This is a genomic window from Ruegeria sp. N8 (assembly GCF_056531325.1).
Genome location: NZ_JBQFLQ010000003.1, coordinates 386408 through 427005, shown reverse-complemented (window position 1 = coordinate 427005; position 40598 = coordinate 386408). Strand labels below are relative to the sequence as shown.

At 58.1% G+C, this 40598-nt stretch carries 35 protein-coding genes (1 of these 35 cut by a window edge); 21 read left to right on the top strand and 14 right to left on the bottom strand.

Translation table 11 applies throughout. The annotated features are described in order from the left end of the window. The coding region (locus ACR0C5_RS09795; protein WP_480876214.1) for a hypothetical protein at nucleotides 1-716 on the top strand (716 nt) is incomplete at its 5' end. Nucleotides 717-989: 273 nt separating this feature from the next. Further along, complete coding sequence (locus tag ACR0C5_RS09790; RefSeq protein ID WP_480876212.1) at nucleotides 990-2711, top strand: adenylate/guanylate cyclase domain-containing protein; 1722 nt, start codon at nucleotides 990-992, stop codon at nucleotides 2709-2711. Between the two features lie 297 nt (nucleotides 2712-3008). Here ACR0C5_RS09790 and ACR0C5_RS09785 read toward each other — a convergent pair whose 3' ends face one another. Continuing rightward, complete coding sequence (locus ACR0C5_RS09785; protein WP_480857936.1) at nucleotides 3009-4154, bottom strand: glycosyltransferase; 1146 nt, start codon at nucleotides 4152-4154, stop codon at nucleotides 3009-3011. A 555-nt stretch (nucleotides 4155-4709) separates the two neighbouring features. On the opposite strand from ACR0C5_RS09785, the gene ACR0C5_RS09780 reads away from it, so the two are divergent. Beyond that, a complete protein-coding gene (locus ACR0C5_RS09780) occupies nucleotides 4710-5648 on the top strand; it encodes an NAD-dependent epimerase/dehydratase family protein (RefSeq protein ID WP_480876209.1) in 939 nt (312 codons plus the stop codon). A 1-nt stretch (nucleotide 5649) separates the two neighbouring features. Further along, the gene (locus ACR0C5_RS09775) at nucleotides 5650-6972 is read left to right on the top strand and encodes a protoporphyrinogen/coproporphyrinogen oxidase (protein ID WP_170789462.1); all 1323 of its coding nucleotides are present in this window, start codon (nucleotides 5650-5652) and stop codon (nucleotides 6970-6972) included. A gap of 10 nt (nucleotides 6973-6982) precedes the next feature. Here ACR0C5_RS09775 and ACR0C5_RS09770 read toward each other — a convergent pair whose 3' ends face one another. Both ACR0C5_RS09770 and ACR0C5_RS09765 read right to left on the bottom strand, forming a co-directional pair. Next, nucleotides 6983-7897, bottom strand: coding sequence for a sugar phosphate nucleotidyltransferase (locus ACR0C5_RS09770; protein ID WP_170789463.1), 915 nt, complete (start codon nucleotides 7895-7897; stop codon nucleotides 6983-6985). Between the two features lie 146 nt (nucleotides 7898-8043). Continuing rightward, a complete protein-coding gene (locus tag ACR0C5_RS09765) occupies nucleotides 8044-9369 on the bottom strand; it encodes an O-antigen ligase family protein (protein WP_170773037.1) in 1326 nt (441 codons plus the stop codon). A gap of 292 nt (nucleotides 9370-9661) precedes the next feature. Here ACR0C5_RS09765 and ACR0C5_RS09760 point away from each other — a divergent pair, with 292 nt between their 5' ends. From ACR0C5_RS09760 to ACR0C5_RS09750, 3 genes are all read left to right on the top strand, one after another. Continuing rightward, complete coding sequence (locus ACR0C5_RS09760; RefSeq protein ID WP_480876207.1) at nucleotides 9662-11089, top strand: oligosaccharide flippase family protein; 1428 nt, start codon at nucleotides 9662-9664, stop codon at nucleotides 11087-11089. A 1012-nt stretch (nucleotides 11090-12101) separates the two neighbouring features. Continuing rightward, a complete protein-coding gene (locus tag ACR0C5_RS09755; protein ID WP_237217416.1) occupies nucleotides 12102-12713 on the top strand; it encodes a sugar transferase in 612 nt (203 codons plus the stop codon). A gap of 32 nt (nucleotides 12714-12745) precedes the next feature. After that, nucleotides 12746-14029, top strand: coding sequence for a polysaccharide biosynthesis/export family protein (locus ACR0C5_RS09750; protein ID WP_480503513.1), 1284 nt, complete (start codon nucleotides 12746-12748; stop codon nucleotides 14027-14029). A gap of 101 nt (nucleotides 14030-14130) precedes the next feature. Here the strand turns inward: ACR0C5_RS09750 and ACR0C5_RS09745 are convergent, their stop codons facing one another. After that, on the bottom strand, nucleotides 14131-16359 hold the full coding sequence (locus ACR0C5_RS09745) for a GumC family protein (RefSeq protein WP_480876204.1): 2229 nt from the start codon (nucleotides 16357-16359) through the stop codon (nucleotides 14131-14133). A gap of 268 nt (nucleotides 16360-16627) precedes the next feature. Between ACR0C5_RS09745 and ACR0C5_RS09740 the strand changes: the two genes are divergently transcribed. The 12 genes from ACR0C5_RS09740 (at nucleotide 16628) to ACR0C5_RS09685 (ending at nucleotide 28277) form a co-directional block, all read left to right on the top strand. Then, on the top strand, nucleotides 16628-17428 hold the full coding sequence (locus ACR0C5_RS09740) for a WecB/TagA/CpsF family glycosyltransferase (RefSeq protein ID WP_170773028.1): 801 nt from the start codon (nucleotides 16628-16630) through the stop codon (nucleotides 17426-17428). 54 nt (nucleotides 17429-17482) lie between these two features. Next, complete coding sequence (locus ACR0C5_RS09735) at nucleotides 17483-18364, top strand: sulfotransferase family protein (RefSeq protein WP_170773026.1); 882 nt, start codon at nucleotides 17483-17485, stop codon at nucleotides 18362-18364. A gap of 3 nt (nucleotides 18365-18367) precedes the next feature. Then, nucleotides 18368-19339, top strand: coding sequence for a sulfotransferase family protein (locus ACR0C5_RS09730; protein ID WP_170789469.1), 972 nt, complete (start codon nucleotides 18368-18370; stop codon nucleotides 19337-19339). Continuing rightward, complete coding sequence (locus tag ACR0C5_RS09725) at nucleotides 19329-20294, top strand: glycosyltransferase family 2 protein (RefSeq protein WP_170773022.1); 966 nt, start codon at nucleotides 19329-19331, stop codon at nucleotides 20292-20294. Before ACR0C5_RS09730 ends, ACR0C5_RS09725 begins: the two co-directional genes overlap by 11 nt. Before the next feature lies 1 nt (nucleotide 20295). Beyond that, entirely contained in the window at nucleotides 20296-21222 is a 927-nt protein-coding gene (locus ACR0C5_RS09720; protein ID WP_170773020.1) for a glycosyltransferase family 2 protein, read from the top strand. A gap of 31 nt (nucleotides 21223-21253) precedes the next feature. Then, nucleotides 21254-23788, top strand: a complete 2535-nt coding sequence (locus ACR0C5_RS09715; RefSeq protein WP_480876202.1) for a glycoside hydrolase family 9 protein — start codon at nucleotides 21254-21256, stop codon at nucleotides 23786-23788. A gap of 148 nt (nucleotides 23789-23936) precedes the next feature. Continuing rightward, complete coding sequence (locus ACR0C5_RS09710; protein WP_480876200.1) at nucleotides 23937-24371, top strand: hypothetical protein; 435 nt, start codon at nucleotides 23937-23939, stop codon at nucleotides 24369-24371. Further along, nucleotides 24368-25027 carry a MotA/TolQ/ExbB proton channel family protein gene (locus ACR0C5_RS09705; RefSeq protein WP_170789474.1) on the top strand — a complete coding sequence of 220 codons (660 nt, stop codon included), beginning with the start codon at nucleotides 24368-24370 and terminating at the stop codon, nucleotides 25025-25027. The genes ACR0C5_RS09710 and ACR0C5_RS09705 overlap by 4 nt, the downstream gene beginning before the upstream one ends. Before the next feature lie 31 nt (nucleotides 25028-25058). Continuing rightward, nucleotides 25059-25385, top strand: a complete 327-nt coding sequence (locus ACR0C5_RS09700) for an ExbD/TolR family protein (RefSeq protein ID WP_480876198.1) — start codon at nucleotides 25059-25061, stop codon at nucleotides 25383-25385. Next, on the top strand, nucleotides 25382-25759 hold the full coding sequence (locus ACR0C5_RS09695) for an ExbD/TolR family protein (RefSeq protein WP_170773010.1): 378 nt from the start codon (nucleotides 25382-25384) through the stop codon (nucleotides 25757-25759). The genes ACR0C5_RS09700 and ACR0C5_RS09695 overlap by 4 nt, the downstream gene beginning before the upstream one ends. After that, a complete protein-coding gene (locus ACR0C5_RS09690) occupies nucleotides 25756-26922 on the top strand; it encodes an energy transducer TonB family protein (protein ID WP_480876196.1) in 1167 nt (388 codons plus the stop codon). Before ACR0C5_RS09695 ends, ACR0C5_RS09690 begins: the two co-directional genes overlap by 4 nt. Nucleotides 26923-27263: 341 nt before the next feature. Beyond that, nucleotides 27264-28277 (top strand): porin, encoded by a 1014-nt coding sequence (locus ACR0C5_RS09685; RefSeq protein ID WP_480876194.1) that lies wholly within the window; start codon nucleotides 27264-27266, stop codon nucleotides 28275-28277. Nucleotides 28278-28329: 52 nt separating this feature from the next. Here ACR0C5_RS09685 and ACR0C5_RS09680 read toward each other — a convergent pair whose 3' ends face one another. The 5 genes from ACR0C5_RS09680 to ACR0C5_RS09660 are packed head-to-tail and all read right to left on the bottom strand — an operon-like array spanning nucleotide 28330 to nucleotide 32536. Next, entirely contained in the window at nucleotides 28330-28872 is a 543-nt protein-coding gene (locus ACR0C5_RS09680; RefSeq protein WP_170773003.1) for a DUF3833 domain-containing protein, read from the bottom strand. Beyond that, entirely contained in the window at nucleotides 28869-29486 is a 618-nt protein-coding gene (locus ACR0C5_RS09675; RefSeq protein ID WP_480876192.1) for a DUF3833 domain-containing protein, read from the bottom strand. Before ACR0C5_RS09675 ends, ACR0C5_RS09680 begins: the two co-directional genes overlap by 4 nt. Then, nucleotides 29483-30706, bottom strand: a complete 1224-nt coding sequence (locus ACR0C5_RS09670) for an MFS transporter (RefSeq protein ID WP_480876190.1) — start codon at nucleotides 30704-30706, stop codon at nucleotides 29483-29485. The genes ACR0C5_RS09675 and ACR0C5_RS09670 overlap by 4 nt, the downstream gene beginning before the upstream one ends. Then, nucleotides 30706-31182 carry a hypothetical protein gene (locus ACR0C5_RS09665; protein WP_480876188.1) on the bottom strand — a complete coding sequence of 159 codons (477 nt, stop codon included), beginning with the start codon at nucleotides 31180-31182 and terminating at the stop codon, nucleotides 30706-30708. The genes ACR0C5_RS09670 and ACR0C5_RS09665 overlap by 1 nt, the downstream gene beginning before the upstream one ends. A 19-nt stretch (nucleotides 31183-31201) precedes the next feature. After that, nucleotides 31202-32536 carry an NAD(P)/FAD-dependent oxidoreductase gene (locus ACR0C5_RS09660; RefSeq protein WP_170772997.1) on the bottom strand — a complete coding sequence of 445 codons (1335 nt, stop codon included), beginning with the start codon at nucleotides 32534-32536 and terminating at the stop codon, nucleotides 31202-31204. Between the two features lie 189 nt (nucleotides 32537-32725). Between ACR0C5_RS09660 and ACR0C5_RS09655 the strand changes: the two genes are divergently transcribed. Further along, a complete protein-coding gene (locus ACR0C5_RS09655) occupies nucleotides 32726-33451 on the top strand; it encodes an SDR family NAD(P)-dependent oxidoreductase (RefSeq protein WP_170772995.1) in 726 nt (241 codons plus the stop codon). A gap of 15 nt (nucleotides 33452-33466) precedes the next feature. On the opposite strand, the gene ACR0C5_RS09650 is transcribed toward ACR0C5_RS09655, so the two are convergent. Both ACR0C5_RS09650 and ACR0C5_RS09645 read right to left on the bottom strand, forming a co-directional pair. Further along, nucleotides 33467-35119, bottom strand: coding sequence for a Y-family DNA polymerase (locus tag ACR0C5_RS09650; RefSeq protein ID WP_170785297.1), 1653 nt, complete (start codon nucleotides 35117-35119; stop codon nucleotides 33467-33469). Between the two features lie 61 nt (nucleotides 35120-35180). Continuing rightward, complete coding sequence (locus ACR0C5_RS09645) at nucleotides 35181-35468, bottom strand: I78 family peptidase inhibitor (protein ID WP_480876185.1); 288 nt, start codon at nucleotides 35466-35468, stop codon at nucleotides 35181-35183. Nucleotides 35469-35598: 130 nt separating this feature from the next. On the opposite strand from ACR0C5_RS09645, the gene ACR0C5_RS09640 reads away from it, so the two are divergent. Continuing rightward, the gene (locus ACR0C5_RS09640; protein WP_480876183.1) at nucleotides 35599-36711 is read left to right on the top strand and encodes an S-(hydroxymethyl)glutathione dehydrogenase/class III alcohol dehydrogenase; all 1113 of its coding nucleotides are present in this window, start codon (nucleotides 35599-35601) and stop codon (nucleotides 36709-36711) included. A 52-nt stretch (nucleotides 36712-36763) separates the two neighbouring features. On the opposite strand, the gene ACR0C5_RS09635 is transcribed toward ACR0C5_RS09640, so the two are convergent. From ACR0C5_RS09635 to ACR0C5_RS09625, 3 genes are all read right to left on the bottom strand, one after another. Continuing rightward, complete coding sequence (locus ACR0C5_RS09635; protein WP_170785291.1) at nucleotides 36764-37702, bottom strand: DMT family transporter; 939 nt, start codon at nucleotides 37700-37702, stop codon at nucleotides 36764-36766. A gap of 134 nt (nucleotides 37703-37836) precedes the next feature. After that, on the bottom strand, nucleotides 37837-38250 hold the full coding sequence (locus tag ACR0C5_RS09630; protein ID WP_170772985.1) for a group III truncated hemoglobin: 414 nt from the start codon (nucleotides 38248-38250) through the stop codon (nucleotides 37837-37839). Between the two features lie 48 nt (nucleotides 38251-38298). Further along, a protein-coding gene (locus ACR0C5_RS09625; protein ID WP_480876181.1) for an error-prone DNA polymerase crosses the window boundary here: on the bottom strand, nucleotides 38299-40598 show its 3' portion. The gene runs 619 nt beyond the window's last position; the window shows 2300 of its 2919 coding nt (coding positions 620-2919); its start codon lies off the right edge, out of view — the gene reads right to left on this strand; it ends in the stop codon at nucleotides 38299-38301.

The following is a 40598-nucleotide window of genomic DNA, read 5'->3' as shown; positions in this document are numbered from 1 at the left end:
TGTGGAAAACTGATGTAGGTGAAACGTATTATGAGTGGATCCTGAACGATCAGGGGGCCGTGGTGGGCGGGAACGCCGTCGACAACGTTGCAGGTATCGAAGCGTTCTACGATGTGGACCTCAACGATGACGACACTATCGGCCATGTGACGACTCCGATCGAATCTGATGGTGCGACCACGTTGGCGGTTTCGACCGCAAGCGGCTATCTGATCAATGGCAGTGTTGGCGTGACCGAAGGGGGCAGCGCTGTTGGACCAGACAGGATTGAAGGCTGGAGCGCGATCCATGTCGAAGAGACCAATGAGGGCGGATATCGTCTGCTGTGGAAAACTGATGTAGGTGAAACGTATTATGAGTGGATCCTGAACGATCAGGGGGCCGTGGTGGGCGGGAACGCCGTCGACAACGTTGCCGATGTCGAAGTCTTCTATGGTGACGATATCGACGGCAGCGGCACGACTGGTCCGGGCGAGCCCAGAATTGCCGCTCAGCCCCAGGAAAGCGTTGCTTTTGTCGACACCCGTGACTGGGATATGTTCGAGTTCACAGACGAAACCGATGCCGATGAGCTGACCCAAGAAGACGAAGCCGAGCTTTTGGTTTTGAACGGGGCTCAGACCGAAGCGCTGGATACAGCTGACCAGCTTTTGGATCTGACCGTCGCTGATCTGCTGGAGCATTTGCTACCGGACGACGATCAGTTCCTTCTGTAAGGCCGGTCTGACAAGTAAAATTAGGGGGCTGCCGATACCGGCGGCCCCTTTTTTGCGCCCTTCCTGAACGAAGCGTGACGTTGCCAATAGGACTGCCAAGGCCAAAAAAAACTGAGGTTTAAGCGGCATGGCGCGTAACCCGCTGTTCTTTCCACACGAAGACCACACCTGAACGTGAAGGCGAAAACGGATTTGTGGTGAATAATCCTCTACCCCTGCGTGTCAGCCATTTTAGGTGATTACGAAACAAGCGATTGATCAGGGGCGTTGAAGATGGCCGTCAGACATCGAGAGATCAAAGCCAACGGGCGAGGAACCGTGACTCAGCAGGCCCGGTTGTGGTCGGGGCTGGTGCTGTTGGCCTATGCAACGGGGCATTTTATCAACCACGGTCTGGGGCTGGTATCGCTGGAGTGGATGGACCGGATGTTGGCCGTTATGTCCGCGATCTGGAGCTTGGTCCCCGGAACGGTTCTGCTCTATGGCGCCCTGGCGGTGCATGTGCTGTTGGGCGCGGTCACGATCCTCAGCATCCGAAGCTTGAAAATGCCGTTCTGGCGCTGGTTTCAGATCATTCTGGGGCTGGCCATTCCCTATTGGCTTGTCAGCCATATAATCGTCACCCGCGGGTCCGAGTTGCTGACCGGCGTGCCCGTCAGCTATTTGCAGGAACTGTCGCTGCTATGGCCGGTTGCGGCGATCAAACAGAATGCGCTGATGTTGCTGGTCTGGGGGCACGGGCTGATTGGCGTGCATTTCTGGCTTCGACCGAAGCATTGGTACAAGGACGGCTTGTTGGTGCTTTTGCCGCTGGCGGTGGCCGTACCGATCGTGGCGATGGCCGGATGGATGACAGCGGCCAAGCGCGAGGTGTTGCGCCTCAGCCTTGATCCGGACGGGGCAGAGGCGACAGAACTGGCCTTGCGCTTGACCGAGGTGCGCGCTGCCGTTTCCGAATATCAGGCGATTGCGCAGGGCTGGGTGGTGATCATTCTGTGCGCGCTGCTGTCCCTGTTCGTTCTGTTTTTGCTGGGCCAGAACCTGCGCCGCAAGGTGCGCGTGACTTATGGCGAAGGGCTGACCGTGGATGCGGCCCCAGGAAAGACTATTCTGGATGTAAGCCGCGACAACGGGATTGATCACCTGTCGGTCTGTGGCGGGCGGGCGCGGTGTTCAACCTGCCGGGTAGTGGTTCTGTCCGAGCAGGATGGCCTCAGCCCGATCGGCCCGGCCGAACGCAAACTTCTCGACAAGATCAACGCGGAACCGAACATGCGCCTTGCCTGTCAGGCGCGCGTGAACGGAGATGTCAGCCTCCGCCCAATCATCCAGCCTCAGCGCGCCGCATCGACGCCGTTGAAATCCGATCCGTTCGGCTGGGGGGTCGAGCGTGAGGTCAGCGTGTTGAACCTCAAGATCAAGGATTTCCGCCCATTCGTGGACAAGTCACTGCCCTATGACGTCATTTTTGTCCTCAACCAGCTTTTGGACATGGTGGTCGAACAGATCGAAGAGCAGAATGGCCATATCGACAAGTTCACCAATGACGGGCTGACGGCTGTTTTCGGACTTGAGACGCACAAAACCCAGGCTGCGCGCTCTGCGCTTTATGCAGCGGCCAAGTGCCAGTTGCTGGTTCAAGAGACGCAAGGCAGCCTTAGTCAGCATCTTGTTGAGCCGCTGAAGATCGGGATTGGGGTGCACTCGGGCCGGGCCATTATCGGACGGGTGGGCAAGACCTCGGACCAAGCAGCACCCAGCCCAGTGACGGCGATTGGCAATGTGTCGATCATTGCCGAGGCTTTCGAGACTGTCACCAATAAAATCGAGGCCGGGATCGTCTATTCAACCTATATGCATGAAATGTGCGGCCTGGGTATTCCTGACATGCTGGGTAAGACCGGCGGCATCACGATCCAGGGCGTGTCCGAACCGGTGCAGGCCGTCATTGTCAAAAACAGTGGCCCGTTGAAGAAAAAACTGGAACTGACCTGAGGGGGCGATCACATCCATCGCTCCACATGCCCGTTAAAAAGTGGGCCGAGATGGTGCGGGAGCGGGTGTTTTTGCCCATGCGGGAACCAATTGATTCGGGAGTGAGTCATCGTTTCCAAAAAGCGAACAATAAGTTTCCCCAAGAATCGTGGACACAATTTTGCCACAATGTCATCCTGCTTGGGTGGGCGGCATGTTTATTTTAGCACATACTGGTTTTTCTGACTGGCTTTGAAGGGGTATTGAGTGCCACATGCCGCCCCACGAACTTTCCCCCATCTACCGACAAACAAGGGCCTAGGCCGTTTGGACTGTGTCTCCGCTCAATAAGATTTCAGACACTTCGGACAGCACTTGCCGTCTGTGTGCCATCCCATCTGATTCCGGCAGACCCAGCTTTTCAAGAATTTGCGCCCAGCGGTGCAGCCAATCGTGTTTGTTCAGGGCTTGGGCCATGTTAACCCGGCGCATCTGATCGAGCTTACCCGGCGTTTCCAACAACCCGACGATCTGGTCAATAGCCTCGTCGGGATCCTCGGACAGGCGGAACACGGATTCTGGCCAATCGAAATACTGCCGATAGTCATCCGAGTCCGGCGCATAGCCGACCTGAGCGGCCCCGCCAGCAATGCCCTCAACATGGCGGGGACCCCAGGCAATATTGCCTTTTTTCTGATCGGCATGGCCGATCTTGGCGATATCCACCATGAACAGTTTGGAATGCTGAACCAGATTTGCCAGCAAATCCCGATGCACCGCATGTTGCGCCGTGGTCGGAGGTTTTGTTGCGGAATCATATAGATAGAAGCCCGCGCGATCCTTGATTACCTTGAGCAAACGGTCATGCAGCTCGGGCCGTCTGCGTCCCATGCAATAGATATCTATGGGGCGCTCAGCGGAAAGAGAGGTTGGCGCAAACCGGATCATATCCGCAGCACCAGGCAGGTGAATCACCGGTTTGCCGGTGATGCTGTGCAGGGTGTCACAAGCCTCGGCAAAGGCACAGGCGATCAGGTCGAACTTAGCCAGAGATCGGATCAGAGGCAGGTGGACGTGCAGGTCCTTGCTCCAGACCTCTTCCAGCACACAGACGGCCAGACCGCAGTGTTCGCGCCAGTTCGGGATCGCATCCAGCGTCAGTAGCTCCTGCGGTTTCTGGACGTCGCAAACAAAGATGTCATAGTCCTTTTGCAGCGTCACTTTCTGCGCACCAGACGGCCAGTGCCGGAACAGATCTGTTCGTTTGGACAGCCAGCGTTTGGGATCATAAGGCAGCGACCGGTCCCGTTTTCGGGCTGGGGCCACGATGTCGACCGCTTCTATTTCGGTCAGAACGTCTTCGAATTCGAACCCCGAACAGCGCGAAACGTTGTCGTTCAATCTGCGTTGAGAGAAGATCAGCACATCGCGCGAGGCGGTGGTGGAAACTGAGGAACTGGTCAACCGCTTGATCCTTTAACACAAAATAAGGCCAAACTATCTCATATGGCGGCCAAGCTTCCAAAGGTTTTTTCCGAACCTGCGCTTGCACACTTGTTCAGCGTCACCGGCAAACACCCCAAGGAAAGTCTGAAAATTGTGGAAAATCAGGCTGTCTGTGTTTAAGTTTTTGGGGGCCGGCCTAGGTTGCAGAATCCCAGGCAAGGTAGATTTTGTTTGATTTCTGACCACGTGTCGTGCGGGTTGTTTTTGTTTGGGTGCCGTTGATGAAGGCGGGTGTTTAATGATTTTCACGGATTGTCCCTTGCGGCCTGCCGGCGTTGTTTCCCACAGGACGATTTGGCTTTGCGTGCGGGGTCCAATACTGACGTTTGCGCAGGCGTTTAGTTCCCCCACCACATTCAAAAGCACGGAGCTTGGCCGAGGGATTCGAATTGACGCCTCTGCACCGGGTGCACAATGTCCATTTTTTGCATTTACTGTTTCTGAAACAGATGCGACCCGGCCGCTCAATCCAGTCTGATTTCCTGAAAGCTCCGCAAGATAGTATCCCCAGCCATGATGAGTTCGAAACAGCAAAAACCAACGGTTCTGGTCACGGGTGCAGCGGGATTTATCGGACGCGCTTGCGTTCGTCAGCTCGCCACTGCCGGGTGCCGAGTCATCGCCACATATCGAAGTGGTCCACCCCCGCAAGTCTCCGGCGACGTGACCTGGATTAACGCAGATACGACTGACGCCGCGGAGATCCAAGCGGTGTTGGACCAGCACCGACCCAGCCATCTATTAGCGTTGGCCTGGTATATGGGGCCGGGAAACCAGCAAGCGTTGGAGAATTTCCGCTGGGTGCAGCACTCGATCGACCTGTTATTCGCCTTTGCACAGGCGGGCGGGCAGCGGGTTACATTTTGCGGGTCGTGCATGGAATATGACTGGTCCAAGCCGATCAAGCTGCATGAGCGCGAGACACCCCTGACACCGGCAACTGAATACGGCGCGGCCAAGGCGGGGTTGGCTACCGCTTTTGAAAAGATGTGTGGCGCGCTGGATCTGTCGGGGGCCTGGGCGCGACCCTTCTTTCTGTACGGGCCGGGTGAGAATCCACGGCGATTGGCGGCGGATGTGGTGATCTCGTTGTTGCAAGGGCGCGAAGCCCTCTGCACTCATGGGCGGCAGAAACGAGATTTCCTGCATGTCGATGATGTTGCCAGCGCGTTGGTGGCCCTGCTGAACAGCGACCTTGAAGGTCCGGTCAATATCGGCAGCGGCACGGCCATCCCTCTGTCTGACCTGATCCTTGAAATCGCCCGTCAGATTGGTGCCGAAGACCTGGTGCGTCTTGGCGCGCGCGAAGCCCGGCCGGGCGACCCGCCTCTGGTCGAGGCCAACAATACCCGATTGCGGACCGAGCTAGGCTGGTCCCCGAAATTCACTTTGGAAACCGGAGTTGCGGACACCATTGCCTGGTGGCGCCGCGAGATTGCGAAAGAAACCTGATATGAGTGACGAGAACATCATTATCCTTGGGTCCGGCATGGCTGGTCTGGGCGCGGCCCATCATCTGCATGGCGCGGGCGTTTCAAGCCGGATGTATGACAAAAACGCTTTTCCCGGCGGTCATACGGCAACCTTTGCCCATGACAGCGGCTTCATCTTCGACGACGGTCCGCATATTTCCTTCTCGAAAGACCCGCGTATTCAAGATTTGTTTGCCAGTAACGTGGACGGCAAATACGAAAAACTGCAGGCTTACGTGAACAACTATTACCACGGGGCCTGGGTCAAGCACCCGGCGCAGGCCAATCTGCACAACTTGCCTGATGAGCTGAAAACCCAGTGCATTCTGGATTTCATCGAGGCGTCTAAACAGGAAGTGGTCGAAAAGCCTGCGAATTATCTGGAATGGCTGATCTCGGTCTTTGGGGAAACCTTCGGTACGCATTTCCCGGCGGTTTACGGCAAGAAATATCACACCGTTGACGCCGATCAGATGAGCACCGTCTGGATGGGCCCGCGCCTGTATCGCCCCTCGATGGAAGAAGTGATCCGAGGCGCGGTTTTCGCCGAAACGCCGGATGTCCACTATATCACCGACTTCCGGTATCCGACCGAGGGGGGCTTTATCTCATACCTCAAGCCCTTCATGGAAAAAACCGATCTGCATCTGGATCACAAGGTGGTGGCGATTGATCCGGTGGCCAAAACGGTTCGGTTCGAAAATGGTGTGACCGAGAGTTATGACAAGCTGATCTCCTCCATCCCGTTGCCGGACCTGATCCCGATGGTCAAAGGCGCCCCGCAATCGGTTCTGGACGCGGCTGCCAAGCTGGCCTGCACCACTTGTGTGACGGTGAATATCGGCCTTGCGCGCGATGATTTTACCCCGGCGACCTGGACTTATATCTACGACGAGGACATCGTCTTTACCCGCCTCAGCTTCCCGCACAAAATGTCCACCAAGACCTGCCCGCCGGGATGTGGTTCCGTTCAGGCAGAATGCTATTATTCCAACAAATACAGACCGCTGGATGTCGCGCCCGAGGATCTGATTCAGCCGGTGATTGACGATCTGGTCAAGATCGGGTTGATCACCGAGGATGAAGAAATCCTGCACAAGGATGCGCGTCTGATTACGCACGCCAACATCATCTTCGATCTGGACCGGGAAGAGGCGCTGCCGATCGTCCACAAATGGCTGGACGAGGTCGGCATCACCTATGTCGGACGGTTCGGCGAGTGGGGTTATCAGTGGACAGATGAGGCGTTCAAATCCGGTGAACGCGGTGCCCGGACCGTTCTTGAGACGCTCCAGGCAGTTTAATTCGAAACGCTTACAGGGACTTGTAGCGGACCCAGTCCCCCGGATTTCCGCCTCGGCCAATGCCGGGGCGATGACCGTCGCCGGTCAGGCGGGTCGAGCCGTTCGTCGGCCCGTTGCCTTGTTCCCACGTGGCCCAGGGGCGATTGCCGTTCTTCCACATATCTTCCAAACGGCGTTTGTCGGCGAGGTGGTCCATGCAGTACCAGAAGCCGGGATGGCGATAGGCCATCAGCTCTCCCAGCTCCATCAGCTTAGGCAGGGGGCCTTCTTCCCACATGATTTCGTCGCCATTTACACTGGCGACGGCGTCGAACACTTCCGGCTCTAGAACAAAGAAGCCGCCATTGATCCAATCTGCGGCGGTTTCGGGCTTTTCCATGAACCCTTCGACCAGACCATCCTCGCGCACCTGAAGATGCCCGAACGTGGTCAGGGGACGCACCATAGTGATCGTAGCCAGCTTGCCGTGCGACCGGTGAAAGGCCAGCAGCGCGTCCAGATCTACGTTTGACACGCCGTCCCCATAGGTCAGCATGAAGGTCTCGTTCCCCAGATAGGGCTGTAGCCGAGCCAGACGCCCGCCTGTCATCGTGTCGACGCCAGTGTCGATCAAATCCACGGTCCAAGGCGGCATTTGAGCGTCCAGCGCGGGGTTCCGGTATTCAGGTTCGCCAAACAACTCGCGCTTGGCAAAGTCGATCCTCAGGTTCCCGTCATGTTGACACAGATCGGACATGTACTGCTTGATTAGATCGCCCATATACCCAAGGGCCAGCACGAATTCATGATGACCATAGGTCGAATAATGCTGCATGATGTGCCAGAGGATCGGCCGGTTGGCGATTTCCACCAATGGCTTGGGACGAATGCGGGTTTCTTCTATCAGGCGAGAGCCCTTACCGCCTGCGAATATTGCTGTCTTCAACTGGGCCTCCCCCAAATACCTTTGAATCGAAATTGATCTCGATACGCGAATGGCCAGAGTCCACACCACCCACCGTGCGCCTGTCAATCTTTCTGCAACTGCATAGGGTCCGAAATTTCCCTTTGCTTAGAAAAAAGTCGCAACATTCACGTGGGTTTTGACACGAATTGGGAAGCGCGGCGCGTTCTGTTCTGGAGCTCATAGTGGGCCCGTGCATCGGCCCGCAGCGCGCGGGCGACCAGATTCATTTTGGTCGTGTAGGCCAGGAAGAAAATCCAACTGGAACTCATCCGACTAAGAAGCGTGCTCTCGGTGATGTTCGAGAACAGGTACATCATACCCAGAACAAACACGAATACGAACGGATCGCGCTGCGGGATGTGGCGCATGCAGTAGAAAACCGAGAAAAAGAACCTCATTAGACCCAAAAATAGAAGGGCCACGCCGATAAAACCGGCATTCAAGAAGGTCTCAAGCAACCCGTTATGCGAATAATGCGGCAGGAACCCCAGCTCTCCCTTGCTGGCGTAGAACCGCAGGTGTGGTGCGTTTTCATTCCAATGGGCTAGATAACCCCAGCCCAACCAGAACCGCTCTTTAACATTGGGCCAGACCAGCTCCCAGATCGGGATGCGTTCGGACAGCGTGGGTTTGCGTCCGATCAGCGCAAACAAAGGCTCGGCAATCGGTGAGGCCAATAGGAAGGCAATCGTACCGACAAAGAGAACTGCAAACAAAATGAAGCCTATGGCCCAAATTGTTTCCAATCGCGGAACGATCTGACTGATCAAAAGCGCCGACATCGTGATCAGCCCGATGACCTGAGAGGTGCGCGATTCTGAGGCGATCAGCAAAAAGACACCCAGCAGGGCGCCGATCATAAAGACGGTTTTCAGCCGCCCTGTGAATTGTCGCGACGCATAGTAGCACGTCAGCATCGCCGTCATTGCTGCCAGTCCCAGCCCGTTTTTGTGGGCATAGATCCCGTTCCAGGTGTCCCCCCAGGGCGGGATACCACGTGCTTGCGGCAGGGTCATGATTGCGCCCATCGACAGGACCATCGAGCTCCCAAAATAGATGGCGAGAAAGATTAAAAGCCCACGCATGGACATCATGCTACCCAAAGCGATGGCAAACCCGGACGTCACGATCAAGGGAACGAGACGCTCGATTGAATAGGCGGGAAAATCGCTCCAGGTGATTGATAAGACAGTCAAACAGATCAACAGCGTGATCTCGGGTGAGGCCGTCATGCCCCGGATCAAGTGGCGATAATACAGCAACGTGATGCCCATGATCGGTATCAGCAGCACGATTTCAATCTTCTTGGCCAGCCCCATTTGCCACAGCACGATCGAGACCACATCGGTGCCAACCAACAGCATGATCACCAGACAGGCGGCCAGAATCCAATGATGGAAGGCTGCGCCGGATTGTTGCTGGTATTGTGTCTGTCGGGTCAGGGGCGTCATCGCTGCGTAAGGTCTATCCAAAGAATTTGCGGTAGGAATTGGCGCGCCTCATCGGGTCGACAGCTTGAATTTTTCCACCGGTTTTAATCACTCGGTAAAGTTTGCCACGGCCGCGGTGGACCCGGCAAATGAATTATGCGCGCGGCGCATGATCCAAAAACCATCTGTACATTCGACGGGCTGGTGTCACAGTAGCCAGACAGGCGAAAGGTCGGCGGACGTGCGGCGTGTCGACCGGGCGATTGGGATTGTTTATGAGTTTTCATCTGTCGTTTCTAAGGTCCGACCTGCGATGACGTGGTTTTTCGTGCCCAGAATGATGTCTGCGGTGATTGCGATTGCGATCCTTGTCGTGATGACCCGCGTTCTGGGGCCTGCGGATTTCGGACGTTATACGCTGACCCTGTTGCTTGGGAATCTGATGTTTTCGTTCACCTTCCATTGGTTGGCGATTGCGATCGGACGATTCCACCACACGCCGGAATTCGAAGGCAAAACCATCGCCATGTCCCTGTCGACGGCTGCGATCCTGGCTGTGGCGCTGTTCGTTCTGGCAGCTTTGGTGTCGGTCATCCTGCCTGGTGGATGGATCGACGGCCTTTTCTTTGCGGCGATCTATTGCATCAGCCACGCGATGCACGAACTGGGAACCGCCTGCCTGCGCCAGTACCACGAGGGGCCGAAATACGCAGCCGTTACCTTGCTGCGCCATGGGCTGGGCGTTTCGCTTGCGGTCGGATTTGTACTGACCGGTGGCGGTTACAAAAGCGCGCTGATTGGCATGTCCCTGGGCGCGGCACTGACCGGGGCCTATGCTCTGGCGGTAACGCTGCGCCGCTCGGGCGTGGCGCGGCCAAAAGGGGCGGTGCTGAAAACCTATCTTCTATTCGGGTTTCCCGTGGCTGTCGTCTCCTCCACCGCCACATTCTTTGCGATGTCAACGCAATCCTTGCTGGCCGTCTTTGCGGGGATGGACTACGCGGGCTATTTCGCGGCGGCGCAAACCTTGGCCTCCCGAACTGTGCGCCTTCCGATGGAGACCCTGTCCCGCGTATGGGGTCCTTCGATATTCGAGGCGCTAGAAAAACGCGGCGCGCAATCGTCAGACGCGGTGCTGGAGCGGTATTTTTCGTTTCTGATGCTGATTGCGGTGCCCATCGTGGCCGCGCTGATCTGTGCGGCAAGCGTTTTTGCCAATCTGCTGTTCGACCCTGAATTTGCTGACCGAACCACAGGGTATCTGCGGGTTCTGGCGATAGCCTCATTTACGTTCGGGTTGCAGGGGGCGTATTTTAGCTTTGCCTTCTCGCGCGCCAAAAAGACTGGGCTGCAATTGACCATTACCTTGTGTTCGCTGGCTGTGCATGTCGCGCTATCTTTCGTCTTCATCTACCTTCTGGGCCCACCGGGTGCCGCCGTTGCCTTTTTGATCAGCGGATTGCTGAGTTTTCTGGCCTACTACCATATTGGCCGCCGCATCGACCCCATTGCGGTGCCCGTGCCAGAGATTTTCAAAGCCGTTGCTGGAGCTGTTGCTTTCGCGCCTCTGGCGGTTCTCGCAGCTGAGTCGGGTGGAATCGTGTTACAATTTGCGCTGCTTTCGCTTTCAGCTGTCGTGATGTTCGTGGTTTTCGCATGCCTGCATCAGACGGCAGCTGCTGCAGCATGGCGGAAGATACGTGGCTGGGCGTCCGCAAGCGGATTTCCCTCTTCGAAGTAACTCAGCGTTAACAACTTCTTAACTGAAGACCGACAAATTCGAGTGGGCCGGGTGGCGCAAATTTGCCCACTGGCACAATGAATTTTGAATCCTGGCTAAAGGGATATCGTGGTCCTGAAAATATGATGATATGATGAACTTGAGATCAATTTGATGTGTTACCCCGCGACTGTTTGACTTTGGGAAACTATATTTTCCAACAGTTGCCCCAAAAAACACACATTCTGGTTTCAGGGTAGGCAGACGCAGAAACGACGCATAAACCAAGAGCAAAACCGATGGTCATATTGTATTTACTGTCAGGTCCGCTGGTTGCCGCAATGTGTTTTGTGGCATTTCTTCTAACGGGCACAGGCCTAATTCAGGCCGTGATCTTCAGCTTGCTGATCGGATGCAGTGCTCCGGCTCTGATCGCCGGACTTCATTTTCTATTCAACGGAAGGTTGCGCGTGAAGATCGCTGAGAAATCCGCCGTTAAAACTGGAAACTGACAAAATCCCTGCTCAGCGCAGGGACAATACGCGAAGGGTGGCAAGGCTTGTTTGGACTGGCCTCAGCGGTTTGTTTTGGGTGAAGTTCAGCCCATTTTTAAGGCAGCGTGTCAATTTACTTAGCATGTTCACGAAATTGTGGTCGTTTTGTTAACAGGTGGTTAACAAAATCGTTGTCACATCAGACCATTAGTGCGAGTATCTAGCGGGGTAAAAATCCTGACCGCACATCATGTGTGAGTCGGGAGAAAACAAAGGGTGGGTTGTCGCGTTCGTGTGCGGCGTTCCCCAAATCTATTGAGCGGATAGTAGTCAATCGTTGGGTCTTTGCCTTGTTTTTTGGGGCAGATTCCCAAGCGGGTGTGTTGCGCGGCTGGAAGACTTGTTGGCGTGATTTTAGTCCGTTGTGTTAGTTTTTGGGGGTTATTATGAACCAAATACGAGGTTCTTTCCAATTAGAAGAATCGGAAATTTATAAACCAAACCAAAGTTCTATTAAGGTCTGTGACGAGTTCTCCAATTTGCGGAGCTTCTACGCCGTCAAAGGCAAGCGTTTGCTGGATATTTTGTTGGTTCTAATCGGTCTGCCGTTTGTGCTGCCGGTCATGTTGGTGATTGCCGTCTTGGTGAAGTTGGATGGCGGACCTGCCATCTATCGCCAAAGCCGTGTTGGAATCGGCGGTCGCGAGTTCGACTTCCTCAAGTTCCGGTCGATGGTTTCTGACGCAGAGTTTCAACTTCAGAAACATTTGGCCGAAAGTCCAACCGCTGCGTCCGAATGGGAAACAAAGCAAAAGCTGGACAACGATCCGAGGGTCACAAAATTCGGTCGTTTCATCCGTATGACCTCGTTGGATGAGTTGCCTCAGCTTTGGAATGTTCTGATCGGCGACATGAGCCTTGTCGGCCCACGTCCGATGATGCCTCAGCAGCAGGAATTGTATCCGGGGCGCGAATACACGCTGATGAAGCCAGGGATCACCGGCTTGTGGCAGGTGTCCGAACGCAACGAGGTTGAGTTCTCGCATAGGGCGATCTTCGACAGCGACTATGCGCGAAATCTGGGCTTCTGGTACGATCTGAAAATCCTGTTCCGCACGATCGGTGCCGTTTGCAATGGAACCGGCTGCTGATCCCGAACTGACCGACGATAGGATGATGGCTTATGAAACGCAGATTTAGAAACCCAGCGTTGCGCCTGTCCACCGCGTACCGCGCGCTCGGATTGTGCACCCTGCTAGCGATGCCAATGTCGGCGGCGGCGGATTTCAACCTTGAGCCAGGTGACAAGGTCCGTGTGACTTTGACGGGTTTGCAAGATCTGTCCTTCGAAGCGGCGATTGATGCCCATGGCGAGGTCAACTTGCAATGGCTGGGCCAGTTCCAAGCGCAAGGTCTGTCGACGGATGCGCTGGAGCAGTTGGTACGTCAGGACGCAGCGGGCAAGATCGTCAAGCAATATGACCAGAATGGCGAGATCTATATCATCCAGTTGGACGGAGATGAGATCGAGATCGCCCGCAATGGATACCGCCCGATTATCATCGGCGGCGATGTTGCACGCACCGGTCAGATCGACTTTCGCCCCGCCATCACTGCGCGCGAGGCGGTTGCCTTGGCCGGGGGGGTTAGAAGCCGGCTACTGGCCGATGATGTCACCATTGACCCGATCCAACTGCTGCGCTGGCAGACCACCTATGGTCAGGCTGCGTTGCAACACGCACAGGGGCTGGTGACTGCATGGCGCGCCTCATCCGAGTTGGCGCAAGATATGGATCTGGCGCCGCCCAGTCAGGCCAGTGTTTCTATATCTCCCAGGGTCTTGAAGGAATTGGTGGCAGAACATGTCCGGATTCGCACCATCAATCAGGAAAACGAAGCAGGTGAGCGCGCCTATTTCGAAGATGCCCAATTTCAGGCGGCCGAGCGGATCCGGATTCTTGAAGAACAGAAAGTAGAGCTTGCCAAGGCTGTCGCGGCCGATGAAGAGGAAGAGGCGCGCGTCGTTGCGCTGGTCCAAAAAGGCCTCGCGCCGGGGTCCCGTATGGCCGATACGCGCCGTACGACCGTTTTGTCTGCAACCCGTTTGTTGGAGGTTGAAGAGGATCTGGCAGCTACAAGCCTGATCCTGACCCGCTTGAAACGCGATCAAGAGCAATATGATCAGGAACGGTCGCTGCGGTTGTTGCAAGAGCGTCGCGCCGCTAGCCTGTCCGTCCGTGATGCGCGGCATCAGATGGATACGATCTCGAAATATCTGGCGGGCGCGTCGGATGAGATCGGAACCGAAAACCTGATTACGGATATTGACTACTCGGTCACGATCTTTCGGGTGGTAGACGGACAACTGCAACAGTTGGGTGCAGACAAACTGACCCAGTTGTTGCCCGGTGACAGCGTAGAAGTCTCGGTGCAGGAGATCACGCAAGAGGTCCCTCTGACCGAATAGCACCAAAATGCAGCTGGCTTACAACGGGCGTGAGGTCTTTGACCCGCGCCCGCTTCGTTTTGCGAGGTCGGAGTGCCGCCCCTTTGCTTTGGACTGGTCTTTTATCCTAGGATCGGGTCGCCGTAGTGTCGGACCTGTTTCATATCGACCCGCGTCGCCACCAGGGCCGAGGGGCGAACGCCCGCATTTTCCAATTCGCGCATTGCCTGCAGGACCGTGTTCCTATGCGTGCTGTTCCAGCGCGCAAACAGGATCACCCGATGCGAGATTTGCGACAGGTAAGCCGACTCGACCGCGCGCAACAACGGCGGTGTATCCAGAAGGATCACTTCATACATGTCGGACAGCGAATAGAGCAGGTTCAGGAAGGCCGGAGAGCACAGGAACTCACCCACTTCTTTGGCCTGAGCCTCGTCTTCCAACGGTCCGATCAACGGCAGGATATCCAGTCCGTCTTGCGGGGTGCTGACAATGTTGTCCTGAAACGACGCTGGGTGCTTTGCCCCGTGTTTCAACCCTTCGACGGACAGTTGCGACAGGTCGCGATAGGTGGAAGTGACCGTGTCGCAGTCAATGATCAACGTCCGATACCCGGCTTGCGCGCAGACCGACCCGATCAGCAGTAGGCCGGACGTTTTCCCCTCATCTGGTACCGCTGACGCGCCAGAGAAGATCATGCACCCATTCTCGGCAAAGCGCTGGCCGTGTTTGCTATCGACATTCTTGGTAAAGAACTCGGCCGCTTGAGAGGTGGTCAGCTCACTCTCGTTGCGTAGGGTGCGCAGACCGATATCGCTGCTGGCCAGAAGCTTACGCCCGAAATGCAGCAACTCTGGGTCCAGCTTTCCGTCATTGGTAAAGAAGGTTTCAAAGGGTGGGTCCTTTCGAACTTCGGGAATGATTGCCGAAAGTTTGACGCCCGTGGTGTTTTCAAGCTCATAGGTGGTTCTGAGGCGCGTTTGGAACAGTTCGCGGATCACGGCAAAACCCAGGCCGCCAAAGATCATTGCAATCATGACCCCGATCGCCATTTGCGCCCGTTTCGGCTCTGATGGATCGACCGAAGCGCGTGCAGTTTCGATAATGTGGGCCCCTGCATCCAGGTAATCACCCTGTTCGGCCCGACGCCCCAGTTGCGAAACAAAGTCACGATAGATTGCTTCTGCCACAAGAATCTCATTCTCGATCCGCTTGGTGACCGAGTCATGCTGAACCTGGCGTACCTGCTGGTCCTTGAACGTGTTGATGCTGATATTCAGCGTGGCTAGCTGTCCGTTCAGAATTTCCGTTTTGCGCTGTGCTGCTTCCAACGCACTGTCCAGAACCGCTTGCGCGTCATCTGAATTATTGGCCGTGCTCTGCGGTACCAGCGCCGATTGAACGGCGAATTCTACCGCTTCGGCGACATTGCCATTGTCCCTGAGCAGTTGGATGGTGTTGGTCTGTTCATCCAGCACAGACAGTTCTTCATTCACCAGCCGGGCGCGTTTCTCGGCCTTGATGCGCTGTGCCTTGATGGTGGCGTATTCCTCCGGTGAATACGGCGTTTCGACCGAATGTGCCTCAAGATCCGAGATGAGCTTGTTCAGGTCTTCGCGTATCTGACCGATCCGCGTTGCCAACCATTCCTGCGACTGGCTTAGATCATCGCGTTTCATGCGCGTCAGGACAAATAGGTACTCATTGGCCAGGCTGTTGGCGATGACGGCTGCTTTTTGCGGCGTTTTCGCAGAGACACGAATTTCGTACACGGCTGAGGTTTCGCCGATCTGTTCGATGCGGCGTGCCTCCAGCAATTTCTCGATGGTCGCTTCGCGCTGCATCTCTTCCAGGGTTTGACCACTGTCGCCACCCTCGTCCGCGTCATCCCCCCCGCTGAGTGCACTGACCAGCCCGTTTTTCAAACGGCGCGCCAAGGCAATAGGAGAAAGGGTAAAGCCAGTTTCAGCACCCGAGAATTCCGGATCCGTATGCAGTTCCAGACGATCCACGACATTTTCGATCAGGTCGGTCGAGCGCAGAAGTTGCAACTCACTCTCAAGCGATGTCAGGGAAAGGGGCAGGCCCGATACCTGCGGCGTAAACTGAGTTTCGGTCTGAACGCGGGTCTCGATCATGACCTTCGCGCTTGAGGTGTATTTCGTGTCCGACAGGTAGGACATCAGATAGGCGGTCACCCCGCCCAGAAATCCGACCAGCAATATCCACAGGATCGAACGTCGGATCGCCCACGCGATATTCGACAACACCCTAAGTTCGGGATCGCCGGCCGGAGCCTGGCCGAAACCCGTCAATTCAACATCCAATCCTCGGCGATACTGATCAGTCATAACTAATTAACAATCTGAAACACGGACTACAGAAAACATAGGCCCACAAACCTGTATTCAACAGAGAAAACCGCATATGTCGTAAACAATGTGCTAAGTTTCGGAGGATTGATGACTAATTCGGTGCGGCTTGCCTGCAATTGGTGCGAAGTAGGGTCAATTTCCAAGATGAACGGAAGATAAACTCTAATTTAATAGTAAGAATCGCTGCGGCTGTTACTTTGAGTCCAGCGTCGAGTGTTACCTGGTGAATTTGGAACGAGTATTGATGAACAAGACGGTCGAAATGCGCTTGCCGCACATATTGGTCGGAGGGGTACCCGTCGCGCAAGCCGGGGATGAAGACCTGACCAAAGCAATGGCGGAAGATGTGCTCAAACGGCGATCTGGCGCGTTGACACGTGCGGTGACTGTGTTCAGCTCGAATGCGCATGCCATATCCACCTATGCCACGGACGAAGGATTTGCCCGTGTGATGGATTCGGCCGATATCATCCATGCGGATGGCCAGATCGTCGTCTGGGCGTCTCGTATGGCGCACGGAGAGGGCGGGGTGCCCGAACGTACCGCAACCACAGATTTCATCCACTCGGCGGCTAAGGTCGCTGCTAAAAACGGTCTCAGCTTTTACCTGCTGGGCGCGACCGAAGAGATCAACCGAGATTGCGCAGCGCGCCTGCAAGAGATGTATCCCGGTCTTGTCATTGCCGGGCGCCGCAACGGGTATTTTGATCCCGCCGATGAAGAGGCGGTGATTGCCGATATCAATGCGAGCGGTGCGGATATCTTGTGGGTGGGGCTCGGCAAGCCGAAAGAACAGTATTTTGCCGCCCGTATCGCGCCGAAGCTGACGCAATGCGCCTGGGTGGTGACCTGTGGAGGGTGCTATCACTACGTGGTTGGGGACTACGCCCGAGCACCGCGATGGATGCAGTCCATGGGATTGGAGTGGTTGCACCGTATCGCGACAGGTCCGGGCTACCTGCTCAAGCGATACTTGCATACACTACCGCATGCGTTGAGTATCGTTGTCAGGAAGGACGTGTTTACAAAGTTTTTACGCCGGTGACGGCATGGGTAAAGTTGTCAAGCCATAGGGCCTGTTTTTCGAAGGTATGAGTGAGTGACGAAGACAAATTTCATCGGGATTGGTGTCCAAAAAGCAGCCACCACGTGGTTGCATCACGTGCTTTCCGAGCACCCTTCGGTGCGGACCAGCGAAACGAAAGAGCTCAATTTTTTCAATGCCCGTTACGATTTGGGGTTTCAATGGTATGAATCCCGCTTCGACCCGGCTGAGCCGGGCGTTATCCGGGGCGAATGCTCGCCCAATTACTTCTACAGCCGTGATGCCGCACAACGGGCGTGGGATTATAACCCCGACTTCAAGTTGATCTGTATTCTGCGGGATCCGGTCGAGCGGGCGTTTTCAAATCATCTGCACGAGATCCGCAAAGGTCACATTCCGCCCGATACGTCGTTTGAAGATGCGCTGCCGCTGAACCCAGCCTACACGCTGCAAAGCCACTACAAAGCAAACCTGCAAAACTGGTTGGACCACTTCAACAAAGGCGCACTGCTTGTCCTGCTGTCCGAAGACGTGGCGAAAGATCCCCAGGGAACCTATCGGCGCATCTGCGCACATTTGGGTGTCGCGCCCGAGGAAAACCCTTCGGCGATCACCGAACGTCATCACGAAACTATCGTATACAAAAACCAGGCCGTTCAGAACACGCTGCGCAAAGGCGGTTCCGTTCTGCGTTCGCTTGGGTTGGCCAGGCTGGTCAAAGGGATGAAGAAGGTCCCAGGTCTGAAACAGGCTCTGGCTATGAACAAACAGCATCTGAAAACAAAAGTGCCGCCACCCACACCCGAAACTCGCGTGATGTTGGCCGAGCAATTCCGTGACGACATGGAGTTTGTCGCGCAGTTTCTCGGGCGCGACAATCTACCTTGGCCCACTTGGCAACTTTTGCCACCGATCAAGACGGGAACGCACGGGTAAGATATGGGCGTCCGGGATACAGCACGGATTTTTGGGGACCTGCGCATCAACCAGATCACGCGTATGACCCGCCGCATTTTGGGGGCCCGGTTTCTGGATGGCCGGGATTTCATGCCGCAAGTCTCTGCCGAACAGGGCGCACATCTTGCCGCCCTTGCGCGCAGGGCGCGCGGTGACATCCGTACTCCGATCCTGATTTTTGGCGTTTTGCCCCGTTCGGGGACGAATTTTGTGCATGATCTGGTGGGAATGCACCCTGACGTCACCGCCGATCCCGGCAGGCTCTATGAGTTTCCGCTGCTTCACGCGGCTGGCGACGCAGCGGCCTTTTCGCGTGATTTCCTGCGGTACTTCCCGCGCAATGAGGAAGTGCTGGGGCATTATGACATGCTGGCCATGCTGGCTGGGGCATGGTTCCGCGAGTTGCAGGCGCAGGCCGAGGGGCAGCATATACTATTAAAATGCCCGCATGTGCAGGACCTGTCGCTGGCACGCTATATCTTTCCCGATGCCAAGATAATCCTGTGTCTCAGGGACGGGCGGGACGTGCTGGACTCCTCGCTCAGAACGTTCTCGCGGTTTTCCCTGCGCAGCAAAAATTTCCGCCAATTGGCCGATGAATGGCGTTTGGGGGCCGAGGCGATTCTGAGTTTCAGCAGCGGCGGCCCTAATGAAAACGCTGATACGATGGTTGTCCGATACGAGGATATCGTCGGCAATACGCCCAGCCACGTGCAGCAGATGCTGGACCATATCGGGCTGGAGGCCCCGCGCTTTCCTTGGGCCGAGATCGACAAGATGCCGGTGCGGGGGTCCTCGCGTTCAACCGCTGCGAACGAACAGCGTTGGCAACCGCAGGCAAAGACCGCGGATTTCAACCCGGTAAAGCGCTGGGCCGAGTGGCCGGACAGCAAGAAAGCCCGGTTCGACAAGTTGGCCGGACAGGCGCTGGAGCAGGCGGGTTATGAGCGCTGATGCCCACCATAGCACGCGACCTCATGTTGCTATTTGTATCGCAACCTACCTGCGGCCTCATGGGCTGAAGGCGCTGATCGACAGTCTGAACGCGCAAAAGCTTGAGGGTCGGGATGTGCGCGTGACGCTCGTGATTGCCGACAACGCGCCCGAAGCCACGGCGCAAGCAGAGTTAGGGGATATTCACGCCCTTACGCGTTGGCCGGTTATCTATGTGATTGAACCCGCACGCGGCATTGTTTCGGCCCGGAACCGGACGCTGGCCGAGGCGCCGTCCGACGCGGACTATATCGCGTTTCTGGATGATGATGAGGCGGTCTCGGACCAATGGCTTCTGCAGATGCTGGACACGATGCAACTGCCGGACACGATTGCTGCACAGGGCCCGGTCGAGCCGAGGTTCAGAACCCCTCCGCCGGGCTGGGTCGAAGCGCTGAACCTGTTTCGAATGGGGCCGTATGAGCAGGGCGCTGCGCTGGTGTCAGCGGCGACGAATAACTCGATGGCCGATGCACGCGTCATTCGCGACCGCAACATGCGCTTTGATACCCGGTTCAATATCACCGGCGGCGAGGACGAAGAGTTTTTTTCGCGCATGCGCCAATCAGGCGGTGTGATCCGGGCGGCGGCGCAGGCAATGGTCTGGGACGACGTGCCTGAAAACCGCGCGACGCTGAAATGGCTGGGACGGCGCTGGTTTCGCAAGGGCAACACGCTGGGGCGCATCGCCCTGATCCGGCGCAAAGGCGTCGCAATGCGTGCGGTCAAAGGGGTGGGTGCCATCGGATGGGGCTGTGTGATATGTCTGTGCCTGGGGTTCGGCTCGAAACCCAGATGGTATCGGGGCTTGTTGGAGATCTATCGTGGCGCCGGGATGCTGGCTGCCCTGATGCGGGTGGAGTTTGCCGAATACAGCGCTTCGGCCGTGCAGGTCGACCGGGTCGGAGGCGGCTGAAATGACCGACCCCGTGCCCGAGTTTTCAATCATCATCCCCGCCCGCAACATGGAACGGTTCGTGACGCAGACGCTCGACAGCGTCAGCAGCCAAACCCTAACCGCGTTCGAGGTGATCTGTATCGACGACGGCTCAACCGACGGCACACGACGCATCTTCGATGCTTACGCACAGAAGGATGCCCGGTTTCGGCCAGTGTCAGGCCCGGCAAAAGGCGTCAGCGCCGCCCGCAATCTGGGGCTTGAACAAGCCAGTGGCGCGTTTGTTCTGTTTCTGGATGCGGATGATCTGCTGCATTCTGAGGCGTTGAAGCGGTTCCACGCATCGCTATCGAACAGCGACGCGGTTGGTGCCGTTGCGGGCGTTCAGCGGATCAACGTCGACGGCGAAGATTTGCGCGGCGCGGACAATCGCGCGCTGATCCCCGAACAGGATCAATTGGCGGCACTGTTGCGCAAGAATTATGTGGTCAATGGTGGCGCGCTGGCTCTCAGAACGCAAGCAGCGCGACAGGCCGGGGGCTATGACACCAGCCTGAAAAACGGCGAGGATTGGGAGTTCTGGAGTCGCGTCGCGCTGGAAGGTCGGTTTGAGGTGGTGCCGGGCCCTGCGCTGTTGCTGTATCGGCAGGTGGCCACCGGGGCGAATTTTCAGACCCGCGACACGGGGTTTACCCAGATGGCGCCTTGCATCGAAAAGATCGCCAAGAATCCCGCAATGCAGCAGAAATTCGGCGCGCAGCTGCGGCGTCTGCTGCGCGCGCGTGAGATTGACCGCTATTGGTCCAATGTCCGCAATCAGTTCCAATATGGCCGCAAACCTGTGGCCTTGTTGGAAGGGCTGCGCGGAGTGATTATGTATCCTGACAGCCTGTTTCGCCCAAAATTGATCTGGCGCTTTGTTCGCAGTCTTGATCGTAGGGTGTAAAACAGTCGCATCGAAGCAAGGAATACAGCCAATGGGACTCACACGGCGCGCAGTATTGCTGCAAGGAACGGCTCTGACCTTGTCTGCGCCCTTTGCCCACACGCTGGTTTCCAGTGTCGCAGCAGGCGAGCTACCAGACCCTGTTATGGGTTTTTTGGGCGATTGCGTGGTCCAACTGACGGTGATGGATACGATGTTCGACCTGCCGCGACCCATTGTCGTGACGGCGCAGGACCGGGCTAATTGGACCCTAGATACGGGCAATGCCTTTGGCGCGCGTGGTAAGCTGAACGGGGAAAAGGGCAATTTCTCGGGTCGTCAAAGCGAAACACAGCCGCAGTTTTTTACTCCATGGCCACAGATAACCAAGGGCAGCCGCAAAGGCGGTTTTCGCCAAGGCCCTCAAGAGGCGCCGACCGCCGCCTTGGCCGACCAGCCCGCGCAATGGCAGGTTCAGGTCGACGGTCAGCCCGCGACGATCCGGTCGCTTTTTCGAAAAACCACCCCTGTTGCGACGCGCGCCATTGGTGTCAGGCGATGGGAAAGCACCAAGCGGCACCAACTGACCTTTGTGCTGGACCGCGTTATTCCCGACGGTGCGACTGTCTCGTTGAACGGGCCGTCTGTGACCAAAACCGCGGCGCGGAAACAGGCCGAGACTTTCAGCGAATCCATCCATCTCTGCCAGCAAGGCTATCCAATACTAGGCCCTAAAAAGGCCTATGTCGGAAGCTGGTGGGGTCATGACATGAACAATCAGGGCGGCAATACCGATGCGCTGTTGTCCGAACAGACGGTTTGGCGCCTGATCTCGACTGAGGACGGGGCCGAACTGCGGTCGGGGCGATTGCGACTGGCCAAACCGGGGTCCGAGCCGCATGGGCAGGACCTTAACTATAATGGCTGCGATGTATATGAGGCCGATTTCTCGGACCTTGATCACATCGGATCGTACTACATTCAGGTCGACGGGGTCGGGCAGTCGTTTCCGTTCAATGTGACGCAAAGGGTTTATGACGGGGCGTTGCGGCTGGCGGCGCGGTGGTATTTCCACCAAAGATCAGGCTGCGCGATCACAGATCCATATGGCGAGGGCCGCACCCGCCCGCGCAACGGTCATCCCGAAGATGGGCTGACCGTCTGGCAGACCGGCGTCAAACTGGGTGACACGCGCGAAGGGTATGGCAAGGCCTCAGCCGCGAAATCCCTGGCGCAACAGGCCGAGGCCTTGGGGGTCGAAGACTACCCCGACGCGTCCCAGATGACTGCGAACCCGGAGGCGTGGGGCGGTTGGCACGATGCGGGTGACTGGGATCGCCGTATCCAGCATATGAACGTGGTCTATCACATGGCCGATCTGGTCGAGACCTACCCCCATATCCGCGCTTTGGCACTGAACCTGCCAGAAAGCGGAAAACCTTTCGCGCATGGTGATGTTGCAGCTCGAAAGAATGACCTGGACCGGGGGGATGGCGAAACCGTACTGCCAGATCTGATCCACGAGGCGCTGTGGGGGGCCTCGATCTGGCGGCGCACGCAGTTGCCGGATGGCGGGATCATCGGTGGCGTTGAATATTCCAGCAGCGGGATTTTGGGCTCGGTCTCGTGGAACCCGGTTCAGGTGACGTATGCCTATGCGCCGGAGGACTGGGCTGCGTATCGGTTTGCCCATGGGGCCGCCAAGCTGGGCCATGTGATCAAGACGGTTTGCGGGGACGCGGCCCTTGGAGATGCGCTGATCGACGAAGCGCTTCGAGCCTGGCTTTGGGCGGAACAACAGCCGGTGCCTGAAAATGAGGACGGGCAGGGCGATCCGCGCGCCGATGTCTCGCGGGCGCGCATCGCCTCGGCCTCGGTCTTATACCGTGCAACAGGCCATGCCGCCACGCGGCAGGTGTTCGAGGATTTCAACCCGTTCGAACCCCGTGCCGAGACCCCGCTGGAGGGCGTGCGACCAGAGTTTTTTGCCAATTCTTTTCTGGACTACGTCAAGGCGGGGCGCGAAGGGCGGGCCACGGATGCCAAGCTGGTTGCCGCGATCGAAAACTGGATCAAATACCGCGCCCTGAACGGCAAGCGGATGGGTCAGGATTTCGGGCTTCACAACACGGATTCTTATGTTTGGGGGCGGGGATGGCTGCGGTTTGGCCCCGGCTCGAACTGGCGGGCGGGGCAGATTGCGCTGCAATACGCGGCAACGGGCAAAATCCCTGCGGAATTATACGAAGCGGCTGTCGAGGGGATGTGGTTCGGGATGGGTTGCAACCCGGCCAATGTCAGTTTCGTGCAGGGGCTGGGTCAGCGCAGCTTTGCCGACCCATTGCTGACCGACCACTATGGTGATGAAACCATTCCCGGTCAGATCAGCTTTGGCGTGGCGGGTGGCAAGCTTAACGAATGGGAACTTAAAAAGGTCGAAGGTGCAATTTATCCATTCAATCAGGACGACTGGCCAATATATGGGCAGATATTCGAAAGCCGCAGCATCGCCATAACGGCTGAACACGGGATGAAATCCAATGCGCTGGAATGGCTGCTGGCTTGCGCCCTGGTCACATCGCAGTAACTCGAGCGGCGCGGTGGCGGAACTTTGCGTCAAATCACAAAGCTGTCGGGATGGCTTTCACCTACGGACTGTGTTGGATATGTGTAACTGAATGTCGGCGGAACGTCGCAGGCCTTCGGACCGCAAGAAACAAATCAGGAGCACGCGCATGTTGTTTCTCCGTCGGACAGTTGCCGCTGTTCTGATCGGCACTTTGCCTTTTGCAGCGTTGGCGCAATCTGATCAGTCCCACTTGGGCGGATTGCAGATCGAACTCAACACTATGCAGGATACTGGTGAGGCCTGTCGGCTGACCTTTGTGGTGCAAAACGACACCGGCACCGCGATTGAGACGGCCAGCTTTCAGACCGTGATCTTCGATGCGGAAGGTACGGTCGAGCGTCTGACGCTGTTTTCATTCCGCGATATGCCAAAGGATCGCGTGCGGGTGCGTCAGTTCGATCTGACCGGTATCACCTGCGCCGGGGTGGGGCAGGTGCTGTTCAATGGCACAAGCTCTTGTCTTGTAGATGGTGCCGACAGCCCGATCTGTGACGCGGCCCTGACGCTGAGCAGCCGGACCGATACAGAGGTGTTGGGATGATACAGGCAATAGAACAGATCCTTGAACTCGGCGGGCCGGTTGTTGCGATCCTGATTGCGATGTCCGTGGTGACGCTGGCGGTGACCCTTTACAAACTCTGGCAATTTGCAGCCTCGGGCGTGGGGCGGCACCGGGTGTTGTCGCAGGCGCTGGCGGCATGGGATGATGGCGACATACAAACCGCCCGCGCGCGTCTGGCCAAAAGCCGCAGCTATCTGGCCCCGCTGGTCGAGGTGGCCATGGACGCGCCAGAAACCCCCGGCCTGGATCAGCGTCTGGATGCCGAGGCCGGTCTGGCCCTGGCCGGGTTGGAACGTGGGTTTCGCTTGCTGGACACCGTGGCGCAGTTGGCTCCGCTTTTGGGTCTGTTTGGGACGGTTCTGGGCATGATCGAAGCGTTTCAGAGCCTGCAATCTGCGGGCTCGTCCGTTGACCCGTCGTTGCTTGCAGGCGGGATCTGGGTGGCGCTGATTACCACTGCTGTCGGCCTGGCGGTGGCGATGCCCACCTCGATGGTGCTGTCCTGGTTCGAAAGCCGCACCGCGCGGGAACGGGTGTTTGCCGACAAGGCGCTGCGGACCATTCTTGTGCCTGGTCAAGCAATTCCACTGCCTGACGCACCTCAGACCATGGCTGCCGCGCCCGGACATGCGTAACCGCGCGCCCTTTGTCCGGCGGCCCCTGTCGATGACCCCCCTCATCGACGTGATCTTTCTGTTGCTGCTGTTCTTCATGCTGACCTCGACCTTTTCGAAATTTGCCGAGGTCGAGCTGAGCAATGCGACCGGCGGCGGCCAGCCCTCGGACACACAGACCGAGCGGTTGTTCGTTCAGCTTGGCCCCGACCGTCTGACGCTGAACGGGGCCGAGGTCACGTTGGACCAACTGACCGAACAGATTGAGACCGGGCAGGTGCTGGTCAGCCTTGATCCCGATACCACTTCGCAACGTTTGGTCGATTTGCTGGTGCGTCTGCGCGGGCGCGAAGACCTCAGCGTGTTGGTGCTGGAATGATCCGCTCAGGTACTCCGCGTCGCAAGCGCGACTCCACGATTCCTTTGATCAATGTCGTGTTCCTGATGTTGATCTTCTTTCTGATCACGGGAACGATCGCTACGCCTCTGGACCCCGACCTAGAACTTGTGAACACCTCGGAACTGGAAGGGCGAGAGCCGCCGGATGCACTGGTGCTGCATAAGGACGGAACGCTCAGCTTTCGCGGCAACGCCATTCTGCCCGAGCTTTATATGGAAGGGCGCGAACCCGGTGCCGTCCGCATCGTACCGGACCGCGAGGCCCCCGGCGCGCGGCTTATTGAAATCACCGGCCAGCTTCGCCGCCTTGGGGCAAGTTCTGTCTTTGTCGTGACGGAAAAGGCGCTGCAATGATCCGGGGTTCGGTGGTCATCGCCGTCGTAGCCATTCTGGTGTCGTTGATCCTGCACCTGATGGGGTTGCTCTATACTGCGCCGCGACTGGCCGAAGACGGCAGCGAAGCGGCTGCGCAGAACTCAGTTGAGCTGGGCAGTAGTTTCGAAGACCTCGCCGAGGAGGCTGAAGAAGCCGTTGAGCCGGAACAGGCTGAAGCGCCGGAGCCCCCCACCGAGGAAGAGCCGGTCGAAGAAGAGATTCCCGAAACCCCCGAGGTTCCCATCAGCGAGGCGCTGGTCGCGTCGGACAACCCCGAAGAAAGTTTTGCCCCTGATCTGGGAGAGGCCGAAGTCGTGCAGCCCGAGGCCACTGAACCAGTCGAGCCAAACGTGGCTGAAAGTGTAGACGGGACCGATGGCGATCAGTCCGCCAGCGAAGAGGCCGACGAAACTCCGCCTGTTGAGGTGGCCGAACGTGCCGAAACGCCCGAGGGAGATCCGGATGCTGCGGCAGAATCGACTGAACCTCTGGAAGAGGCGCAGCCTGTCGAGCCGGCGCAGGAACAACTGGCTGCTTTGCCCCCGACTGAAGCTGCGCCGGTTCCCGAGGCGACGGCGATTCCGGTTGTTCCGTTGGAAAGTGAGGCGATTGAACCGGACTTGCCCGAAACGGCGCTGGAGCCGGTTGAAAACGACGCGCCGACCGAATTGGCTGTCACAACCTCGATCCGCCCGCAGCGCCCGGAACGGCAGCCTGTTCCTCAACGACGGGGTATCGCCAACGGCGCACGTGATTTCAGCAACCTGCGCTTCCCTGCACAAGAGATCGAGTCGCCTTTGACGGCCTATCGTCGCCGGGGCGTCGACGCGTTCACATCCGGCAATAGCGGTACGCGATCAGGCGGTCGCGGGCCGGGCAATGCGAATGAAACCAACTACGAAGGGCAGGTGCTGGTGCATCTGAACCGAGCACCGCTTGTCTTTGTGTCGGCCCGAGGGTTCGCGCAGGTGTTTTTCCAGATCAACCCCGACGGCACGCTGGAATTTGTCGAAGTGGTCGACAGCTCGGGCTCGCGCGAAGTGGACCGCGCTGCCCGCGAACAGGTACGCGCCGCTGAACCTTTCCCCCGACCGCCAGGAGGCGTAAGCCGCAAGCTGTCTTTCTTCTACACCAGCAATTGATGCCTTGCCCAATCGTCGAATCGGATTTCCGTCGCAAGGCAGGTCAAACATCCAAGGTGCCAGGTTGATTTTTCCAACATGGGTGACGCGATTGATTTGCAAGAAGTCAGGAAGATTTTTGTGGATCACAGCTGCGTTATCAGCCTGGAGAATGCGCAAAACCATCATAAATAGGGGACACCCGCTGCATCGCCAGAAGCAGATGGATGCATAGATGCAACAGAGCACGATATGCTGGTATTTGGACAAAAATTACATATTGCGTATTTTTTGTAAATCCACGAAAGGAGCGTCGGGCGCAGCTTTGCGGCCATCCTCCTCTCGAAATTTATGGATTTACCATGAAAAAACTCCTCATCGCATCGACTGCACTGATTGCGGCCACAGGTGCCGCCTCGGCGGAAATAAAGTTCAGCGGCTTCGCCCGCTTTGGTATCGGCTACGAAGAAGATCGCTCTGGCGACGTTACCAATTTCAACACCGCTGGTGGCGTCGTTACCTCGACGGACACTGCAAATGTTGACACTGACGACACGATCCTGATCTCGCGGTTCCGTCTGAACATCGACGGGATTGTCGAAACGGACAGCGGCGTTGAATTTCAGGCACGCGTCCGGTTGCAAGCCGACGAAGACAACGGCAATGGCGAAGCCACTGAGGCGGGCCTGAACGGCGCGCGTTTCTCAGTTCTCTACGGTGGGCTGCGTGTCGATGCCGGAAACGTGGCAGGTTCGTTTGACAACCTGGATGACTACTTCGGCAATGAACCGGGCCTGGAAGAATTCCTGGGTCAGTATGTTGGCGTCAACTACGAGTTCCTCGAATACAGTTCGACGGGTTCGGGCGCGAACGCGGTGTTCGCTCAGTACCAGCTTGGCGACCTGAGCTTTGGCGGTTCATATGATCAGGAAACTGTTGCTCTGAACGGGTCTGATGAAAGCACCGACCGCTGGGATATTTTTGCGTCATACTCGTTTGACGCCTTTACCGCTTCGGTCGCCTATGGTGAAAAAGATCTGGCGAATGGCGACGACGAAAGCCTTACTGTTCTGACACTTGGTGCAGAATTGGGTGACTTCTACGGTACTTTGTTCCTGGCGGACGATGACGTCGCGGACGATGCCGAGAATGGCACCGCATATGGTTTCTCGGTCTCGTATAACGTTGGAGCCGCGACAACGCTGTTGGTCGCTTATGGTGACGGCAACGCGGATGATGACGAGCGCAACATCGGTGTTGGCGCAATCTACGATCTGGGCAACGGCGCATCGCTGCGCGGCGGTATCGGCGAGATCAAAGAAGGCGACGAAGATGGCTTTATCCGTGCCGATTTTGGTGCGCGCTTCAACTTCTAAGTCGACCTAGGCAATTCTGATTTTGGGGCGGGCCCTTGCGCCTGCCCTTTTTCTATTTCTTTTCGAAGAACAGTACGACTTCGCCCAGGCGCACACCATAGCGCGAGACATAGGCGCGGTTCAGCAACCGGTCATCGGTCAGCAACCACATCCAGTCATCGAAATTCACCCGCATGGTGCCGTCCTTGATCGGCAGATCGATCTTGTATTTCCAATTGAACGTATCGCCGCGTTCAATCCCGCTAGCCGTACCCAGCACACCCGGAGCCGTGCCCGTCCAAGTATCCTCGCCGGTTTTGGTCAGGGTCCAGATGCGCTGCTCGGTCGCGCCGTCATCATAGACGAAATCTTCGACCAGAGTCAGGGTTGTGCCGTCCCATGTTCCGTCGATATCCACCGTGAACCGGCGTGGGACATTGCCCAGAACATCCTGAAATTGGCCATAGGCGACGGTTTTACCCTCAAAGAACTCTTCCAGGTTCAGCTGTCGGTCTGACAGGAACGACTTGGGCACGCGCGGTTTGGCCGAGCATGACGCCAGCGCAGCGACGCCAGCGATGGCAAGTAAGGTGATCAGAAACCGGCGCAGGGTCATTGCAGGGGCCTTGCTTCGCTGTCTGAGTCATACCCGTTGGCCCCGTTCAGATGCGCGGCTTTGACCTCAGGCGCGGGGCGCATTGTGGCGACGAGTTCGGCGACTTTGATGCCAAATTTGCGCATTTCCGAGCGATTCATTATCACGCCGCTTTCGGTCAGGTACATCCAATCTGTAACGTCCAGTGTATGCCCGCCCGAGTCCTCGGGCAGGATAATCCGATAGGTCAGTTTGACGGTCGAACCCGAAATCGTGCCTTGCCCTTCGCCTACGATATCGTCGGCTGTGGCCGTGAATGTGTTGCCGGCACCCAGTGTTAGATACCATTTACGTGTCATCTGTTTGCCGTTGGAATAGGTAAAGTACTCGGTCAGCGTCCCGGTGTTGCCGTCCCATTCCCCAATCATGCGGGCGACGAAGCTGTTGGTCATCTTGCCGTTGGGGCCATAGATCAGACCTTCGGACAGGATCTCTCCGTTCAGGTTCTCTTTCATTTTGAATGCAGGGCCGGTTCCAGCGTAATCGGCGGGGGATTGCGATCGGAAGCTCAGAAATCGACCCTTTGTGACGAACAGAGCCAAGACGGCTAAAAGCAGAACAACAAGCAGTTTCATTTGGCAGAGACCTCTGTAGGCAGCGTCAGAACCAGTCCAAACGCGCCGAGTTTCAGGATGCAGGGAAGAACGGCATAGGCGAGGGTGAGCGTTTTCAGCGCCTCGGTCGTGTTCGCCTGACCAGGAGTGAACCCGCTGCGTTCCAGCAACGGCAAGGTGAAAAAAGCAGCCAGCGCAAGCCCCAGCTTGCCGGCAAACGACCAGATGCCGAAGGCGGTTGAAGCATTCAGCCCTGCGCGCGTCAGCACAACCGAGAACATGGCGGGCAGCACCACCATATCGGCACCCAACGCCGCGCCCGAAGCTATGCAGATCGCAGCGAAACCAGTTAGGTTTCCAGCCGACAGCATGGCCGCCCCAATAAAGCCCGCGATAGACAGGGGCATGGCTATGATCAGAGTCTGTTTCGGGCCAATTCGCTTGCTCAGCCGTGCCCAAAGCGGAACGCTGACGCCTGCGCTGAGGAAAAACAGGATCAGCAGTGGGCCCGCTTTGCCCGGCAGTTGCAGCTTGTCTTCAACAAAGAACAGAAACAGGGTCGAGGTGATGGCCACAGGAAGGCTGTTCACCAGCGCCAGAACCAAAAGACGCAACGCACCAGCTTGTCCAAGCCCCGCCAGAGATATCCCTTGTCCGGTGATCGGCGCGCGCCGCCAGATTGGAATGGTCATCGCAAGGGCGAGAAGGGCCAGCACCCCCAGAAACAGCCCAAAAGCGGGATAGCCTTGCGCCCCGGCGCCAAGCGCTACGAACACAGCCGGGGCGATGGCTGCCAGAATGACGCCCGTCAGTTGCCCGCCCTCGCGCCACGCAGCCAGGGTCATCAATTCCTGGGCGTCGGCTCGCTTGGCAAGCGTAGCGCTGCGCCCATAGAGGAGAATCGTGCCTAGGCTGTAGGCAGAGAATAGAAGGATTAACACAGACACTAATGCAGGGATACTTGCCTCTTCGGGTAGGCCGAAGAGCAAGGGAAACCCGATGGCCAATCCAAGCGCGGCAGCAGCGGCGAATGCAAGCTGCGCCCCCGGCCAGCGGTCGATGGCCCATCCGATCAGCGGATCCTGCACCAGATCAATCAGGCGGATCAGCAATAGAACCGTCCCGATCACCCCCAACCCTATACCCAGATTGACGGCAGCAAAGCGCGGCAGGTGGATGTAAAGCGGGATGCCCGCCGCTGCGAGCATCAGCGCATAGAGGCTGACCCTCGGATACAGCATTACTGACCTTTGAGCTTTTGCGTGAAAGCGGCCGAGCGGCTTTTCTCGCCCAGAAAGACGGACATGAAGCTGCGCTTGATGCCCGGATGGCGCATGGTGCAGGTTTTTGCGCCGTTCAGCCAGAAGGACACCTCATTTGGCCCATCCGAAACTGCCAGATACCGATCGCCCTTTTTTACGGCCTTGAAGCAGACCTCAAGCTGATCACGCACAGGGGCGGGACGCCCGATGCGGTCCATCTCGTCCAGGGTCGAGTTGATCAGCACCTTTTTCGACACGTTACGACGGTATTGCAGTTCCAGCGCGAAGTCCTTGTTCCAGTCGAACGCCCCGCCGCCCGGCGTAAAAAGTCGTCCGTTGTAAAGCGGCAGCCCAAGATAGCGATAGGTCGCAGTGCCGCGCAGTTGCGGATCGTCTAGATCATTCAGTCCGGTAGCGGCCTGCAGGCCGCCCGGCACCAGCAGGGCCAAGGACAAGAGTGTCGCCCGACAGAAGTCAGACGCTTGCCGAGGCCACGATGGCTGCGTTTTGTGCATCAGTCTCATTGTCAGCTCCGAATGTGTGTTGGGTGCCATTCAAGCGCTCGACCACATGCATCGCGCTGGCAATCCCATCTTCGTGAAAGCCGTGCCTGTTATAGGCGCCGGCAAACCAAGTTCGGTTCTGTCCCTGCATCGCGCGGATTTGCCCTTGTGCCTTAAGGGCCGCTTTGTCGAAGACCGGGTGCGCAAATTCCACCTGATCATAGATTTTATCCGCGGGAATTTCCGATGAAGCGTTCAGCGACACGAACATCGGATCGCTGTCCGGAATGTTCTGCAGACGGTTCATCCAATAGGTTACGCCTACGTTTCCGGCTTGCGACCGATAGGTCCAACTGGACCAGCAGGCACGGCGACGGGGCATCTGGCGTTCGTCGCAATGCAGGATCGCTGTGTTCGGTTGATACCGGATTGCACCAAGTGCGGCGCGTTCGCCTTCGGTCGCGCTGTCACCCAGAATGGCCAGCGATTGATCGGAGTGGGTGGCCAGGATGATCTCGTCAAACTGGTCCGCATGCCCTTGGCTGTGGACCGTAACACCCACATCGTCGCGTTTCACATGATCAACTGGCGCGGCCAATCGGATATCACATCCGCGCGCACGCAGCGCAGCGTCGATGCGACGCACATATTCGATGCTGCCACCTTTGACGGTATACCACTGATGTTGCTTGGCGCGGCCACTGGCCAGCAGTGCATGGTTTCGGAAGAACTGCACCAATGAGCGGGCGGGGAACTGATCCACGAACTCAACCGGAGTCGACCAGATCGCGCCGCACATGGGCATCAGGTAATTGTGGCGGAACCAATGGCCAAGGCGCAGCTGATCCACCAGCTCTCCGATCGTGGTGTCGTCGTCTTGTGCGGCCTCGGGGGCCTCTTTGCCGAACCGCAGAATGTCGGCGATCATCTTGTAATATGCGGGGCGCGCAAGATTGCGTTTCTGCGCGGTCAGGGTGCGCAGATTGTTCAGCCCGTATTCGATGCGGCCATTGTCGATGGTGGCACCAAAGCTCATTTCCGACTTGATAACCGGCACGTTCAGTTCATCAAACAAGGCGGTCAGATAAGGATAGGTCACGTAGTTGAATACGATGAAACCCGTATCGACCGGCTGATCGCCGTTCTTTCCCGCCATAACCGTGCGCGCGTGACCGCCCAGCCGGGATTCGGCCTCAAACACGGTTACGTCATTGTTTTCTGACAGGTAGTAAGCTGCGGAGAGACCCGAGATGCCTGCGCCTATTACTGCGATTTTTTTCCGGCCGCTCCGGGTTTCGTCGAACATTCAAGCCTCGTTCTGTAACGTATTACAATAAGATACGCAGAATAGGCTTGGGTGGATCAATCGGGTTAGAAGAATTTCGAAAATGCACTAGGTTGTGACATCGGGTTACAAGGTGCGTTATCTGTCCCGCCTGTGATCCGGCACCCCTCGGCGGTCGTAAAACAGAAAAGCATATGAAACGGTCCCGGAATGAGCAGCTTTGACGGAAAGACATATTGGATCATCGGCGCCAGTGAAGGGCTGGGGCGGGCTCTGGCCGAGACCCTCAGCCGCCAGGGCGCGCATCTGATCCTGTCGGCCCGCAACGCAGAGCGTCTGGCCGAGATTTGCGATACCCTGCCCAACGCCCGTGCGATTGCGATGGATGTTACTGATTTAGAGTCTGTTTGTGCGGCAGCGGCCGAGGCCGGCTCAGTCGATGGGCTGGTCTATAACGCTGGTGCCTATGATCCCATGCGGAGTGGTGACTGGAATACGGAAAGCGCGCTGAGGATGGTCGATGTGAACTATCTTGGGGCCATGCGGGTGCTGGGGGAAACCGTGCCGGGGTTCGTCCAGACAGGGCGCGGGGATATCACCCTGATCGGGTCTTTGGCTGGTTATCACGGTCTGCCAGCGGCGATTGGGTATGCGTCCAGCAAGGCGGCGCTGGTGTCGCTGGCCGAGACGATGCGACATGATTTGGCCGGATCGGGTGTAACCGTACGGATCGTCAATCCGGGGTTCATCAAGACCCGGCTGACCGAGAAGAACAGTTTCAAAATGCCCATGCTGATGACGCCCGAGGACGCGGCGGATCGCGTGGCCAAAGCCATGGCGCGTCGCCGGTTCCGCACCGATTTCCCTGCGCCGTTTTCCTGGGTGATCCGGCTGATTGATTACCTGCCGGATTGGCTGGTGTATCGCGGTAAGTAGACTCTAATCAGGGGTTTATCCAAACTGACCATGGCAAAACCAGCCCGCCGACATGGTGCCGCCGTGGCCGTAAAACAGCCACAGCCGCTCGCCCTGTTCGGTCACAACCACCCAGTAATCGCGCACGCCGCTGCGCCAGTTAGGGTCATCCAGCCACCATTCCGGTGCGATCCGTTCCGGCCCGGTGGCTTGTGTCAGTTGCCAGTTTCGCCCGCGCCAGCGAAATGTGTCTGGCACGTCTGGGGTATCTGGAGCGGCTACTGGCTCGGGTTGCCACATCTGCAAGGGACGCGGACGCGGTGGTGCAGGCCAGTCTTGCGCGGGTTCGGACCACGCAGCAGCTAGCACCTGTGCGGTTTTCTCGGGGATATGCGAGGCCGCCGGGTGCCGCCTTGTGATCGCCTCCAGCCCGACCCGCGCACCTAGTTTTCCGATCAGGTCTTCGACAGCGGTGTTACCGTCCAATCGGTTGCGGGCGACGCGGCGCGCCTCGGCATGACCGGCCATGGTGCGGGCGTGGATGGGTTCCGTCTGCACCGCCTCAAGTCGCAGCATGTCGATGCCATAGCCTGCATCGATTTGGTCGATTTTCATCTCTAACAAAGGGCGAATGCGGTGTTTATCATAGGTTGGACGGGCCAGCCCGACCTCGATGATCTCAGCCGCCTGATCGGCGCGATGGGCTTCCAGCCGCAGAGTCCGCACCCCGCGCGCTTTCTCCTCTAGCTTGGTGCAGAGCGTCGGTAGAACGCGGTCGATGGCGGCCATGACGTCTTCGGTCAGACCGATCGGGTTGGGTAGGGTCATCCGCACCGCAAAGTGATGCGGCGGTCGGGCGGGCGAGACCGGCTCGGGCGCGCTGCCCATCGCCTGATCCAGCCGTAGCACCAGTCCCCGCCCAAATCGCCGCGCCAGCGACGCGCGCGGCTGCCCCAGTAGGTCGCCGATCCTGCGCAGGCCCAGACGGTTCAGCTGTGCGACCACCTGATCCTCAAGCCGCAGCGCTGCAATGGGAAGCGAGCTGAGCGCGCCATAGGATTGCCCCGGCGCTGTGATCCGCGCGCCACTGCCCACAGCCACCATTTGCGGTGCGGCCCCGCCCTTGGTCCAGTGCCGCCGCTTGGTGGCGCGGGCGCGGGTGGCGCGGGCCTCTTGGCTGATGGCGTCGCCATTGCGGTCGGAGGTGGCCTCTTGCCCCGCGTAGCGTGCCAGCGCCCAGGCCGCACCCAGCGTGTCGGCGATGCCCATCTGCACGCTGAGCCCCATATCGGCGCAGTCGGTTTCGATCACGTTCAACAACGCTTCTTCCCCGCCGAACAGATGCGCGCAGCCTGACAGGTCCACGATCAATCCGTCTGGCGCTTCTTCAGCCACCCATGGGCTGAATTTGCCCACCCACCGTCGCAGGGCGGTCAGAAACGCAGCCTCGGCCGGGGCGTTGCGGGGGCGTGTCACCAGATTGGCGCACATGGCATGAGCGTCGCGCACTGGTTGGCCCACGCGCAGACCAGCGGTCTGCGCATCCGCGTTCAGGGATGTGATCACCTGCATGTTCGACTGCTCAGTCACCACAGCCAAAGGCCCATCTTGCAGCCCCCGCGCAGCGCGGATCAGCCGTTCAGCCCCCAGACGGGGAAACCAGAGCGAGAGTATTCGGCGTTTTGGCATTGGCAGACATCAAAATGTTCCCATTTTGTTCTTATCGTAGAATCGCCCGCCGAGTCCACGCTTACCCGCAGGTCAGGCGTTGGATGATCCCGGTCCCATCTACAAAAACATTCAGCCGGTCGATGCGGTAATCCTGCGTGGCCAGATCACCGGGCCCCAGAACGCGGGACCGTTCGGGCAACTGGGCCTGAATGGTCGAAACCGGTTGACCGACAGAGCCTGCAACAGCTTCGCCCTGACAAAAGGCCAGATCGACCGGGGCGGGTTCGGGCGACAGGGGCGCATCCTCGGGCGCGGGGGGCTGGGCACAGGCGGTCAGCAGGGCCAGCGTGGGAATAAAACGGTGCATTGGCGTTCCTCTTTCCGGCAATGTCGTTTCTGCAATATCAGATGTTTAGCAAAGCTGGCATCAAAGCGCAGTTGAAAACGCCCGGCAATTGACGCAGGGTCGAGGCAAAAGTGACAGGGAGACACCGAATATGCGCACCCGTGCCGCCGTCGCCGTTCAGGCAGGCAAACCTTTGGAAGTGATGGATGTGAACCTCGAAGGCCCCAAGGCGGGTGAGGTTCTGGTCGAGATCAAGGCCACCGGCATTTGCCACACCGATGAATTCACCCTGTCGGGCGCGGATCCCGAGGGGCTGTTCCCCGCGATTCTGGGCCATGAAGGCGCAGGCATCGTGGTCGAGGTCGGCCCCGGTGTGACCAGCCTGAAACCGGGCGACCACGTGATCCCGCTCTACACCCCGGAATGCCGGGAGTGCGAATACTGTCTGCACCCCAAGACCAATCTGTGCCAGGCGATCCGTGAAACGCAGGGGCAGGGCCTGATGCCGGATGGGACCTCGCGCTTTTCGACTTTGGATGGTGATCCAATCCTGCACTACATGGGCTGCTCGACTTTCTCGAACCACACGGTTCTGCCGGAAATCGCGCTGGCCAAGGTGCGTGAGGATGCGCCCTTCGACAAGATCTGTTATATCGGATGCGGTGTGACCACAGGGATCGGCGCTGTGATCAACACTGCCAAGGTGGAAATCGGCAGCCGCGCCATCGTGTTCGGTCTGGGCGGTATCGGGTTGAACGTCATTCAGGGCCTGCGTCTGGCCGGGGCCGAACAAATCGTTGGCGTTGACCTGAACCCCGCCAAGGTCGAGATGGCGACCAAGTTTGGCATGACCGATTTCGTGAACCCGACCGAAGTTGAAGGCGACCTGGTGCCTTATCTGGTCAACCTGACCAAAGGTGGCGCGGATTACACCTTTGACGCCACTGGCAATGTAGGCGTGATGCGTGCCGCATTGGAATCGGCGCATAAGGGCTGGGGTGAATCGATCATCATCGGCGTGGCGCCTGCGGGAGCCGAAATCTCGACCCGTCCGTTCCAGCTGGTCACGGGCCGCTCGTGGCGCGGTACGGCCTTTGGCGGTGCGCGGGGCCGGACCGATGTGCCGAAAATTGTCGACTGGTACATGGAAGGCAAGATCGAGATCGACCCGATGATCACCCACACCATGGGTCTGGACGACATTAACCACGGTTTCGACCTGATGCATAAGGGCGAAAGCATCCGCTCGGTCGTGGTTTACTAGGGCCCTCAATCTGCGATTTTGAGGACGGCGCGCTGTGAATGGCGCGCCGTTTTTATTTGCCGGGACGGCTTGCGCCGGTGTCAGAGCGTGGCGAGCGGACCCGCAGAACCGGGGTATTGACCGACGAGGTGTTCGCCCGGCTTTCGCGCCAGACCACATAGACGCCTGAGGCGATGATGATGCTGGCCCCAACGGCGACCCAGCCATCGGGCCGCTCGTTGAAAAAGACCATGCCGAACAATGTGGCCCAGATGATCTGACTGTATTGGCTGGGGGCGACGACCCCAGCGGGCGCAGCTCGATAGGCAAGGATGATCAAGTGTTGTGCGACGACCGAGAACACGCCCACCAGCGCCATCATCGCCAGATGCAGCAGCGAGGGAGGTTGGTAAACGGCGGGTTGCATCAAGCTCATGACCACAATGGCCAGCAGCATCGGATATAGGATCAGCACGGCCGAGCGTTCCTCATTCCCGATCTTGCGCACCAAAACAGACCCTAACGCGCTGGAAAACGCTGCAGTCAGGGCCGCGAGGTGGCCCAGAGTGATGTCCGTTGCACCGGGGCGCAGGACGATCAGAACTCCGATCAGGCCACAGCCGACGGCGGCCCAACGCTGTGCGCGCACGACTTCCCCCAGGATTGGGATCGACAGGACAGTGACGAACAGAGGGAAGGCGAATAGCAGCGAATAGACCTCGGCCAGCGGCAGCGCCGAGAAAGCGTAGAAGGCGCAGACCATGGACGTCACCATCAGGGCCGAGCGCAGCAGGACCAGCCACGGATGATGTGGTCGGAAATTGCCCGTGGTCCGGTCGGTCAGGATCGTCACCGCCATCGGCACAAAGGAAAACAGCGTTGCGAAAAAGATGATCTGCATCACCGAATAGGTGCTACCCAGCACTTTGATCAGCACATCATGACTGGCAAAAACCGCAAAGCCCGCAAACGCATAGCCAAGCCCCCGAAGGGTGGTGTTCTGAGTGCTCATGAGGCGGCCTCGGGTGATGTGTCGGTGTAGGGGCGCAGCGTAATGGGGCTGTCGTACCCCTGAGTAAACCCATTTGGCCGACCCGCATAGCCCTTATTTTACCGCTAACATGGCAAAGCTGCCATGCCCTGGGATCAACGCAGGATGGGAGGTGCGTCTTTGGGTTGGCGTGCAGATTGCACACCGGCCTTCATTCCCACGCCGATTCTTCGGGCCAGCGCGACCCATGGTGTGGAGGTTTCCGGGGGTAAGGTCTGGGTGGCGACCTCTTCGAACAAATCCAGCCAATGTGCGAACATGTCGGGCTGCACGTCGGGCCGCTCGATATGGACCCGCTGCGGATTGCCGTCATAGCTACGCTCATACAGGATGGCGTTGCTCCAGAAGGCGGCGATCTTGTCCTCATGTGCTGGCCAATCGTGGACATGTGCGTTGAAGACCGGCCCCAGCACCGCATCCTCGCGTACGCGGGCGTAAAAGGCACGGACCTGCGCGTTGATTTGGTCCGGGGTCGCGGGGAAGCGCGGCGGCAGGGTGGGGCGGGTCATATTTGGTCCGTTTTCGACTCTGTTCCGGGCGGATACCCGGTTCAGACGTCACGCAACAGGTGTGGTTTTGTCGCGCGGCTCTGGCGTCAGTAGATGCCGTATCAGAGCCACCGGATGCGCCTTGAGGCTGAGGCGGGTGGCCACGTAATCCTCGACCACCTGCTCGCCCAACGTCATCTGCGGCAGATAGGCTGCAGGCTCGTCCAGCGCCTCGCCTTCCAGATCCTGCGAGAACAGGGGCAGGGGCTTGGCGGTGGCAATCGCTTTGGCCTGCCACAACGCCTCGCGCCTTGTCAGATCGCAGGCGGAGAAGGCATCGGCCTCAGCTAGCCGCTCGATCACCGAGGGACCAAGCCCGGCGCGTCGCCAGACGTCATCCACCTGATGGTAGCCATTGCCCCGCGCGGCGGTCAGCCAGCTGGCATCTTCCTCGCTCAGGCCTTTGATCTGACGGAACCCCAGCCGCAGGGCCAACCCGCCGTGACCGTCGGGTTCCATCACATTGTCCCAGAAACTGGCATTGATACAGACCGGGCGCACCTGAACACCATGTTCGCGCGCATCGCGCACGATCTGGGCGGGGGCATAGAAGCCCATCGGCTGCGAATTCAGCAGCGCGCAGGCGAAAATCCCCGGATGGTGGCATTTGATCCAGGCTGAGGCATAAACCAGTAGCGCAAAGCTGGCCGCGTGACTTTCGGGAAAACCGTAAGAGCCGAAGCCTTCGATCTGCGAAAAACAGCGCTCGGCAAAATCCTGTTCATAGCCGTTCCGCTCCATCCCGCGCAGAAACAGGGCCCGGAATTCGCTGACATTACCATGTTTCTTGAACGTCGCCAGCGAGCGCCGTAGCCGGTCCGCCTGTTCCGGGGTGAACCCCGCGCCCACGATGGCAATCTGCATGGCTTGCTCCTGAAACAGCGGCACGCCCAGCGTTTTGCCCAACACTTCACCCAACGCATCCGAGGGGAAGTTGACCTCCTCTTCTCCGTTCCGGCGGCGGATATAGGGGTGGACCATGTCGCCCTGAATGGGGCCGGGGCGGATGATTGCGACCTCGATCACCAGATCATAGAAATTGCGCGGTCGCATGCGGGGCAGAAAGTTCATCTGAGCCCGCGATTCCACCTGAAACACGCCGACGCTGTCCGCCTTGCACAGCATGTCATACACCGCCGGATCCTCGGGCGGCAGGGTGGCGAGGGTATAGCTGGTCTGGTAGTGCTGGGTGACCAGGTCGAACGCCTTGCGGATGCACGTCAGCATGCCAAGGCTGAGAACATCGACCTTCAGAATACCCAAGCTGTCGATATCGTCCTTGTCCCAGCAGATGACCGTACGGTCCTCCATCGTGGCGTTTTCGATGGGGACGATTTCATCCAGCCGGCCCTCGGTGATGATGAACCCGCCGACGTGTTGCGAGAGGTGGCGGGGGAAGCCGTCGATCTCATAAACCAATGTTAGAGTCTGTTTTAAGCGACGATCTTCAGGATCAAGGCCGATTTCGCGCATCCGTTCCGCCTCGAGCCCCTTGGCCGAGAAGAACCCCCATAGCTGTGAAGACAGAGCCGAGATCGTGTCTTCGGTCAGGCCCATCGCCCGGCCCACTTCGCGGATGGCGCGCTTGCCGCGATAGTGGATCACGGTTGCGCAGAGGCCCGCGCGGTGGCGGCCATAGCGGTCATAGATGTGCTGGATCACCTCTTCGCGGCGTTCATGTTCGAAATCGACATCGATATCGGGCGGCTCGTCCCGCGCCTCGGACACAAAGCGCTCAAAGACCATCGTGCCCAGTTCTGGACTGACCTCGGTGATGCCAAGGCAGTAGCAGACCACCGAATTGGCCGCCGAGCCGCGCCCCTGACACAGAATATCGCGGGATCGGGCGAAGGTGACGATGTCACGGACGGTCAGGAAATAGGGTTCATATTTCAGCTTGCCGATCAGGGTCAGTTCATGCGCCAGCATTTTCTTGGCCTTCTCGGACGCGCCCGCCGGATAACGCCAGTTCAACCCCTCATGGGCCAGACGGTGCAGGCGCTGGGTCGGGGTTTCCTGGTCGCTGCCTTCGTTGGGGTATTCATAGCGTAGCTCATCCAGCGAGAATTGTAGCTGCTCGCTGACCATATGGGCGCGGGTGACAGCGCCTTCATGGCCTTTGAAAATGCGCAGCATCTCGGTTTCCGAGCGCAGGCGCTGCTCTCCATTGGCCAGAGCGTCGCGGCCCAGATCGTCGACCTTGCGGCGCAGTCGGATGGCGGTCAGTACATCGGCCAGTTTGCGACGGGTACCATGGTGCATTATCGGCGCAGCGCTGGCGAGGGTGGGGAGGTTGAGTTGTTGTGATT

What these genes read in the sequence shown, in the direction of transcription:
- ACR0C5_RS09645 (WP_480876185.1), bottom strand. Translation starts at nt 35,468, where the DNA reads ATGCACCGTTTTATTCCCACGCTGGCCCTGCTGACCGCCTGTGCCCAG.
- ACR0C5_RS09760 (WP_480876207.1), top strand. Translation starts at nt 9,662, where the DNA reads ATGACGTGGTTTTTCGTGCCCAGAATGATGTCTGCGGTGATTGCGATT.
- ACR0C5_RS09780 (WP_480876209.1), top strand. Translation starts at nt 4,710, where the DNA reads ATGATGAGTTCGAAACAGCAAAAACCAACGGTTCTGGTCACGGGTGCA.
- ACR0C5_RS09750 (WP_480503513.1), top strand. Translation starts at nt 12,746, where the DNA reads ATGAAACGCAGATTTAGAAACCCAGCGTTGCGCCTGTCCACCGCGTAC.
- ACR0C5_RS09680 (WP_170773003.1), bottom strand. Translation starts at nt 28,872, where the DNA reads ATGACCCTGCGCCGGTTTCTGATCACCTTACTTGCCATCGCTGGCGTC.
- ACR0C5_RS09775 (WP_170789462.1), top strand. Translation starts at nt 5,650, where the DNA reads ATGAGTGACGAGAACATCATTATCCTTGGGTCCGGCATGGCTGGTCTG.
- ACR0C5_RS09675 (WP_480876192.1), bottom strand. Translation starts at nt 29,486, where the DNA reads ATGAAACTGCTTGTTGTTCTGCTTTTAGCCGTCTTGGCTCTGTTCGTC.
- ACR0C5_RS09630 (WP_170772985.1), bottom strand. Translation starts at nt 38,250, where the DNA reads ATGACCCGCCCCACCCTGCCGCCGCGCTTCCCCGCGACCCCGGACCAA.
- ACR0C5_RS09790 (WP_480876212.1), top strand. Translation starts at nt 990, where the DNA reads ATGGCCGTCAGACATCGAGAGATCAAAGCCAACGGGCGAGGAACCGTG.
- ACR0C5_RS09635 (WP_170785291.1), bottom strand. Translation starts at nt 37,702, where the DNA reads ATGAGCACTCAGAACACCACCCTTCGGGGGCTTGGCTATGCGTTTGCG.
- ACR0C5_RS09670 (WP_480876190.1), bottom strand. Translation starts at nt 30,706, where the DNA reads ATGCTGTATCCGAGGGTCAGCCTCTATGCGCTGATGCTCGCAGCGGCG.
- ACR0C5_RS09720 (WP_170773020.1), top strand. Translation starts at nt 20,296, where the DNA reads ATGACCGACCCCGTGCCCGAGTTTTCAATCATCATCCCCGCCCGCAAC.
- ACR0C5_RS09690 (WP_480876196.1), top strand. Translation starts at nt 25,756, where the DNA reads ATGATCCGGGGTTCGGTGGTCATCGCCGTCGTAGCCATTCTGGTGTCG.
- ACR0C5_RS09715 (WP_480876202.1), top strand. Translation starts at nt 21,254, where the DNA reads ATGGGACTCACACGGCGCGCAGTATTGCTGCAAGGAACGGCTCTGACC.
- ACR0C5_RS09640 (WP_480876183.1), top strand. Translation starts at nt 35,599, where the DNA reads ATGCGCACCCGTGCCGCCGTCGCCGTTCAGGCAGGCAAACCTTTGGAA.
- ACR0C5_RS09700 (WP_480876198.1), top strand. Translation starts at nt 25,059, where the DNA reads ATGACCCCCCTCATCGACGTGATCTTTCTGTTGCTGCTGTTCTTCATG.
- ACR0C5_RS09705 (WP_170789474.1), top strand. Translation starts at nt 24,368, where the DNA reads ATGATACAGGCAATAGAACAGATCCTTGAACTCGGCGGGCCGGTTGTT.
- ACR0C5_RS09660 (WP_170772997.1), bottom strand. Translation starts at nt 32,536, where the DNA reads ATGTTCGACGAAACCCGGAGCGGCCGGAAAAAAATCGCAGTAATAGGC.
- ACR0C5_RS09730 (WP_170789469.1), top strand. Translation starts at nt 18,368, where the DNA reads ATGGGCGTCCGGGATACAGCACGGATTTTTGGGGACCTGCGCATCAAC.
- ACR0C5_RS09655 (WP_170772995.1), top strand. Translation starts at nt 32,726, where the DNA reads ATGAGCAGCTTTGACGGAAAGACATATTGGATCATCGGCGCCAGTGAA.
- ACR0C5_RS09765 (WP_170773037.1), bottom strand. Translation starts at nt 9,369, where the DNA reads ATGACGCCCCTGACCCGACAGACACAATACCAGCAACAATCCGGCGCA.
- ACR0C5_RS09650 (WP_170785297.1), bottom strand. Translation starts at nt 35,119, where the DNA reads ATGCCAAAACGCCGAATACTCTCGCTCTGGTTTCCCCGTCTGGGGGCT.
- ACR0C5_RS09695 (WP_170773010.1), top strand. Translation starts at nt 25,382, where the DNA reads ATGATCCGCTCAGGTACTCCGCGTCGCAAGCGCGACTCCACGATTCCT.
- ACR0C5_RS09685 (WP_480876194.1), top strand. Translation starts at nt 27,264, where the DNA reads ATGAAAAAACTCCTCATCGCATCGACTGCACTGATTGCGGCCACAGGT.
- ACR0C5_RS09740 (WP_170773028.1), top strand. Translation starts at nt 16,628, where the DNA reads ATGAACAAGACGGTCGAAATGCGCTTGCCGCACATATTGGTCGGAGGG.
- ACR0C5_RS09710 (WP_480876200.1), top strand. Translation starts at nt 23,937, where the DNA reads ATGTTGTTTCTCCGTCGGACAGTTGCCGCTGTTCTGATCGGCACTTTG.
- ACR0C5_RS09745 (WP_480876204.1), bottom strand. Translation starts at nt 16,359, where the DNA reads ATGACTGATCAGTATCGCCGAGGATTGGATGTTGAATTGACGGGTTTC.
- ACR0C5_RS09725 (WP_170773022.1), top strand. Translation starts at nt 19,329, where the DNA reads ATGAGCGCTGATGCCCACCATAGCACGCGACCTCATGTTGCTATTTGT.